At 72.6% G+C, this 51991-nt stretch carries 53 protein-coding genes, 1 rRNA gene and 1 riboswitch; of the genes, 22 read left to right on the forward strand and 32 right to left on the reverse strand.

Annotated elements, in window-relative coordinates; genetic code table 11:
• Positions 1 to 263: 263 nt before the first annotated feature.
• Positions 264 to 719 carry a PepSY domain-containing protein gene (locus tag GGE06_RS40665; RefSeq protein WP_184933186.1) on the reverse strand — a complete coding sequence of 152 codons (456 nt, stop codon included), beginning with the start codon at positions 717 to 719 and terminating at the stop codon, positions 264 to 266.
• A 132-nt stretch (positions 720 to 851) separates the two neighbouring features.
• Between GGE06_RS40665 and GGE06_RS40670 the strand changes: the two genes are divergently transcribed.
• The 7 genes from GGE06_RS40670 to GGE06_RS40700 all read left to right on the forward strand — a co-directional run bounded on the left by GGE06_RS40670 (position 852) and on the right by GGE06_RS40700 (position 10048).
• Positions 852 to 1538, forward strand: a complete 687-nt coding sequence (locus GGE06_RS40670; protein WP_116162147.1) for a response regulator transcription factor — start codon at positions 852 to 854, stop codon at positions 1536 to 1538.
• Positions 1531 to 2955 (forward strand): sensor histidine kinase, encoded by a 1425-nt coding sequence (locus GGE06_RS40675; protein WP_184933187.1) that lies wholly within the window; start codon positions 1531 to 1533, stop codon positions 2953 to 2955. The genes GGE06_RS40670 and GGE06_RS40675 overlap by 8 nt, the downstream gene beginning before the upstream one ends.
• Before the next feature lie 141 nt (positions 2956 to 3096).
• Positions 3097 to 4530, forward strand: a complete 1434-nt coding sequence (locus GGE06_RS40680; protein WP_184933188.1) for an NAD(P)/FAD-dependent oxidoreductase — start codon at positions 3097 to 3099, stop codon at positions 4528 to 4530.
• Between the two features lie 110 nt (positions 4531 to 4640).
• Positions 4641 to 5633 (forward strand): alpha/beta hydrolase-fold protein, encoded by a 993-nt coding sequence (locus GGE06_RS40685; RefSeq protein ID WP_116162144.1) that lies wholly within the window; start codon positions 4641 to 4643, stop codon positions 5631 to 5633.
• A gap of 4 nt (positions 5634 to 5637) precedes the next feature.
• Positions 5638 to 7149: a DUF8189 domain-containing protein gene (locus GGE06_RS40690; RefSeq protein WP_184933189.1), complete on the forward strand. Its 1512-nt coding sequence runs from the start codon at positions 5638 to 5640 to the stop codon at positions 7147 to 7149.
• 638 nt (positions 7150 to 7787) lie between these two features.
• Positions 7788 to 8597 (forward strand): serine/threonine protein kinase, encoded by an 810-nt coding sequence (locus tag GGE06_RS40695; protein WP_181924692.1) that lies wholly within the window; start codon positions 7788 to 7790, stop codon positions 8595 to 8597.
• On the forward strand, positions 8594 to 10048 hold the full coding sequence (locus tag GGE06_RS40700; RefSeq protein ID WP_184933190.1) for a serine/threonine-protein kinase: 1455 nt from the start codon (positions 8594 to 8596) through the stop codon (positions 10046 to 10048). Before GGE06_RS40695 ends, GGE06_RS40700 begins: the two co-directional genes overlap by 4 nt.
• On the opposite strand, the gene GGE06_RS40705 is transcribed toward GGE06_RS40700, so the two are convergent.
• The 7 genes from GGE06_RS40705 to GGE06_RS40735 all read right to left on the reverse strand — a co-directional run bounded on the left by GGE06_RS40705 (position 10045) and on the right by GGE06_RS40735 (position 15537).
• Complete coding sequence (locus tag GGE06_RS40705; RefSeq protein ID WP_116162140.1) at positions 10045 to 11700, reverse strand: PLL family lectin; 1656 nt, start codon at positions 11698 to 11700, stop codon at positions 10045 to 10047. The two genes, GGE06_RS40700 and GGE06_RS40705, sit on opposite strands and share 4 nt — an antisense overlap.
• Before the next feature lie 122 nt (positions 11701 to 11822).
• Positions 11823 to 12515 (reverse strand): DUF6230 family protein, encoded by a 693-nt coding sequence (locus tag GGE06_RS40710; RefSeq protein WP_116162139.1) that lies wholly within the window; start codon positions 12513 to 12515, stop codon positions 11823 to 11825.
• Positions 12512 to 13135: a hypothetical protein gene (locus GGE06_RS40715; RefSeq protein ID WP_116162138.1), complete on the reverse strand. Its 624-nt coding sequence runs from the start codon at positions 13133 to 13135 to the stop codon at positions 12512 to 12514. Before GGE06_RS40715 ends, GGE06_RS40710 begins: the two co-directional genes overlap by 4 nt.
• Positions 13132 to 13554: a DUF6114 domain-containing protein gene (locus GGE06_RS40720; RefSeq protein ID WP_116162137.1), complete on the reverse strand. Its 423-nt coding sequence runs from the start codon at positions 13552 to 13554 to the stop codon at positions 13132 to 13134. The genes GGE06_RS40715 and GGE06_RS40720 overlap by 4 nt, the downstream gene beginning before the upstream one ends.
• A complete protein-coding gene (locus GGE06_RS40725; protein ID WP_116162136.1) occupies positions 13548 to 14291 on the reverse strand; it encodes a DUF6230 family protein in 744 nt (247 codons plus the stop codon). The genes GGE06_RS40720 and GGE06_RS40725 overlap by 7 nt, the downstream gene beginning before the upstream one ends.
• Positions 14288 to 14764: a DUF6114 domain-containing protein gene (locus GGE06_RS40730; RefSeq protein WP_221519061.1), complete on the reverse strand. Its 477-nt coding sequence runs from the start codon at positions 14762 to 14764 to the stop codon at positions 14288 to 14290. Before GGE06_RS40730 ends, GGE06_RS40725 begins: the two co-directional genes overlap by 4 nt.
• Positions 14765 to 14850: 86 nt before the next feature.
• Complete coding sequence (locus GGE06_RS40735; protein ID WP_184933191.1) at positions 14851 to 15537, reverse strand: DUF6230 family protein; 687 nt, start codon at positions 15535 to 15537, stop codon at positions 14851 to 14853.
• A gap of 135 nt (positions 15538 to 15672) precedes the next feature.
• On the opposite strand from GGE06_RS40735, the gene GGE06_RS40740 reads away from it, so the two are divergent.
• Positions 15673 to 16275, forward strand: a complete 603-nt coding sequence (locus tag GGE06_RS40740; protein ID WP_116162135.1) for a TetR/AcrR family transcriptional regulator — start codon at positions 15673 to 15675, stop codon at positions 16273 to 16275.
• A 29-nt stretch (positions 16276 to 16304) separates the two neighbouring features.
• Here GGE06_RS40740 and lepB read toward each other — a convergent pair whose 3' ends face one another.
• Both lepB and GGE06_RS40750 read right to left on the reverse strand, forming a co-directional pair.
• The gene (gene lepB / locus GGE06_RS40745; RefSeq protein WP_184933192.1) at positions 16305 to 16913 is read right to left on the reverse strand and encodes a signal peptidase I; all 609 of its coding nucleotides are present in this window, start codon (positions 16911 to 16913) and stop codon (positions 16305 to 16307) included.
• A 103-nt stretch (positions 16914 to 17016) separates the two neighbouring features.
• A complete protein-coding gene (locus GGE06_RS40750) occupies positions 17017 to 18027 on the reverse strand; it encodes an AraC family transcriptional regulator (RefSeq protein ID WP_312883486.1) in 1011 nt (336 codons plus the stop codon).
• A gap of 170 nt (positions 18028 to 18197) precedes the next feature.
• Here GGE06_RS40750 and GGE06_RS40755 point away from each other — a divergent pair, with 170 nt between their 5' ends.
• The gene (locus GGE06_RS40755) at positions 18198 to 18611 is read left to right on the forward strand and encodes a Rieske (2Fe-2S) protein (protein WP_116162132.1); all 414 of its coding nucleotides are present in this window, start codon (positions 18198 to 18200) and stop codon (positions 18609 to 18611) included.
• Here the strand turns inward: GGE06_RS40755 and GGE06_RS40760 are convergent.
• Positions 18598 to 19269 carry a cysteine hydrolase family protein gene (locus tag GGE06_RS40760; protein ID WP_116162131.1) on the reverse strand — a complete coding sequence of 224 codons (672 nt, stop codon included), beginning with the start codon at positions 19267 to 19269 and terminating at the stop codon, positions 18598 to 18600. The two genes, GGE06_RS40755 and GGE06_RS40760, sit on opposite strands and share 14 nt — an antisense overlap.
• A gap of 84 nt (positions 19270 to 19353) precedes the next feature.
• Between GGE06_RS40760 and GGE06_RS40765 the strand changes: the two genes are divergently transcribed.
• Positions 19354 to 19821: a pyridoxamine 5'-phosphate oxidase family protein gene (locus GGE06_RS40765; protein WP_116162130.1), complete on the forward strand. Its 468-nt coding sequence runs from the start codon at positions 19354 to 19356 to the stop codon at positions 19819 to 19821.
• A gap of 3 nt (positions 19822 to 19824) precedes the next feature.
• On the opposite strand, the gene GGE06_RS40770 is transcribed toward GGE06_RS40765, so the two are convergent.
• Positions 19825 to 20727, reverse strand: coding sequence for a LysR family transcriptional regulator (locus GGE06_RS40770; RefSeq protein ID WP_116162129.1), 903 nt, complete (start codon positions 20725 to 20727; stop codon positions 19825 to 19827).
• Positions 20728 to 20800: 73 nt separating this feature from the next.
• Here GGE06_RS40770 and GGE06_RS40775 point away from each other — a divergent pair, with 73 nt between their 5' ends.
• Positions 20801 to 21841: a DMT family transporter gene (locus GGE06_RS40775; RefSeq protein WP_184933193.1), complete on the forward strand. Its 1041-nt coding sequence runs from the start codon at positions 20801 to 20803 to the stop codon at positions 21839 to 21841.
• 166 nt (positions 21842 to 22007) lie between these two features.
• Here GGE06_RS40775 and GGE06_RS40780 read toward each other — a convergent pair whose 3' ends face one another.
• Positions 22008 to 23342: an aminotransferase class I/II-fold pyridoxal phosphate-dependent enzyme gene (locus GGE06_RS40780; RefSeq protein ID WP_116162127.1), complete on the reverse strand. Its 1335-nt coding sequence runs from the start codon at positions 23340 to 23342 to the stop codon at positions 22008 to 22010.
• A gap of 35 nt (positions 23343 to 23377) precedes the next feature.
• Between GGE06_RS40780 and GGE06_RS40785 the strand changes: the two genes are divergently transcribed.
• Together GGE06_RS40785 and GGE06_RS40790 are read left to right on the forward strand one after the other, a co-directional pair.
• On the forward strand, positions 23378 to 24085 hold the full coding sequence (locus GGE06_RS40785) for a pyridoxamine 5'-phosphate oxidase family protein (RefSeq protein WP_184933194.1): 708 nt from the start codon (positions 23378 to 23380) through the stop codon (positions 24083 to 24085).
• A 33-nt stretch (positions 24086 to 24118) separates the two neighbouring features.
• Positions 24119 to 24763, forward strand: coding sequence for an FMN-binding negative transcriptional regulator (locus GGE06_RS40790; RefSeq protein ID WP_116162125.1), 645 nt, complete (start codon positions 24119 to 24121; stop codon positions 24761 to 24763).
• Positions 24764 to 24898: 135 nt separating this feature from the next.
• On the opposite strand, the gene GGE06_RS40795 is transcribed toward GGE06_RS40790, so the two are convergent.
• The 3 genes from GGE06_RS40795 to GGE06_RS40805 all read right to left on the reverse strand — a co-directional run bounded on the left by GGE06_RS40795 (position 24899) and on the right by GGE06_RS40805 (position 27773).
• Positions 24899 to 25864, reverse strand: a complete 966-nt coding sequence (locus tag GGE06_RS40795) for a DMT family transporter (protein WP_184933195.1) — start codon at positions 25862 to 25864, stop codon at positions 24899 to 24901.
• Between the two features lie 176 nt (positions 25865 to 26040).
• The gene (locus GGE06_RS40800; protein WP_116162123.1) at positions 26041 to 27114 is read right to left on the reverse strand and encodes an EamA family transporter; all 1074 of its coding nucleotides are present in this window, start codon (positions 27112 to 27114) and stop codon (positions 26041 to 26043) included.
• Positions 27115 to 27155: 41 nt separating this feature from the next.
• Positions 27156 to 27773, reverse strand: coding sequence for a Clp protease N-terminal domain-containing protein (locus GGE06_RS40805; protein WP_184933196.1), 618 nt, complete (start codon positions 27771 to 27773; stop codon positions 27156 to 27158).
• 196 nt (positions 27774 to 27969) lie between these two features.
• Here GGE06_RS40805 and GGE06_RS40810 point away from each other — a divergent pair, with 196 nt between their 5' ends.
• Positions 27970 to 28194 carry a hypothetical protein gene (locus GGE06_RS40810; protein WP_184933197.1) on the forward strand — a complete coding sequence of 75 codons (225 nt, stop codon included), beginning with the start codon at positions 27970 to 27972 and terminating at the stop codon, positions 28192 to 28194.
• A 69-nt stretch (positions 28195 to 28263) separates the two neighbouring features.
• The gene (locus GGE06_RS40815) at positions 28264 to 28692 is read left to right on the forward strand and encodes a type II toxin-antitoxin system Rv0910 family toxin (RefSeq protein ID WP_116162120.1); all 429 of its coding nucleotides are present in this window, start codon (positions 28264 to 28266) and stop codon (positions 28690 to 28692) included.
• Between the two features lie 87 nt (positions 28693 to 28779).
• Here the strand turns inward: GGE06_RS40815 and GGE06_RS40820 are convergent, their stop codons facing one another.
• Positions 28780 to 29403, reverse strand: coding sequence for a PadR family transcriptional regulator (locus tag GGE06_RS40820; protein ID WP_184933198.1), 624 nt, complete (start codon positions 29401 to 29403; stop codon positions 28780 to 28782).
• A gap of 112 nt (positions 29404 to 29515) precedes the next feature.
• Positions 29516 to 30718, reverse strand: a complete 1203-nt coding sequence (locus tag GGE06_RS40825; RefSeq protein ID WP_184933199.1) for an erythromycin esterase family protein — start codon at positions 30716 to 30718, stop codon at positions 29516 to 29518.
• Between the two features lie 69 nt (positions 30719 to 30787).
• Between GGE06_RS40825 and GGE06_RS40830 the strand changes: the two genes are divergently transcribed.
• The 4 genes from GGE06_RS40830 (at position 30788) to GGE06_RS40845 (ending at position 33756) form a co-directional block, all read left to right on the forward strand.
• On the forward strand, positions 30788 to 31519 hold the full coding sequence (locus GGE06_RS40830; protein WP_184933200.1) for a TioE family transcriptional regulator: 732 nt from the start codon (positions 30788 to 30790) through the stop codon (positions 31517 to 31519).
• Between the two features lie 53 nt (positions 31520 to 31572).
• Positions 31573 to 32313, forward strand: coding sequence for a GNAT family N-acetyltransferase (locus GGE06_RS40835; RefSeq protein ID WP_184933201.1), 741 nt, complete (start codon positions 31573 to 31575; stop codon positions 32311 to 32313).
• Positions 32310 to 32855, forward strand: coding sequence for a GNAT family N-acetyltransferase (locus tag GGE06_RS40840; protein ID WP_184933202.1), 546 nt, complete (start codon positions 32310 to 32312; stop codon positions 32853 to 32855). The genes GGE06_RS40835 and GGE06_RS40840 overlap by 4 nt, the downstream gene beginning before the upstream one ends.
• Positions 32856 to 32946: 91 nt before the next feature.
• The gene (locus GGE06_RS40845) at positions 32947 to 33756 is read left to right on the forward strand and encodes a PhzF family protein (protein ID WP_116162115.1); all 810 of its coding nucleotides are present in this window, start codon (positions 32947 to 32949) and stop codon (positions 33754 to 33756) included.
• Positions 33757 to 33808: 52 nt separating this feature from the next.
• Here the strand turns inward: GGE06_RS40845 and GGE06_RS40850 are convergent, their stop codons facing one another.
• The gene (locus tag GGE06_RS40850) at positions 33809 to 34591 is read right to left on the reverse strand and encodes a CPBP family intramembrane glutamic endopeptidase (RefSeq protein WP_116165642.1); all 783 of its coding nucleotides are present in this window, start codon (positions 34589 to 34591) and stop codon (positions 33809 to 33811) included.
• Positions 34592 to 34721: 130 nt separating this feature from the next.
• Positions 34722 to 36221, reverse strand: coding sequence for a glutamate-cysteine ligase family protein (locus GGE06_RS40855; protein ID WP_184933203.1), 1500 nt, complete (start codon positions 36219 to 36221; stop codon positions 34722 to 34724).
• A gap of 480 nt (positions 36222 to 36701) precedes the next feature.
• Between GGE06_RS40855 and GGE06_RS40860 the strand changes: the two genes are divergently transcribed.
• Entirely contained in the window at positions 36702 to 37292 is a 591-nt protein-coding gene (locus GGE06_RS40860; RefSeq protein WP_116162113.1) for a hypothetical protein, read from the forward strand.
• A 331-nt stretch (positions 37293 to 37623) separates the two neighbouring features.
• Complete coding sequence (locus tag GGE06_RS40865) at positions 37624 to 37830, forward strand: DUF5999 family protein (protein ID WP_116162112.1); 207 nt, start codon at positions 37624 to 37626, stop codon at positions 37828 to 37830.
• A gap of 82 nt (positions 37831 to 37912) precedes the next feature.
• On the opposite strand, the gene gcvP is transcribed toward GGE06_RS40865, so the two are convergent.
• A complete protein-coding gene (gene gcvP, locus GGE06_RS40870; RefSeq protein WP_184933204.1) occupies positions 37913 to 40798 on the reverse strand; it encodes an aminomethyl-transferring glycine dehydrogenase in 2886 nt (961 codons plus the stop codon).
• Positions 40799 to 40977: 179 nt separating this feature from the next.
• Positions 40978 to 41077: riboswitch (glycine riboswitch) on the reverse strand.
• Positions 41078 to 41190: 113 nt separating this feature from the next.
• Between gcvP and GGE06_RS40875 the strand changes: the two genes are divergently transcribed.
• A complete protein-coding gene (locus GGE06_RS40875) occupies positions 41191 to 41565 on the forward strand; it encodes a PRC-barrel domain-containing protein (RefSeq protein ID WP_184933205.1) in 375 nt (124 codons plus the stop codon).
• A 52-nt stretch (positions 41566 to 41617) separates the two neighbouring features.
• On the opposite strand, the gene GGE06_RS40880 is transcribed toward GGE06_RS40875, so the two are convergent.
• From GGE06_RS40880 to rrf, 11 genes are all read right to left on the reverse strand, one after another.
• Positions 41618 to 42979, reverse strand: a complete 1362-nt coding sequence (locus GGE06_RS40880) for a DNA polymerase IV (RefSeq protein ID WP_184933206.1) — start codon at positions 42977 to 42979, stop codon at positions 41618 to 41620.
• Positions 42980 to 43059: 80 nt separating this feature from the next.
• The gene (locus tag GGE06_RS40885) at positions 43060 to 43668 is read right to left on the reverse strand and encodes a MerR family transcriptional regulator (protein WP_181924689.1); all 609 of its coding nucleotides are present in this window, start codon (positions 43666 to 43668) and stop codon (positions 43060 to 43062) included.
• Positions 43669 to 43860: 192 nt separating this feature from the next.
• Positions 43861 to 44334 carry a bifunctional nuclease family protein gene (locus GGE06_RS40890; protein ID WP_030686418.1) on the reverse strand — a complete coding sequence of 158 codons (474 nt, stop codon included), beginning with the start codon at positions 44332 to 44334 and terminating at the stop codon, positions 43861 to 43863.
• Positions 44335 to 44399: 65 nt separating this feature from the next.
• Complete coding sequence (gene ftsR / locus GGE06_RS40895; RefSeq protein ID WP_116162108.1) at positions 44400 to 45146, reverse strand: transcriptional regulator FtsR; 747 nt, start codon at positions 45144 to 45146, stop codon at positions 44400 to 44402.
• 31 nt (positions 45147 to 45177) lie between these two features.
• Positions 45178 to 46119 carry an FHA domain-containing protein gene (locus GGE06_RS40900; protein ID WP_181924903.1) on the reverse strand — a complete coding sequence of 314 codons (942 nt, stop codon included), beginning with the start codon at positions 46117 to 46119 and terminating at the stop codon, positions 45178 to 45180.
• A gap of 81 nt (positions 46120 to 46200) precedes the next feature.
• Positions 46201 to 47181, reverse strand: coding sequence for a DUF881 domain-containing protein (locus GGE06_RS40905; RefSeq protein ID WP_221519063.1), 981 nt, complete (start codon positions 47179 to 47181; stop codon positions 46201 to 46203).
• Positions 47182 to 47186: 5 nt separating this feature from the next.
• On the reverse strand, positions 47187 to 47519 hold the full coding sequence (locus GGE06_RS40910) for a small basic family protein (protein WP_015032176.1): 333 nt from the start codon (positions 47517 to 47519) through the stop codon (positions 47187 to 47189).
• Positions 47516 to 48445 carry a DUF881 domain-containing protein gene (locus tag GGE06_RS40915; protein ID WP_184933207.1) on the reverse strand — a complete coding sequence of 310 codons (930 nt, stop codon included), beginning with the start codon at positions 48443 to 48445 and terminating at the stop codon, positions 47516 to 47518. The genes GGE06_RS40910 and GGE06_RS40915 overlap by 4 nt, the downstream gene beginning before the upstream one ends.
• 101 nt (positions 48446 to 48546) lie before the next feature.
• Positions 48547 to 51042 carry a mannose-1-phosphate guanyltransferase gene (locus GGE06_RS40920; protein WP_116162105.1) on the reverse strand — a complete coding sequence of 832 codons (2496 nt, stop codon included), beginning with the start codon at positions 51040 to 51042 and terminating at the stop codon, positions 48547 to 48549.
• Positions 51043 to 51158: 116 nt separating this feature from the next.
• The gene (gene clsA, locus GGE06_RS40925; protein ID WP_116162104.1) at positions 51159 to 51767 is read right to left on the reverse strand and encodes a cardiolipin synthase ClsA; all 609 of its coding nucleotides are present in this window, start codon (positions 51765 to 51767) and stop codon (positions 51159 to 51161) included.
• A 148-nt stretch (positions 51768 to 51915) separates the two neighbouring features.
• Positions 51916 to 51991 (reverse strand): 5S ribosomal RNA (rrf, locus tag GGE06_RS40930); the annotation flags it as partial.

Here is a 51991-nt window from a genome sequence, read left to right on the forward strand (position 1 = left end):
ACGAGGTGACGGTCACGGCCACGGCGGTCGCGGCCACCAGGGCGGTGGCGACGGCGAGCTGACGACGGGTGGGCTTGGGCATGAATCGCACTCCTTGAGGCGGCTGTGCCGGCAGGTCACCGACGCGGGCCAGACCATCAGGCGCCTGCGAAGAAAAGGTGAACAACCGGTCGAACGCACGTATCCCGAACGCGTCGAGTATCGGTCCGGCGACTGTCCGAATTGTGCGTGATTCATGCGATGGGGGCGAGGAAAGGCCGATGTCAGTCCTCGTCGTGTCCTTCGGCGTCGCGGCCGCTGTCGTCGCGGTCGTCGCCGGGCTTGTCCGCCGTGACCTTGCCGTCGACGGCGTTGACGGTGACCTCGTGCTCGGCGCCCTTGGCGTCGATGACCTCGACCTTCCAGACGGGCTTGCCGTCCACGCCGTCCAGCTCCACGCCGGTGACCGTGCCCGCCACGGACTTCGCGGCCGTACCGGCGGCCGTGTTCAGGTCGACCTTCACGGACTTGACCAGCTCGGCGTCGTGATCACCGCCGTCGCCACGGTCGTCGTCCTCCCGCTCGTGCGAGGCCGAAGCCGCCGGCGAGTCGTCGTGATCGTCGTCGTCCGCGAAGGAGGCCGCGGTGGCCGCGCCGGCGCCGCCGAGGACGACGGTGGCCGCGAGCACGGCGGCGAGGGTGCGGCGGCGGCCGGTCAGGGCGAGCAGGCGAGCCTTCATGAGGACGATTCCCTTCGGTCGTGGGCGGCGGGACGGTGCCGTCCCGCCGCCGTCCACCATGGACGAGCGACCCTGAAGCCACGCTGAAGCTTCCTGAAGATCGTTTCAGGGACGGTCTGAGACGCTTGGGACATGCGCCTGCTGATCGTGGAGGACGAGAAACGCCTCGCCACCGCCCTGGCCCGCGGGCTCGCGGCCGAGGGTTACGCCGTGGACCTCGCCCACGACGGCGTGAGCGGGCTGCGTCTCGCCCGGGAGCAGGGGTACGACCTGATCGTCCTGGACATCATGCTGCCCGGCCTCAACGGCTACCGCGTCTGCGGACAGCTGCGGGCGGCCGGCGACACGACGCCGATCCTGATGCTCACGGCGAAGGACGGCGAGTACGACGAGGCCGAGGGGCTCGACACCGGCGCGGACGACTATCTGACCAAGCCGTTCTCGTACGTCGTCCTCAAGGCCCGCATCCGCGCGCTGCTGCGGCGCCGCCCGCAGACCGGCCCCCAGGTGCTGCGGATCGGCGACCTGACCGTCGACCCGGCGGCCAGGCGGGTCGACCGGGGCGGCGTCGACATCGCGCTGACCACGAAGGAGTTCGCGGTCCTCGAGCACCTCGTCCGGCACGCCGGACGGGTCGTGTCCAAGGCGGACATCCTCGCCCACGTCTGGGACTTCGCCTACGACGGCGACCCGAACATCGTCGAGGTCTACGTGAGCGCCCTGCGCCGCAAGCTCGACGTGCCCTTCGACCGGCGCTCCATCACCACGCTGCGCGGAGCCGGATACCGCCTCGAAGCCGACGGCGGCCGGGATGCGTAGGCCGTTCTCCTCCGTACGGGCCAGGGCCGCGCTCGCCGCGACCCTGGTCGTCGCCGTCGCCCTGGTCGCCGCGGGGGTCGCCGTGGTCGCCGTGCTGCGCCACGACCTGGTCGACCGGGCGGGCCTGCAGTCCGAGGTCACCGCCCGCACGGTGGCGGGCGCCCAGGCCGCGCTGGGCGGCGACTTCGGCGCCCTGGACCTGCCCGGCAACGAGGAGCGGATCGTGCAGGTCGTGGGTTCCTCGGACGAGCTGCTCGCCTCGGGTGAGGACCTGCGCGGCCGCGCCCCCGTCGCGGACTTCGCGCCCGCCCCGGCGGGACCCGTGCCGTCGGACGGCGACCACGACGAACCGGACGAGCATCCCGCCCGGGGCAGGGTCGGTACGGCCGTGGACCACCGGACCCTCGACGTGCGGTACGGCGACGAGATCCACACGTACCGCTTCGCCGCCGTCGAGGGCACGACCTACGACGGCCGCACGTACACCGTCTACGCCGGCACCTCGCTGGAGGACGGGCAGGCCACCCTCGACCAGGTCAACCGCGCCCTCCTCGTGGGCTTGCCGTTCCTGCTCGTGGTCGTCGCGGTGGTCACCTGGCTGGTCACGCGCCGGGCGCTGGGTCCGGTCGAGGGGATCCGGGCCGAGATGGCCGAGATCACCACGAGCGGCGACCTCTCGCGCCGGGTGCCCGAGCCCGCCTCGCACGACGAGATCGCCCGGCTCGCCGCCACCACCAACGAGACCCTGGCCGCGCTGGAGACGTCCGTGGAGCGGCAGCACCGCTTCGTCGCCGACGCCTCCCACGAACTGCGCAGCCCCATCGCCTCGCTGCGCACCCAGCTGGAGGTGGCCCGGGCGCACTCCGAGCTCCTCGACGTCGACGAGGTGCTCCAGGACGTCGTCCGCCTCCAGCACCTGGCGGCGGACCTGCTGCTCCTCGCCCGCCTCGACGCCGGCGAGTCCCCGGTGGCAGGCCGGGTCGACCTGGCGGCCCTCGTCCACGAGGAACTCGCCGGCCGCGCCGCGACGGACGGCATCGCCCCGGCCCTCCGCATCGCCGGCGGACCGCTCGAAGTGAACGGCAGCCACGGCCAGTTGGCCCGGGTCCTGGGCAACCTGCTCGACAACGCCCAGCGCCACGCCACCTCCACGATCGGCGTCGACCTGCACGCGGACGGAGCCGACCTGGTTCTGGCCGTCACCGACGACGGCCCCGGCATCCCCGAGGCCGACCGCGAGCGCGTCTTCGAACGCTTCGTCCGCCTCGACGAGGGCCGCACCCGCGACGAGGGCGGCGCCGGCCTCGGCCTGGCGATCGCGCGCGACGTGATCCGGCGACACGGGGGAACCCTGACGGTGAGCCGGGCCCCGGGCGGCGGCGCCGCCTTCGAGGCCCGGCTGCCGCGAGCGAGGTGACGGACACCAGCTCATGACGGCAACGGGCGCCCCATGCGCCCTGCCCGGCGCCTCGCGCCCCTGGCCACGTCGGCCTCGCGGCGTATGACCGGGTGCAGCGGGGAAGCCTGGGAGTCGATGCGTACGGGAGGGGGCCCTGTGGTGGACGTCGACGTCGTGGTCGTGGGTGCGGGAGTGCTGGGCGGGTCGATCGCGTACGCCCTGGCGCGTGCCGAGCCGGGGCTGCGGATCGTCCTGTCGGGGCGGCGCGGCCCCGGTGCCTCGCAGGCGGCCGGCGCGATGCTCGGCGTGCTGGGCGAGGTGACGGCGGCCGGGGTGCGGACCCGGCACGGCGAACTGCGTCTGGGCATGGCCGTGGAGGCCGCCGCACGGTGGCCGGCCTGGCGCCGGGCCGTACGGGAGGGGGCGGGCGCGGCGGCGCCTGCCGACGGGTACGGCACGGGGACGTACATCCTGCTCAACGCGGCCTCCGGGCCGCTCGACGAGGCCGCGTTCGAAGCCGTTCGTGCGGCCGGTGCCCGCCATGGACTGCCCGTCGAGGACAGCGCCGTCGCGGACGTCCCCGCCTACCGGCCGCTGGACAACGACCGGGCGCTGCGGGCCCTCTTCCTGCCGCAGGAGCGGTTCCTCGACGCACGCCGCTGGCTGCGGACGCTGGACACGGCGCTCCGGGCGTCGCCGAACGTGCACCGTGTCGGGGCCGGCCGGCTGAGCCCCCACGGCGCCGGGTACGAACTCGCCACCCGAAAGGGCACGTTCAGGGCCGGCCGGGTCGTCGTGGCGGCGGGCGCGTGGTCCGGCGCGCTCCTGGACGGGCTCGACCCCGAGCTGCCCGTCCTGCCGGTGGTCCCGGCCGAAGGCAGCGCCGTCACCCTCCGCCCCACGGGCCCGGTGCCGCCGGTGGTGTTGCGCACCCCCAACCGCGCGTACGCGTGCGGGCTCCACGCCGTCCCGCAGGCCGACGGCTCGTGGTACCTCGGTGCCTCCACCGCACCGGCCCTGCACCCCGGCGACGCTCCCACCGCCGGCGCCCTCCGCTTCCTCCTCGACGCCGGTCTCGGCCAGCTCCACCACGGCCTGACGAGCGCGAGGGTCGACCGCGTCCACCACGGCAACCGCCCCGTGGGACTCGACGGACACCCCCTCCTCGGGAACGCCGGACGCCCCGGCCTGTGGGTGGCCACCGGCACCCACCGCGACGGCCTGCACGCCTCCCCGCTGATCGCCCAGGAACTCGCCGCCGAGGTCCTGGGCGCCGCCCCGAGCCCCTGGTTGGCCCCCTGGCGACCGGACCGGCAGCCGATCGCCGACCGGACGACCGCCGACGCCGTCGAGGAGGCGGCGGCCCACCACGCGGCCCTCGCCGCCGAGTCCCGTATGCGCCCGCCCCTGACCGGCGACTGGCCCGGCCTGCTCACCGACGCCTACCGGCACCTCATGGAGCAGACGTACGCGCACATGCCCGACGGCTACGTCCTGCCCCCGGAGCTCGCGCCCCTCGGCTACGAGCACGGCCCCGCACTCGCGAAACTCGCCCAGGCCCACCTCGACCGACTGGCGAACCGACGTTCCTAGACCCGCCGTAGCCCACGCGCGGGTGCCTGTCAGTCCGCAATCTTCCGGGGTCCCCCGGCGCGGCGCCGTTGCTACGTTCCCGAGCGTCGTCCCGCTTCGACCCGGAGGTCATGTTGAGCGCGAAGAACCCCACCCGTCGGAACGTCCTCAAGGCAGCCGGAGGCCTCTCGGCCGCGATCGCCGTGGGCGGTGGAGGCGTCCTGGCCTCGGCGGCGCCCGCCGCCGCCGTCGGGGACGGCTTCGGGCTGCGGATCGTGGACCGCAACGAGGCCGACCCGCGCATGTGGTACTACCGCTTCCAGACCGGCGCCATCGGCTGGAACCCCGGCGTCAACGTGCTCCTGCCCGACGACTACCACTGGAGCGGACGCACCTACCCCGTGCTCTACCTCTTCCACGGCGGCGGCAACGACCAGGACTTCATCACCTTCGACCGCGAGGGCGTCCGCGACTGGACCGCGGGCCGGCCGATCATCGTCGTCATGCCCGACGGCGGGCACGCGGGCTGGTACTCCAACCCGGTGAGCTCCAACGTCGGCCCGCGGAACTGGGAGCAGTTCCACATCTCCCAGCTGATCCCGTGGATCGACGCGAACTTCCGTACGTTCGCGGAGTACGACGGCCGTGCCGTGTCCGGCTTCTCCATGGGCGGCTTCGGCGCGCTGAAGTACGCCGCCAAGTACTACGGCCACTTCGCCTCGGTGAGCGCCCACTCCGGTCCGGCCAGCCTGCGCCGGGACAACGGCCTCGTGGGCCACTGGGCCAACGCGAGCTCCGCGGCGCTCGACCTGAACGGCGGCACCATCTACGGCGTGCCGTTCTGGGACGAGGCCCGGGTCAGCGCGGACAACCCGGTGCAGCGGATCGAGAGCTACCGCAACAAGCGGGTCTTCCTCGTCGCCGGCACCAGCCCCGACCCCATCAACTGGTTCGACACGGCCAACGAGACCCAGGTCCTCGCCGGGCAGCGGGAGTTCCGCTCGCTCCTCGGCAACGCGGGGATCCCGCACGAGTGGTACGAGCTGCCCGGCGGCCACTTCATCCGCCACGACATGATGCAGCGCGACATCGACGGCGTCATCGACCGGCTCCGCAAGGCGTGAGCGGATGCGTCCCCGACCTTCCCGACGCGCGCTGCGTCGGTTCCTCGCGGCGGCGGTCGCCCTGCTGCCGGCGCTGGTCGCCACGACCCCGGCCGCGGCCGGGACCGCCGGCTCCGCCTCGGCGTGCCCGGCCGCCGGTTTCGTGAGCCAGCCGTTCCACCCGGGCCACAACGGCGTCGACATCGCCAACGACGTCGGCACGCCGATCTACGCGGTGGGCGACGGCGTGGTGACCATCTCCGGCTACACCGGTGACTACGGCCAGTGGATCCGCATCCAGCACCCGGACGGCAAGACCTCCGAGTACGGGCACATGTACCAGCGGGACGTCGAGGTCGGCGACCATGTCGTCGCCGGCCAGCGGATCGCCCTCATGGGAGCCGAGGGCAACGCGGACGGTCCCCACCTCCACCTGCGGATCTGGGGGGACCTGTCGTACTCGTACGGCATCGACCCCGAGGTCTACCTCGCGGAGGGCGGCGTGGTGCTGCCCTGCATCCCGGGCAGCGGTCCGCGCCCCAGGCCGCTCGTGTACCCGGCGGAGTCCGGCCGGGTGGTGTCGGCGCGGTCGGCGGACGGGCGGCTCGAGGTCTTCGCCGCCGGCGCGGACGGCGTCCACCACGCCTGGCAGCGGGAGGCGAACCGCGACTGGTCGGAGTGGGAACGCCTCGGCGGGCCCGTGAACGCCCAGCTGGCGATCGCTCCGAACGAGGACGGCCGCCTGGAGATGTTCGCCGTCGACGGGACCGTCTTCCGGCACCGCTACCAGCTCGCCCCGTCGGGTGCCTGGTCCGACTGGGAGGACTTCGGCGGCGGCGGTCGCGACATCGCGGCCGGCGTGAACGCCGACGGCCGCATCGAGGTCTTCGCCTCGGGCCCGGTCGGCGTGTTCCACCGCTACCAGCTGACGCCGAACGGCGGCTGGTCGGCGTGGGAACCGACCGGCGGCGGGCCCGCCGACAGCCGCATCGAGATGGAGAAGTCGCCCGACGGGCGCCTCGAGGTCTTCGCGCTCAACGGCAGCACGTTCCAGCACCAGTACCAGACGGACCCCAACGGCGGCTGGTCCGCGTGGGGCGACTTCGGCGGCGGCGGTCACGACCTCACGGTCGACCACAACGCCGACGGCCGCATCGAGGTCTTCGCCTCCGGCCCGGTCGGGGTCTTCCACAAGTACCAGACGGGTCCGAGCGGTTGGTCGGGGTGGGAGGGCACCGGCGGCCCCGCGGACTCCCAGCTCAGCAGTGAGCGCACGGCCGACGGGCGCGTCGAGGTCTTCGCCATGAACGGCGACACGGCCGTGCACGCCTGGCAGAACGGGGTGAACGCGCCCTACCACGCCTGGGAGACCTTCGGCGGGGGCGGCACCGAGGTCACCGCGACCTCGAACGCCGACGGCCGGATCGAGGTATTCGGCACCAACCCCACCGGCACGTTCCACATCTGGCAGACCGGCTTCTCGGCCTGGTCGCCGTGGGGCTGGGTGAACAGCACCGCGGGCCCCGGCCTCAACTGACCCCCACCGACCGGCCCCGAGGCCCGATCCCCACCAGCCAGGCCCCAAGGTCCGGTCCCCCGACCGCCGCCACCCGTCCGCCCCCGCGGCCGGCCGAGCCCTCACGGCGCGGCCGGCCGCGGGGTTCCCCGTGTTCTCGCCCGCCCCGGGCGGTGTCGACCTGCACCACCGGACGCAGCGGTCGGACGGCGGTTGGGACGACTGGGAGGAGTTCGGCGGCCCGGCGGGTGGCGGCCGTGGACGGCCTTCGGCGACCGTCCGGTCGCGCCCCTCGCGTCCGGCAGCCCCGTACTCTGAGTGCGGGCCGCGCTGCGCTCCGTACAGATTGCGCCAAGTAGGGGGAGACAAGCGGACGTCCGGCCGCCTGACGAACCTCCCGGATCGCCCCTTACTCCCCCTCCGGGCACCGTGACCTACCCCACCTTGCGCACGGCGTCCACTCTCCGATCTCAAGGTCCCTCACACCTCTGGGCTGTGATGTCGCGGCGATCACGAGACCTCGAGGATTGACCGAGGGGGTCGACGGCCGGCTCGGTCGGTCCGGGCCGAAGTGGCCGAAGCACGCCGGTGAACTCTCCTGACTGGTGAGTATCGTTCCGCTCGTCCGACAACCGCTGACGGGACGAAGAGGGGGAGCGGTGAGCGGCGTAGTCGTCCATCTGCCGCGGGGAAGCGGTGGCGCAGACGGCGGCGAACCGGGCGGGGACGCGGTCACGTTGCGGCTCGGGCCCGGCCAGGTCGCCCGCTTCGGACGGGGATCCGCGACGACCCCGGTCGAGCTCCGCCTCGCCGACGCGGCGATCTCCCGGCTCGCCGGGGAGATCCGCGCGACCGACGACCACTGGCAGCTGACGAACCACAGCACCACCCACAGCTACCTGGTGGAGAACCCCGAGGGGGCGGGCGAGTACCTGAGGGTCTCGCCGCGGCGCGTCGGGGCGCCCGTCCCGTTCGAGTTCTCCCGCGTGGTGCTGCCCACCCGCGGCGAACTCGCGGTCTCCTTCCAGGTGTTCGCGCCCGACCACGTCTATCTGGACCCGGACGCGATGGGCGCGCCCTGGGGCAGCCGTACGGTCACCGCGTACTCCCTGGACGAGTCGGCCACGTACTTCCTCGTGCTCGTCGCGCTCTGCGAGCCCCGGCTGCGCGACCAGTCCCGCGTGGCGGTCCCCACCACGCCGCAGATCGTCGAGCGGCTCAGGGGGCACGTCACCGGCGGCACGCTGACCGCGCGGGCGATCAGCTCGCACATCGACTACCTCGCCGAGGAGAAGCTGCGCATCGGAGTCCTCGACGCCCTGGAGCCGGGCAAGGGCGACCGCCGCAACGGCAAGCGGGAGGAGATCGTCGGGCTCGCGCTGCGGTTCGGTCTGGTGCGGGAGGAGCACCTCGGGCTGCTGCCGTCCCTGGCGGGGGGCGGCGGGCGGGAGCGGCAGAGGCCGCGATGACGGCGTCGCACGGCCCGCACGACACCGCGGGACTCGACCGTACGGAGCTGCTGCAGCCCGGCCACCGGGTGGGCGACTGGGTGGTCACCGAGCTGATCGGGTCCGGGGGCTGGTCCACGGTGTACGCGGCACGGCCCGCCGGGCGCCGCCGTGAGGGCGACGGCCGGGCACCGGAGCCCACCGAGGTCGCCCTCAAGATCATGCCGACGGCCGGGCTCGCGCCGCGGCAGGCGCGCAGGATCGTGGAGTCCGCCCGGCGCGAGGTCGAACTCGGGCGCAGGGCCGGGCATCCCCGGCTGATCGGCCTGCGGGAGTCCTTCGTCCTCGCCGCCCCGGAGCTGCCCGCCGTGGACGGGGCGATCGTGCTGGTCATGGAGCGGGCCGCCGGCAGTCTGCGCGAGCTCCTCGACGCGGGGGTGTCCGGGGCCGATCGCGGCCGGCTGATCGCGGGGATCTGCGAGGGTCTGACCCATCTGCACCGCTCGGGCTGGGTGCACGCCGACCTCAAGCCGGAGAACGTCCTGCTCGGCCGGGACGGTTCGGTGAAGCTCTCGGACTTCGGCCTCGCCACGGAGCTGACCGGCACGCACGGGTACGTGCCGCCCATGGGCACCCTGGACTACCTCCCTCCGGAGCGCTGGCGGGCGCCCCTCGGGGAGCTCGGGGTGCAGGTCCGGCCGAGTGCCGACATCTGGGCGCTGGGGGTCGTCGTCCACGAGGTGTTCGCCTCGGGCGCCTCACCGTTCCCCGGCGCCACACCCGTTGCGCGGGGCGCCGCCGTGCAGGAGTACGGCGAGGGGCGTGCGCCGCTGCGCATGGACCCCGCGGTGCCGCCGTTCTGGCGGGTGCTGGCCGCCGACTGCCTGGCCCCGACCCATGCGGCACGCGCCCCGCACACGGCCGAGAGCCTGCTGGCCCGCATCGAGGCCCGGGGGCTCGCGCACGCCGGCGCCGAGAAGCACACCGCGCGGCTTCGGGGCCGGGTCCGGGCGGCCGTCCTGGCCGCCGCGCTCTGCGGGGCCGCCGGCGCGGCACTGTGGTCGGACACCGTACGGGAGGGCGCGTCCGGTCATCGTCCCGGCGCGGTCAGGGTCTTCAACGCGGAGCGGGGCTGTCAGGACCGGACGGACCGGGACCCGCAGTGCAGTCTGGGCCTGGCGATCGACCCCCTGCGGCCGTACGCCGCGGGCAACGTCGTACCGACGCGGGTGTGGCACGGCGACGTCCTCACCGCCGACTGCCGGCTGCCCGACGGACAGCCCGTCATCGACGAGGAGGACCTGCAGTCCACCCTCTGGTTCCGCGTCCGGCTGCCGCACGGCTCCGCGTACCGGGCGGCCTGGCTCCCCGCCGTACGCACGAAGGACCGTCCGGCGCTGCCGGTCTGCCCCCGGCCTCGGGCCGGACCTCCGCGGCACGGAGGTCCGGCCCCCGAAGGGCCGGGCTCCTAGTCGATCGCCGGCCCGGAGTCGTTCAGCCAGCCCCATTCCGCCCAGGTGGTGAAGCCGGTCTGCCACCGGTGGTAGACGCCGGCGTGGCTGGTGCCGAACACCTCGATGCGGCCGTCGGCGTTGTTGCCCGCGCCGATCTCGGTGCCTCCGCCGCCGAAGGTCTCCCACGGCGAGTACGCGGCGTTCGGGCCGGTCTGCCAGGCGTGGCTGGCGGTGGCGGAGTTGATCGCGAAGACCTCGACCCGGCCGTCGACCGAACGCGAGCTGGTCAGCTCGGCGTTGGAGATCCCGCCGGTGCCCGTCCATGCCGACCAGGACGTCGGGTTCGTCTGCCAGCGGTGGAAGACACCGCTCGCGTTGGAGGCGAACACCTCCAGACGGCCGTCCTGGTTGTAGCTGACGGCGACGTCGTGTCCGCCGCCGCCGAAGTCCTCCCAGACGGACCAGCCGCCGTTGACCGCGGTCTGGTACAGGTGCCCGAAGGTCGCGTCCGACAGCGCGAACACCTCGAGACGGCCGTCGGGCGCGTTCTCGACGGCCAGGCGCGCGTTCGCCGGGCCGCCGCCGGTGCCCTCCCAGTTCGCCCAGCCGCCGCTGGGCGCGGTCTGCCAGCGGTGGAACACGCCGTCGGTGTTGGAGGCGAACACCTCGATGCGGCCGTCGGCGTTGCTGCCGGCCGCCAGCCGGTGTCCACCACCACCGAAGTTGGCCCAGCCGGACCATCCCGCGCTGGGCCCGGTCTGCCACATGTGGTCGAACGTGCTCGCCGAGAGCGCGAACAGTTCGAGGCGACCGTCCGCGTTGGACGCGACCGCCAGCTGCGCGTTGCGCGGGCCGCCCTCGAACCGCCACGGCGACCAGGCGCCGTTGACCGCGGTCTGCCAGGCGTGCCAGACGCCGTCGGCGCCCGCGGCGAAGGCCTCGAGGCGTCCGTCGGCGGACCGCCCGGAAACCACCCGCCCCGAGCCGTACGGGTGCCCGGGACCGGCGCTCATGCCGGACCACAGCGCGTTGGCGATGGTCACCGCGTCGCCCGCCTGGACCCCGTACAGGTAGCGCAGGTCCTCCCGCGGCCGCTGGACGTGCCAGCAGACCTCGCCGATCGCCTCGTCGTTCCACGAACCGCCCGGATACTGCGACTCCATGGCGTCGAGGAAGGCGTTGGTGGCGTAGACGGGGTCGAGCCGCTGCTCCTTGGTGCCCCACCAGTCCTGCTGCTGGAACAGCCCGATGCTGGTGTAGTCGACGGCCTGGGAGTAGTTGTTCATGCTGCTCTCCACGATGATCGTGGCGAGCGCGATGGCCGCGGCCTTCTCGTTGAGCCCCCGGTCCTTCACCGCCTGCGTCACCATCCGCGCGCAGGACATCCTGTAGGCGTCGAGGTAGCCGGCCATCTTCGCGTTCAGCTGCGGGTTGAGCTGGTCGGCGAGGACTCCGTCGGTGGCCGACGGGCCGGCCGGGTCGCAGGGCTCCGTCGGGATGGCGAACCCCTCCGGGCCGCTGAAGTACCGGGAGACGCCGTGCCGGTCCTTGCCCGGTTCCGGCACGGGCCGGGCGCCGGCCACCGGGGCGGTCAGCCCGACGGCCAGCGCCCCGGCTCCGGCGACGACGACCAGTCGGGTGAGCGCACGGCGTAAGAAGTCTCTTGCCATCACGGGCCTTTCTGTCACGGAGTCGGTGGGGAGAACCCGTCCGCAAGGTAGTGGCGAGAGAACCGGGGACGGCATCCGGAACGATCCGGAGTGACACCGCCGCCGAGCACCCGTGGAGGCCGTCAGGGCGTGCCGGGCGTCCCCGTGGGGGCCGCCGGGGCCGGGCAGGCGACCGTGCCGGGCCGTACGGAGAGCGAGAGCTTCGGGGTCGTGAGGAGACCCGGGATCTGGAAGTCCTGCGCGGTGCCGGTGATCCGGTCGAACTTGGCGTAGCGCGCCTGGATGCCGAAGCGGTGCTGCGGGCTGTCCAGCGGGTTGGGCACGTACGCGCCGGTGGCGTCCTTGACGGTCTTCACGTCGGCGCCGTTGACGTTGAGGTCGACGATGCCGTCCATGTCGAGGACGCCGGTGGCCGTGCGCAGGTCGAGGACGGTGTTCTTCGTCCTGATCTCCCAGCTGCCCGGGTCGTCGTCGCCGAGGGTGAGCAGCAGGGTGTACGTGGCTCCCGCGATCTGCTGCCGCTGGCTCAGGCACAGGCCGTTGATGACGCCGTCCGCGAAGCCCATGCGGAGCACGCGTTCGCTGCCGGTGGTGCCGTCGGGACGCCCGACGGCCTGGTCGACGACGGCGGCGCCGTACTGCGTCCCGTACAGGCTGCTGGTGGTGAAGTCGACGGGCCGGTCCTGGATGCGGAGGCCGACGGCCAGCGCGCCCGTCGCCATCGCGGAGCCGAGGCCGCCGGCGGCGAGGAGCGCGGGCAGGGCGACGGCGAGGGACCGGCGCCAGTGGGTGCGTCCTTCCTCCCGGGTCCTCATGGTGTGGTCACCGTGATGGTGCCGGGGAGGTGGACGGGGTTGTCGGTGGAGTTGAGGGCCGCGTGGTCGTCGACCGTACGGATCGCGTAGATGTCGCCGGTGAAGTCCTCGGCTCCGGCGGTGAGCGGGATGAGGGAGCCGAAGAAGTCGAGCAGTCCCTGCACGCCGCAGATCTTGAGGAGGACGCGGACGCAGACGTTGGTGATGTTCCCCCACATCGTCGTCGTCTCGGCCCTGCCCGCGCTGTCGTAGCCGCCGAGCGAGCCCTCCGCGGGCACGTCGATGGTGACGGTGTGCCCGGCGGCCTTCTGGACGACGTTCATGTGGGAGCGGATCTGGAGCTTGGTGAAGGTGTACCGGGTGGTGGTGCGCGTCGAGCCGTCGGAGAGCCGGATGGTGACGTTCTTGTCGACCGTCATCGAGACGGCGACCATGCTGGCGATGGTGACGTGCAGCGGGTCCGGGGAGGGCAGGAAGGGCACGCCGAGCGGCTCGACCGCCGCGCTCCCGGCCGAGGCGCTGCTCGGCTGCCCGGACCACACGGCGGTGACGACCGCGAGGACCAGGGCCGCGGTCACGGCGAGGGCCTTGCGCGGTGCCCCGCGCGCCCCGGGCGTCATCCTTCCACCGCCCGCCGTCGGGGGCGTTTGACGCCCCAGCCGACCATCATGGAGCCGCCGAGGACGCCGAGGATCATGCCGAGCAGGAAGCCGCCCAGGTTGGAGACGACGAGCGAGACGACGGCGAGGACCGCGCCGATGAGCCCGAAGGTGTACCGCTGGGCGGGCAGGGCGAGCGGGATGAGCCCGCAGAGGATCATCCCGCCGCCGACGAGGTAGCCGGCCACTCCCCCGAAACCGGTGCTGACGATCAACTGCAGGGAGCTGAGGGAGAACTTGAGGACGGTCCAGCCGCCGGCGACCAGCCACACGCCGCCCCAGAACGGCCGGGTGCGGCGGAACGCGCGGAACCAGGCGTACGCGGCCTTCGCCCGGCCCGGGCCGATCCGGCCGTACGCGGACCTCGCGCGGGTCAGCATGCGGTGGCCGATCCCGCGACGACCCTGATCTTCAGGTCGGGCAGCACGAGCGCCCCGGCCATCTCGGCGTCGTACGCGGTGGCGTTCAGTCCGTGCAGTGCGATGGAGCTGCCTCCCTCGCCGCCGGCCGAACCGAGGCCGAAGCCGCCGGGCAGGGCGCCGGTGAGGGTCTTTCCGGCGACGGTGACCTGGTCGGCGGCCTGGCCGAGGACCGCGTTCTGGAGGGTGGTGGGCCCGTACGCCTGGAGCTCGGTGGCCTGGATGTAGAGGTTCGAGGCGTCGATGTCGGTGGTGAAGGTGGCGGGCGGGCTCGCCGTCACCGTCTGGCCGCCCGTCAGGAGCAGCGAGTACGGGACCCCGGCGATCGTCTGGTGGACGATGCCGCACAGTCCGGCGAGGTGGGCGCTGGCGAAGCCGACGCGCGCCATCGCGGTGTTGGTGCTCGTGGTGCCGTCGGGGCGCCCGACGGCGGGGGTGTTGACGATGGCGCCGAAGCCGCTGCCCTCGACCCCGTTGGAGGTCAGGGTGAAGGGCTGCCCGGTGACGCTGAAGTTGGCGGCGAGCGCGCCCTGCGCGAGGGCGGTGCCGAGGAAGCCGATGGCGAGGGCCGAGGGGACGAGGGCGAACGCGCCGCGGCCCCAACGGGTGCCGCGGCGGCTGCCGTCGGCGGCCTGGGCGAGCATGCGGGCGTTCCAGTCGGCGGCGGCGCCGCGGGCCCCGGAGAGGAGGTCGCTCATGCGGATCCGCTCCCCACGGCGGTGGGGGTGGCACGGCGCGGGAAGCGCCGCCTGGCCGGCTTCTCGGGGAGCCAGGCGAAGGCCATGGAGCCGCCGAGGACCGAGAGGAACATGCCGACGAACAGGCCGCCGAGGTTGGACAGCGGGAAGGAGGCGACTCCCGCGATCACCGTGATGACGCCCGCGGTGTGGCGCTGTCCGGGCAGCAGCAGGATGAGCAGGGCCATCGCCATGAGGAGGACCCCGCCGGCCATGCCCGCGATGCCTCCGATGCCGACCTGGAGGATCTTGCCGAGCGGTGCCATCGGCAGGAAGAAGATGACGAAGCCGCCGAGTCCGGTCCAGACGGCCGCCCAGAAGGGCCGGGTGCGGCGCCAGCGGCGGAAGGCGCGGCGGGCGCGGTGCACCCCGCCCGGGGCGGGCGCTTCGGCCGGCGCTTCGGGGGCCGGCTCGGGCGGCTGATCGGTGGTCATGGAGGCCTCGCAGCGGTGGGTCGGGGTGGGAGGGTCGGGGCCCCGCGCCGTACGGAGGACGCGGGGCCCCGGGGTGGTACGTGCGGTCAGGTGCCGCAGGTCTTGTCGCCCTGGGCGATGCCGATCGCGAGGTCCGGCAGGGTGATCGCGCCGGCGATGGTGGCGCCGTTGGCGTCGGCGTCGAGGTTCTTGATGTCGGTCCGGCCGCCGGTGGCGTCGAGGCCGAACTGGCCCGGTGTGCCGTCGTTGATGCCGGTGCCCTTGATCCCGGCGCCGTCGGCGGCCGCGCCGATGACGTTCGGGGTGGTGTCGCTGGCGTTGAGCGTGGCCGTGGCCGCCTTGACCGCCTGCGCGTCCAGGACGAGCTTGTTGGCCTGGAGCCCGGCACCGGCGACGAGCTGGTCGCTGGTGAGCGGGGTGGCCGCGGCGGGCGAGGAGATGTTGAGCGACCAGGTGCCGAGGCTGCCGACCACCGGGAGGTTGACGGACTGGGTGGCGTGGACGCAGATGCCGTCCAGGCCGGCCTTGGCGATGCCGACCTCGGCGGCGCCCTTGGCCCCGCCGGCGTCGATGGTGTGCATGACCGCGCCGATGCCCTGCGGTGCGGCGACCGTCTTGGAGCTGAGGGTGAAGGGGACGCTCGTGAGCGAGAGGTTCGCGGCGAGCGCGCCCTGCACCATGGCCGTCGCCATGGCGGCGATGGCGGCCGTCGCGGGAACGGCGAGGAACGCCGATCTGCGCCAGCGGGTGACGCCTCTGGTCTCGTGCTGCATGTGATCTCCAACCGTCGTGCCGCACTGGCCGAATGACACTTCGCGGCTACCTGTTCGAGAATTGGACACTTAACCAAGAAGTGTCAACACTTCTGACAATCCTGGGGAGTTTTGCTGCTGCTCTAGGCTTGGCCGATGCCACGGTTCAGGGAGACGGTCCGGACACTGCTGCGCGAGCGACTGCTCGACGCCGCGTACGAGGCGGTCGCGGACCGCGGCTTCGACAAGCTCCGCATGGCGCACCTGGCGAGCGCCGTCGGCGTCAGCCGGCAGACGCTGTACGCGGAGTTCCCCTCCAAGGAGGCCGTCGGCGAGGCCCTGTTCCAGCGCGAGCTGGAGCGCTGCCTGGTCGGCATCCAGCAGGGCCTGGACGCACACCGGGACGACCTGCGCGCGGCGGTCGAGGCGGCCGTCGGCTTCACGCTCACGCTGGCCGGCCGGAATCCGCTGATCAAGGCCATGCTGACCAGCACCGGCGAGGACGGGCTCCTCTCGTACCTCACGACCCGGTCCACGGCGGCCTTCGACATGGCGACGGCGATGTGCGACGCGTACGTCACGGAGGCCTGGCCCACCATCGACCCGGTCGCGCGCGAACTGGCCGTGGACGCGGCGGTCCGGCTGACCGCCAGTCACATCGTCCAGGCCACCGCCTCCCCCGAGGAGTCGGCCCGCCGCATCGCGGACACCGTGGTCCGGGTCGCACTGAGCACGGGCCGGGAGCAGCCGGCCCGCTAGGACTTCCCCGCAGGACTCCCCCGGCGGACTCAGGGACTCGGGCCGCGGTACTCCTCCAACACCGGCCGGTTGCCGATGTCCGGTGACGCGGAGACGGGGAAGGCCCGGACGCCGACCCGGCCCTCGATCCGGTCGAGCGCGCCCCAGCCGTAGGCCCGCGAGTCGTCGGACAGGTCGGGGTTGTCGCCCAGGTAGAAGAAGGAGCCCTCGGGCACGGTCCGCAGCTCGGGCCGCGCCGACCGGGTGCCGTCGGGACCGCAGCAGGCGCTCGTACGGTGGGCCTGCGCCGCCCATTGGGGCGCCACCACCCGGCGCACCGGGCCCTGGCCCCGCTCCTGGAGCAGGACCTGGAAGGGCTCGTCCGGTGTGGAGACGATCCCCACCCGGTCGCCGGGCAGGGCGATCACCCGCTTGACGAGGAGGGCGTCCTTCCCGGTGGCCCGCAGCAGCACCACGTCGAACCGGTGCGCCCCGCCCTCCGAGCCCGGGGCGACGAGGATCCGGTCGCCCTGGTGGAGGGTGGGGGTCATGCTGGTGCCGTCGACGCGGACGCCGAGGGCCGTGACGGCGACCCCGGCGAGGAGGCAGAGCAGGGCGCCGGTCCCGAGGACGGCGCCGGCCGCCCGGCGCGCGTTCATCGGCGTCGGGTGGGGTCCGGCGGCCGTGCGCCACCGGACCGGTCGATTTCGGTCATGGCGGGAAGGTAGGCCGGACGGCGGACGACGGCTGTGACCGTACCGCTCAGGGTTGTTGACCGCGCGTCTGATAAGACCGGGGCGTCTCGCCGGTCCAGCGCCGGAACGCCCGGTGGAAGGCGCTGGGTTCGGAGAAGCCGAGCTGCCGCGAGAGCCGCTCGATCGAGACCCGGCCGCCGGTCAGCTCGGCGATGGCGTGGTCACGCCGCACCTGGTCGCGGATCCGCTGGTACGTCGTCCCCTCGGCGGCCAGCCGGCGCCGCAGGGTCTGCGGGCTGACGGACAGCCGGTCGGCGAGCTGCTCGGGCGTCGGCACCGGCCCGGCGGGCAGCGCCCGGCCGATCAGGTGCCGCACCCGGCCGGTCGCCGTACTGCCGTAGTCGCCGCAGACCAGCACGTCGACCGGGGCGCGGCGGAGGAAGGCCTTGAGCGCGGCCGCGTCCCGCAGGACGGGTTCGTCGAGGTCGGCCCGGTCGAAGACGGCAGCCGTCCGTCCGGCGCCGAAGACGCAGGGCGCACCGAAGAGCAGGGCGTACTCGCGCGCGTGCCGGGGCTCGGGGTGGACGAACTCGACCCGCCGCAGGCCGATCCGGCGCCGGACGAGCCAGCCGGCGAAGCGGTGCGCGACCAGGACGGTGGACTCGGCGCCGAAGTGGAGGGGGTCGTCGTACCCGGAGACGTCGAACTCCATCCGCGCCTCGTCGGGTCCGCCGGTCCCGGGCTCCACGAGCCGGAAGCGGGGGCCGGCGGGGAAGAGGGAGTAGAAGGTCTGCGCGCGCCGGAGCGCCTCGCGCAGGTCCCGGCTGCCGTGGACGACGACATGGGCCATCATCGCGAAGGTCCCGACCTTGCTGGGCGCGCCGCCGAAGCCGATCAGCTCGTCGTCGAGGGTGGCCCACAGCATGCGGACGAGCTGCCCGAACTGCTCCACGGGAACCCTGGCCCGGGATTCCTCCAGGAGCGTGGAGGGCAGTCCGGCGCGGGCGAGGAGCGGCCCCGGGGCCACCCCGCGCCGCTCGGCGCCGAGCAGCACGGCCCGTAGGTGATGCGTACTCACCGAGGAGTTCACGGAAGAGTTCACAGAAGCTAGACACTTTCATCAAAGGATGTCCAGGTTCCGACACTCTACTCAGAACTGTAAGGCTCTCGAAGTACGCATCCTGTGAACGGGACACAGCTCACAGCCGTACCGTCTGCTGCAGTACACCGAGGAATGAGGGGCAGCACATGAGCGGAGTGGCACGCCGGACAGTGGTCGCGGCGGCGGGCAGCGCGGGCCTGGCGGCGGCGCTCGCCGCCTGCGGGGGCGGCGCGGACGACAAGGGCACGGCGTCGGAGGGCGCGGCTCCGAAGGGCGCGGCCCTCGCGAAGACCGGGGACATCCCGGTGGGCGGCGGGAAGATCCTCGCCGACAAGGGCCTGGTGATCACCCAGCCGAAGGCCGGCGAGTTCAAGGCCTTCTCCTCCAAGTGCACGCATCAGGGCTGTGCCGTGAGCAGCGTGCAGGACGGCGTCATCGTCTGCCCGTGCCACCAGAGCCACTTCGACATCTCGGACGGCAGCGTGAAGGCCGGTCCGGCGCCCTCGCCGCTGCCGCCCGAGCCGATCCAGGTGGTGGGCGAGGAGATCAGCCCCGGGTGACGGCGCCCGCGTCGCCCCTGGGGGCCTTCCAGCACCCCAGCACCTCGTCGGTCGTGGTGATCGTGGCCACGAGCGCGAGGGTGTGACGGATCATCGCGGGGGTGTAGTCGGCCGGCACCCCCGCGATGGCGTCCCCGGGCACGACGACCGTGTAGCCGAGGTTCACGGCGTCGAAGACGGCGTTGGGCACGGCCACGTTGGCGGAGACCCCCGTGACGACGAGCGTGCGGCAGCCGAGGTTCCGCAGGAGCGCGTCGACGTCGGTGCCGGCGAGCGGCGAGAGCCCGTGCAGGCGTCGGACCACCAGGTCCTCGTCGGCGACCTCGATCGGTTCGGCGATCCGGACGGCCCTGCTGCCGCTGTGCTGCTGCACGGGCAGCCGGGCGGCGGCCGTGAACAGCCGGGCGTTGGTGTTGGCGCCGCGCCCGTCGGGGCGCCGCTCGGCGACGGCGTGGATCACCTGGACGTCCGCCGCGTGTGCGGCGGCGACGAGTCGGGCGACGTTCCGCAGGGCGCCCGACGCGCGGGCGACGGCGGCCAGTTCGGGCAGGGCGCTGTCGGGACCGACGACACCCTGCTGGCACTCGACGGTGAGCAGGGCGACTCCCCCGTCCGGGCGGATCCGCTCCGCGAGCCGTTCTCTCGGACTCTGACCCATGACTCTCCGGCCTCCCCTTGCACGCGCGCGATGGACCCCCCATGCTTTCTGACGTCTCATCAGAAATCCAGAAGGGTGCGGACGATGACCGTCGCACAGCGCCGTGGACGCCGGATCATGATGACCCCGGCCGAGCTCGATTCCTTCCTCGCCGAACAGCGCACCTGCCGGGTCGCGACCGTCTCCGCCGACGGCCGCCCGCACGTGAGCGCGCTCTGGTTCGTCTGGGACGGCTCCTCGCTGTGGCTGTACTCGATCACCCGCAGCCGGCGCTGGGAGGAACTGCGCGCCGACCCGAGGATCGCGGTCGTGGTGGACGACGGCGAGGAGTACGGGGAGCTGCGCGGCGTCGAACTGTCGGGCACCGCCGTCTTCGTCGGCGAGGCACCCCGCACCGGCGAGCCGTGCCCCGAACTGGACGTGCCCGAGCAGCTCTTCGCCGCCAAGAACTTCGGGCTGGACTCCATGCCGCACGACGGCCGGCACGCCTGGCTCCGGCTGACCCCGGACGCCATCGCCTCCTGGGACTTCCGCAAGCTGGCGAACCTCTGAGCCTCAGCTCGCCAGCGGCTCCGCCACCGCCCGCAGCGCCGCGACGACCGCCCGCACGGAGGGGCGGCGGCCCGCGTCGCCGCGCCAGGTGGCGTAGATGTGGCGCCGCACCTTCTGCCGTACCGGAACGAAGACGACCCCGTCCGGCACCGGACGCCCGAGCCGGGGCGTGACGCACACCCCGAGGCCGGCCGCGACCAGGGCCAGCTGGGTGTGGTGCTCGCCCGCGAAATGCCCGATGCGCGGCTCGATGCCCTGCGAGCGCAGCGTGAACATCAGCCAGTCGTGGCAGAACTCGCCCTCGGGCCAGGACACCCACTCCTCGTCGGCGAAGTCCTCCAGGTCCACCGCCTCCCGCCCGGCCAGCGGATGGCCGGCGGGCAGGGCGACGTCGGCGGAGTCGTCGAGGAGGTGCGCGCGCTCCAGGCCGCCGGGCACGGGCGCCCGCTTGTTGCTCCAGTCCAGGACGATCGCCAGGTCCGCGTCACCGCGCAGGACCGCCCGCACGCCCGGCTCCGGCTCCAGCTCCGTCGTGCGGACACGGAGCTCGGGGTGGCCCTCGCGCAGGGCGGCGAGGGCGGCCGGGAACAGTCCGCGCGCGGCCGTCGGAAAGCCCGCGAGCCGCACCTCGCCCACCACCCTCCCCCGCTGGGCCTCGATGTCGGCCTGGGCCATCTGCACCTGGGACAGGATCCGGGCGGCGTGCTCGGCGAGCAGGAGCCCGGCGTCGGTGAGCCGCACGCCCCGGCCGTTCTTGGCGAGCAGCTGCTGCCCGACCTCGCGCTCCAGCTTGGACAGCTGCTGGGAGACGGCCGAGGTGGTGACGTGCAGTCCGTCGGCCGCACCGCTGACGGAGCCGTGCCGGGCGAAGGCGTCGAGGGTACGGAGGCGCTCCAGGTTCAACATGTAAGCGATGCTAAGAGGAGGGGTGGAGGAAATCTAGCTTGTCCTAAGACGTCATTCCCCTGACCCTGAGTACATGAGCCCCACCCCCGCACCCTCTCCTTCCCCCTCCCCCCTCCTCGACTGGCGCGTCCGCTTCGGCGCCCTGGCCCTCATCTGGGGCTTCAGCTTCCTCTTCATCAAGGTCGGCACGGAGGGCTTCGCCCCGTTCCAGGTCACCTTCGGGCGACTCCTCTTCGGTACGGCGGTGCTCGCCGTCGCGATCGTCGTGAAGCGCGACCGGCTGCCGCGCGGCGCCCGCGTCTGGGGCCACCTCGCGGTCGCGGCCTTCCTCCTCAACGCGCTGCCGTTCTCCCTCTTCGCGTACGCGGAGCTGACGATCCCCTCCACCCTGGCGGGCATCTGCAACGCGACGACCCCGCTCTGGGGCATGCTGCTCTCACTGGTGGCGCTCTCCGAGGACCGGCCGACCCGGATCCGCGCGGCCGGCCTGGGCATCGGCTTCATCGGCGTCCTCACCGTGCTCGGCGCCTGGCAGGGCTTCTCGGGCCTCGACGTCACGGGCACGGCCCTGGCCCTGCTGGCCTCCTTCAGCTATGCGGTCGGCTGGATCTACGTCCGCAGGACCCTCAGCGGCACGGGCGCGTCGAACCTCTCCCTGGCGGGCTCCCAGGTGGGCCTGGCGACGCTGCAACTGGCCGTGGTCACGCCGCTGTTCACCTCGCTCCCCGATTCGATCGAACTCATGCCCCTCCTCTCCGTGATCGCGCTCGGGGCGCTCGGGACGGGGTACGCGATGCTGCTCCAGTACGGCGTCGTCGCGGAGGTCGGCCCGACGACGGCGGCGATGGTCACGTACTTCATCCCGGTGATCGCGACGGCGGCGGGCGTGGCGCTCCTGGACGAACGCCTCACCTGGAACACACCGGTGGGCGCGCTCGTGGTCCTGGCGGGCGCGGCCCTCACACAGACCCGCACGAAGCGCTCGTCGTCCGTTGTGGGCATGCGTTCCGCCGGGGCGGCGCCCACCCCCGTTGTGGGCAATCGTTCCGCCGGGGCGGAACGGGTGGGCACAACGGACCCGCGCCCTGCCGGCGCCAGAGGCTCCCGAGCCTGAACCCGCACCGCGAGCGACGGCGCACAAGGGGTGCGGGCCAGGGCACGGAACGCGGAGGCGCCGCTAGAGGGCGCCGCCCCGTGTGCCCACCCGTTCCGCCCCGGCGGGACGATTGCCCACACGGGCGGGGGGGACGGCGGCACCACCCCGCCGCCCGCAGGGCCCCTCACCCATAGCTCCGCGCAGCGAGCGGCCCCACCGCCCCCGCCACCGCCCCCGCCAGCACCTCCACGTCCGACGCCGCGAGTCCGGAGACCGTGAGCCGGATCCCCGGCCCCGCCGCCATGCGGAAGCGGGCGCCCGGGGCGACCGCCCAGCCGGCGGCGAGGAGACGGGTGACCGCCCCGGTCTCGTCGGGGACGGGGACCCAGACGTTCATGCCACCGCACCCGTGCGCTTCGACGCCGCGCCGCGCGAGCGCCCGTACGAGCCCGTCGCGCCGCTTCCCGTAGGCGCGCGCGACGACGGCGGGGTCGACCGCCCCCGTCGCCCACAGATGCGCGACGGTCCGCTGGAGGAGCTTGCTGACCCAGCCGGGCCCGAGCCGCTGCCGCCCGAGGACCCGGTCGACGGTCTCGGCGTCGCCGGTGAAGGCGGCGATCCGCAGGTCGGGCCCGTACGCCTTGGCGACCGAGCGGACGAGGACCCAGTGGTCGGTGACGCCGGCCAGCGGGTGCAGCGGCTGCGTGACGATGCCGTGCCCGTGGTCGTCCTCGACGAGGAGCACGCCGGGGTGCGCCCCGAGGACCCGCCGCAGCTCGCCCGCGCGCGACGCGGTGACGCAGGCCCCGGTCGGGTTCTGGGCCCGGTCGGTGACGATCACGGCCCGCGCCCCGTCCTGCCGGATCGCGCGCTCGACGGCCTCCGGCAGGGGGCCCTCGTCGTCGACGGCGACCGGCACGGGCCGCAGGCCGAGCGCGGGCACGAGGTCGAGGAGGCTGCCCCAGCCCGGATCCTCGACGGCGACGGCGTCGCCGGGCCTGAGGCGGGCGGCGAGCACGCGCTCGATCGCGTCGAGGGAGCCCGAGGCGGCCCCGACGGGCCCGGCGGGCACCCCGTCCGCGTCGAAGGCGGCGCGCGCGAGGCGCCCGAACTCCTCGTCGACGGGCACCTCTCCGTACAGGACGGGCTGCTCGCCGTACCGCCGGGCGACCTCCGCGAAGGCCTCGCCGAGGGGCGGCAGGAGCGCGGGGTCGGGGCTGCCGTTGCTGACGTCCCGGACTCCCGCGGGCGCCTCCACGCGGATCGAGCCGCGCGCGGTCGTGGCGGGCCGCGGCCGCACGCGGCTGCCCCGCCGGCCGTCCGTCTCGATGACCCCGCGCTCGCGCAGGGTGCGGTAGGCGGCGGCGACGGTATTGGGGTTCACGCCGAGGGTGCCCGCCAATTCCCGCATGGGCGGCAGCAGTTGGCCGGGCTGCAGCGCGCCCGTACCCACTCCCCGCTCGACGCTGGCGGCGATGTCCGATGCGCGACGACCTTCGATCCGATACTCTCCTAGCACAAACACAAGTATGCACTAGTGCAATGGAGTACGCAATGAGCGCCGCCGCCGACACGAGCACCGCCCCCGACCCGTCCGCGCCGCGCGACACCTACACGCCGACCGACCGCACGGTGCCCACCCGTTCCCGCCAGCGCGCCTCGTACGACAAGGAACTCGTCCACTCGATACTCGACGAGGCCTACGTCTGCCACCTCGGCTTCGTCCGCGACGGCGCGCCGGTCGTCCTCCCGACGCTCTTCGGCCGGGTCGGCGAGCGCCTCTACGTGCACGGCTCGACCGGCTCGCGGCCGCTGCGCGCGGCCGGCGACGGGGTGTCGGCCCCCGGTCTGCCCGTCTGCCTGACCGTGACGCACGTCGACGGCCTCGTGCTCGCCCGCTCCGCGTTCCACCACTCGCTCAACTACCGCTCGGTCGTCGTCCACGGCACCGCCCACCAGGTCACGGACCCCGAGGAACTGCGCACCGCCCTGGACGCCCTCGTCGACCACGTCGTCCCCGGCCGCTCCGCCGACTCGCGCCCCGGGAACGCCAAGGAGCTCGCCGCGACCGCCGTGATCCGGCTCGATCTGGACGAGGTCTCGGCGAAGGTCCGCACGGGCGGCCCCAACGACGACGCCGAGGACCTGGACCTCCCGTACTGGGCCGGCGTCATCCCCGTACAGGGCGGTCACGGCACGCCGGTCCCGTCCGGCGACCTCGACCCGTCCGTCGCCCTGCCCGGCTACCTCGCGGCGCTCTGAGCGGCGCCCGGATCGAGGAAGGACGGACCGACGATGCTGATCCACCCCTGGGACGCCGCCCACGACGAGGGCGAGTGGCGCGACTGGCTCTCCCGGCACGACTTCGGCCAGCTCGCCGTCAACGGCCTGGACGGCGAGCCGCCGTGGGTGCAGCCGATGCACTTCCGGTACGACGCCGAGCCCGGCCCGTACGGCAGGGCGCTGGCCCACCTGGCGCGGCCGAACCCCCTCTGGCGCGCCGTGGAGGCGAATCCGACGGTGCTCCTGAGCGTGGTCGACGACTACGTCTACGTACCGGGGCACTGGACGGCCCCCGAGGGCGCCCCCTCCGAGCACGGCACCCCGACCTCGTACTACGCGGCCGTCCAGCTGCGCTGCACCGCGCGCGTGGTCGACGATCCGGAGGAGAAGGCGGTGCTCCTGAACAGCCAGGTCGCCCACTTCCAGCCGGAGGGCGGCACGGCGACGGTCGCCCCGGGCGAGGCTCCCTTCGGCCGGCTCCTGTCGGGGATCCGGATCCTCAGCCTGGAGGTGACCGACGTACGGGCGAAGTTCAAGTACGCGGGCAACAAGCCGCAGGAGATCCAGGACCGCGTCTCGGAGCGCCTCGCCGAGCGGGCCGCCCCGGGCGACCTGAACGCCCGCGCCCACCAACTCCGCCGCCGCGCGAACGGCTGACCGCACCGGGGGCGGGGCCGCACAGGCCCCGCCCCCGCATGCGCGTGCCGAGCGCAAGGCCACCCGAGCCCCGCCCGCGGACCCTCATGCCGTGCGCGGGGCCCCCGGCTCCGCCCCGCGCACGGCACAGATCCCCTACACCGCCACCGGCTCCCGCCTGCGCGCCTCCGCCGCCGTCCGCGCCTCCGCGAACGCGAGGCCCGTCACGGCCGCGAGCAGCAGCAGCGTGCCGAGCACGATCGCGGCGGTGAGCCGCTCGCCGAGCAGCGAGACCGCGATCAGGGCCGCGCTCACCGGCTCCAGGAGCATGATCACGGAGACGGTGGCGGCGCGGACGACGGCCGCCCCGGCGAAGTACAGCGCGTAGGCGAGCGCGGTCGGCACCGCCGCCACGTACACGAGCAGCAGCACCACGCTCACCGGCGCGTCGGTGTGCGGGACCAGTCCCTCCGCGAGCGCCGCGGGCAGCAGCCCGACCGCCCCGATGGCGAAGGCCCAGGTGGTCGTCGCGAGGGCGTCCGTACCGCCGCCGTCACGGCCGAGCCACCGGGTGAGCAGCGTGATCGCCGCGTATCCGGCCGCCGAGACCACCGCGAGGACGACGCCGAGCGGCCGCACCTCCGCGGCCCCGCCGCCCAGGACCAGGACGAAGAGCCCGGCGAGGGCTCCGGCGACGGCGGCGACCCCGCCGCGACCGAGGCGCTCCCCCATGGTGAGCCGGGCGCCGATCGCGATGAGGACGGGGCCCGCGCCGAGGGTGACGACGGTGCCGACGGTGAGACCGGTCGCCTCGACGGCGGCGAAGTACGCGCTCTGGAAGACGGTGAGTCCGGTGCCCGTACCGAGGATGCGGGCCGTCCGGCGGCCGCGCGACTCACCGTCCGTGCGGGCGACGCGGCGCCGGGGCCGCAGCGCCAGGGCGCCGAGGAGCAGGACGAGGCCGCCGACGCAGCGCCAGAAGGAGAGGGCCAGCGGGCCCATGTCGCTGACGCGGAAGATCAGCGAGGCGGCGGCGCCGGCCGTGCCCCAGGCGATGCCGGCGACGATCAGATAGAGGAGGCTCCGCCCGACGGACAGGGCGGATCCCGAGGAGTTCGACACGTGGGTTCTCCGTGGAAGACAGGAGGGAAGGGTGGTCGCTGGGCTCCGCGCGCGGGCAGCGACGAACCGCTCGGTGGCGAGGAGTCGCCGGCCCGAGCCCGGTCTTCGTCGAGGAGGGCCTCCGCGCGCGCTAGGCGGCGGGAGGCGGAAGCACGGTCGAATGCATGGTCGGCACCCTACGGGGCGGTCCGCCCGGCCGACAACTCCGCACCCGCCGCACCGGAAGCGGAACCGAGGCCGTCCGCCCCGGAGCCCGCATCCGCCGCGTCAGGACCCACGCCGGCCGCCTCGGACCCCGAACCGGAGCCCGAACCGGAACCGGCCACCGGCCCTGCCGCAGGTGCCTTCGGCGTCGAGGACTGGGCGATGAACGCCCCGACCAGGACCACCGCGCCGCCGACGATCTGCGGCACACCCAGGTGCTCGCCGAGCAGGACCCAGGCCAGGACGGTCGCGATGACCGCCTCCAGGCAGGCCACGACGCCCGCCACCTGCGGGGAGAGCCGGCGCACCGAGATGACCCCGGTGACGTACGCGAGGACGGTGGCGATCAGCACGATCCAGCCGAGCAGCAGCCACGCGGGCACGCTCGTCCCGTCCATGTCGGCCCGCCCGCCGAGGACGCCCCAGTCCATGGACCAGGGCCGGGCCACGGCGGTGAGGACGAGCGCGCCGATGAGCAGCCCGTACGCGATGACACCCAGCGGATCCGCCTGCTCGGCCTCGTCGGCGCCCTGGTCGGAGAGGACGAAGTAGCCGACCTGGCAGCAGGCGGCGGCGAGGGCCAGGAGCAGCCCGACGAGGTCGAAGGTCAGCCCGGACCAGACCTGCACGACGCAGGCGAGGCCGCCGGCGGCGAGGACGACGCCGAGGGCGGCGGCGCGGGTGACCGGCCGGCGCTGGACGAAGCGGACCCAGCCGAGGACGAGGGCGGGAGCGAGGTACTCGATGAGCAGGGCGACGCCGACGGGTATGCGGGATATCGAGGCGAAGTAGAAGGCCTGGACTCCGGCGACGGCGAGCAGGCCGAAGCCCACGAGGAGGGCGGGTTTGCGGCGCAGGAGGTCCCGGTGGCGCCAGGCCACGGGCAGCATGACGAGGGCGGCGCCGGCGACCCGGAGCCAGACCACGTGGAGCGGGTCGAGTCCCGCCTCGATGAGCGGCTTGGCCGCCACTCCTGAACCACCGAATGCGAAGGCCGAGGCCAGGGCGAGTCCCAGGCCGGCGCTTCTCCCCTGAGACGCGTGCATCGGGCCATCATGACAGGACGCGGTCAGGGGCGTAACCCCCGTTACACCTGTTGAGACGGCTCCTCGTCGCGGGCGGCCGGAAGGGCGGCGACACGGGCGGCCAGCACGGCCGGATCGACGCCCGCGCGGCGCAGCACCTCGACGGCCCGGCTCTCGGGATCGGCGGCGACGGCCGCGAGCAGGTCGACGCCGTGGGCCTGCGGCTCGCCGCGCTCGGCGGCCCGCCGGAAGGCGCCCTCCAGGGCGGCGGCAGCGGCCGGGGACCACGGGGAGGTGCGGGCGCCCTGGGATTCGGCCTCGCGCGCGGCGGGCAGCAGGCGCCGGTTCGCGGCCCCCTCCTCCGCCCGCTGCCAGCGCAGCCCGTAGCCGATGGAGCGCTGGGCGAGGTAGCCGAGGACGCGGGCGAGCTGATGGCCGCCCTCGAAGGCGGCACCGACCTCGGGGTCGGACTCGACGAGCGAGTGCAGCAGGTGGGCGGTGTCGATCTGGCGGTCACCGTCCCTGAGCGCTCTGCGGCGCGCGCCCGACACGACCGCGGCGAGCGAGGGCGTGAGGAGAGGCGCGACGGCCGCGAGCGAGGGCGTCAGGAGGGGCGCGAGCTCCGCGCGCGGGGAGAGGGGCGGCGGGAGCGGCTGGGGGCGAGGGACGGGATGGTGCACCCTTCCACCTCATCAGGCGGGGACGGCCGGAACATCACCGGGGAGAAGCATGTCCGCATCCCACCGGAGTTGGGCACGGGCGCGCGGTTCCTCCTCCTTACGGATGAGATCGCGCTCGTGACCCCTGAGAGGCGCGCGCCGCCTTGCTTCGCGCCCCCTTTGCAACCGCGGACCCCCTTCCGCTCGTCCTCCGGTCGTGTTCTGGATGGTGGGTCTGCTCGCGCGCGACGGGCGGCAGTACGTGTACCGGGTGTACGCGCCCCGGAAGGCGCTGCCGGCCGATCTGTTCTGGGCGGCCTTCCACTGCCACGAGGAGGACGGGGCGCCCCGGGCCTCCGACAGCTTCGACGCGGCCGAGATCTGGTGGATCGGCGACGGCACGGGGCCGACGACCGCAGAACTGACGGTTCATCAGTATTGAATGTTCACGGCCGTCCCGCTACGTTCCGCGACACCGGAACCCAGTTGGCACGCGTGAAGGGGTGGTCTCATGGCCGAAGTCAGCGCGGAGGCACGGATCGAGGCGCCTGCCGGGAAGGTCTGGGCGCGGCTCACGGACTTCTCCTCGTACGGCGAGTGGAACGCCACCCACACCAGCTTCCCGAACGGCGGCCCGGCCGCCCTGGAGGCGGGCGCCACCTTCACGGAGAACATGAAGCTGATGGGCTTCCCGGCCGAGGTCCTGTGGACGGTCGAGGAGCTGGAGGCCGAGCGGGCGTTCGCCATCAGGGGCAAGGGCCCGATGGGGGTCGTCGTCGCCACGCGCTACTCGCTCGCGGCGGAGGGGGAGGCCACGACGGTACGGATCGACGGCGAGTTCACGGGCGCGGCGGTCTCGCTGATGGCGGGCAAGCTGAAGGACTCGGCGACGGCGGCGCTGACCGAGTCCCTGCGCAAGCTCGCGGGTCTGGTGGCCTGAGCGGGCCTGGCGGCCCGAGCCTCCCGCACGTGAAGAGAAGGCCCCGCGACCGTGGTCGCGGGGCCCTTCCCGTCGAGAACGCCGGACTCAGTGCTCGTCGGCGAGGATCAGGTACAGCTTCTTGCGGGCCTCGTTGATCACGCTGACCGCCTTCTGCCGCTGCTCGGCGCTGCCGGTCTTCCAGACCTGCCCGAACGCCTCCATCAGACCGAAGCCGGCCTGCCGGACCTCGTTCAGGGCGTCCCAGTCGACCCCGCGCCCGGCCGCCTCCCACGGCGCCTCGGGACCCTCGTCGGCCTCGGCGCGCCCGGTGTCGGTGAGCGTGAACAGCTTCTTGCCGCCCTCGCTCGCGCTGGTGATCAGGCCCTCGTCCTCCAGCATCTGGAGGGTCGGGTAGACCGAGCCCGGACTGGGCTTCCAGGCCCCGTCACTGCGCTCGCCGATCTCCCGGATCATCTCGTAGCCGTGCATCGGGCGGTCCTTCAGGAGCGCCAGGATCGAGGCGCGCACGTCACCGCGTCGCGCACGTCCCGGGCCGCCGCCTCGGCCGCGCCCGCCCCAGGGGCCACCGCCCCACGGCCCGCCGCCGAACCCGGGTCCGAACGACCCGAAGGCGCCACGCCGCCCCTCGAAGTCCCCCCGAGGCCCGGGACCGCAGCCTCCACGACCGTGGCCGTGTCCGTTTCCGTACTCGTGTCCATGTGAACGCATCGCAACGCTCCTTCCATCGGGATTCCATCGTCGAACTGTCGCGATGCCTCAACGATATATCGGAACTGTTCGGCGAGCAATACCCGACAGGTCGGTCGCGGGCGGAGGCGCCTCAGCGTCGCGGAACGTCCCTGACGAACACGAGACCGTCGTCGGCCGCCAGGTGGGCCGGGTCGAGCGGCGCGTAGCCGAACCAGGGGGACACGCGCGGCGCGGGCCGACCGTCACCGAGGACGGCGGCCAGTCGGCGGGCCTCGACGACGCAGCGCTCCTCCGACAGCGCGTACAGGAGCCCTTCCAGGGTGTCCGGCGGCGGCGTGTCCACCCCCTGGTGCCTGATCGTGCCGAGGGCCATGGCCACGAAGGCGTACTCCTCGCCGAGCTCGGCGTCGACCAGCGCACCGGCGCTCCACCACTCCAGCGGCCGCCCGCCCATCCTCATCGAGCTCTTCTCACGCTGGAGGTGGGCGTTGTGGGCGTAGACGAACGTCGGCCCCCGGTCGGCGAGCGCGAGGAGGTTCCGGGACATCATCTGGTCCCGGACGGCCACGAGGCGGGCCAGACGGGCGGGTGAGGTGTCGGCCGTCCAGTGGTGGTAGCGCAGCAGGCCGAGCGCCGTGCGCCCGTACAGACACGCCCGGTCCCACTCGTCCGGCGAGCTCACGGTGGTCAGGTGCGGCCGCTGCTCGTCGAGCAGCGCCACCAGGTCGTCGGCGAGCAGCCGCAGCCGGCCGGCCTCGTCCGAGCGCCCCGCGGACCGCGCCGGGTCCATCATCGCGGCGGGCTCGGTCCAGCGGTCGTCGGTGTCGAGCAGCTCGTCGAGGGTGTCCGCGGTGCAGGGGAGCAGGTCCGCGTCCACCCGGGCCGCGAGGTATCCGTGGAGCGCGGCGAGGGCCTGCCGGGGGCTCTCGGCGCCGGTGATCTCCAGCGGGCCGTCGAATCCGGCGAAGCGGAGCCGCTCGGCCGCGGGCCGGCCCTCGTTGTACGCGCGCATCCAGCGGACGAGTTCGCGGTTGGCCGCCGAGACGCCCCAGCCGTGGCTGAAGCCGTGCTCCATGACCTCGTCGAGGGTTCCGGTGCCCGAGGTGACGTGGTCGTCCACGACCAGGCCCCTCAGGCAGTCGGTCTCCAGCGCGATCGTCCGGTAGCCCTCCTGCTCGACGAGCTGCCGGAAGAGCTCGTTGCGGAGTTCGAGGAGCGTGTCCTCGCCATGGGTGGGCTCGCCGAGGGCGAGCAGCCGGGGCCGGGCCGGGAGCAGCCCCATGAGGGCGGCAGCGTCGACGGCATGGATGGTGTCCTTGATGTCAGTCGCCATGCCTTCCACGCTATCGCTGAACTTTCGGTGGAGACTTTTCCGCGAAGCACCCGCGATATCGTCGATGCCATGGGGAAAAACCTTCAAACAGGTGAGCGGCTGAGGCCGATCGATCTGGCCCGTGGACACGGTCTGTCCACGCAGGCGGTCAGGAACTACGAGGAGGCCGGCATCCTCCCCGCCGCCGACCGCACCCCTTCCGGATACCGCTCCTACACGCCGCTCCACGCGGGGGCCCTGCGCGCGTTCCTGGCTCTGCTGCCCGGCCACGGCCACCCGACGGCGACGTCGATCATGCGGGCGGTGAACGAGGGCGCCGCCGACGAGGCGTTCCGCCTGATCGACGAGAGCCACGCCCAGCTCCTCGACGACCGGCGGACCCTCCGCGCCGTGGAGAGCGCCCTGCGCGACCTCGACCCCACCACGGCGTCCGAGCCGGTCGTACGGTCCGACCCCGGCGGCACGTTCATCGGGCCGCTCGCCCGGAGGCTCGGCATCCGTCCCGCGACGCTCCGCAAGTGGGAGGACGCCGGACTCGTCCACCCGCGCCGCGACCCCCGGACGGGATACCGGCTCTACGACGAGTCCGCCGTCCGGGACGCCCGGATGACCCACCAACTCCGGCGCGGGGGCTACCTGTTGGAGCAGATCGCCCCGCTGGTCGACCAGGTGCGGTCGGCCGGGGGCCTCGAGCCGCTGGAGGCCGCGCTCACCGATTGGCACCGCCGCCTGTCGGCTCGTGGACGCGCGATGCTGACCGGGGCCGCGGAGCTGGAGGCGTACCTCCGCGCGCGGGGTTGAGACCGCCGGAACGGAATCGCGCGCGGAGGAGACCGACTGACAGGATGGCCGCCATGCCGACGCATCCGCTCCTGCGCGCAGCCCGGGAACTCTGGGAGCAACTGGCCCACGCACCAGGGTCGTTCCCGCCCCCGGGCGGCGTGAACGTGATCGTCTCCCCGGAGTCGGACCTGTGCCCGCCCGGCTGGATCGGCGTGGTCGCGCTCGGCGGATCGGCACTGGTGTCCGCGCCGGACGAGGAGGCCGCCGCGACGGTACGGACCGCCCTGGGCGGCCTGCCGGTGGAGGCCCTGCTGGACGCGGCCTCCGTCCCCGGCGTCCTGCCCGTGACGGGGGTGCTCGGACCGGCCGCCCTGTCGTACGCCTCCCCGGACGGCTTCCGCCCGGTCACCGGCCCGACGACGGTGGAGCGGCTCCCCGGCGGCCATCCGGACCTGCGCGCCCTGGAGGAGGCCGCCGGTCAGGACGATGCGGCGGAGGCCTCCCTGGACGAGATCACCTCGCCCGCGTTCGTCGTACGCGAGCAGGGCCGGGTGGTGGCCGCCGCCGGATACCGGGCCTGGCCCCGACGGACCGCCCACCTCAGCGTGTTGACGGCCCCGGAGGCGCGGGGCCGCGGCCTCGCGCGGACGACGGCCTCGGCGGCGGTCGCCGATGCCCTCGCCGCCGGTCTCCTTCCGCAGTGGCGCGCGCGCCCGGCGGCCTCCCGGCGGGTCGCCGCCGCCCTGGGCTTCGAGGAGTTGGGCACCCAGCTCTCCCTGGCACCACGAGCGCTTGCGACACTCCTGCCATGACCAGCGACGACAGCCCCCGCTTCACCCAGTACACCTCCCCCGAGGAGCTGCCCGACGGACTCGTGCCCGCCCTGGCCGACTGCTGGACCGAGGTGAGCGACGCGGGCGGGGCGGCGGGGTTCCCCTTCCCGCCGGTCGACCCGGCCGAGGTCGCCGCCGCGGTCGACCGCATCGTCACGGGACTCGACCCGGCGAGCAGCCGCCTCGTCGTCGCCACGGTCGACGGCGCCCTCGCCGGCTGGCTGTGCCTGCGCCGCGACCCCCACCCGCTGGTCGCGCACTGGGGCACCCTGCACCACGTCCAGACCCGGCTCGGCGTACGGGGACGGGGCATCGGCGCGGGCCTGGTGCGGCGCGCCCGTGTGATCGCGCGGGAGGAGATGGGCCTGGAGCAGCTGCGGCTCGCGGCACGCGGCGGCATCGGTCTCGAGGGGTTCTACGGCAGGCTCGGCTGGCGGGAGATCGGCCGCTGGCCCGGAGCCCTCCGCCTGGCCGCCGACGACGACCGCGACGAGATCCTCATGGTCCTGACCCCGCTGTGACGAACCCCCGTCCGCAGCCGAAGAGGAACCGGTCCAGTTCTCCGCGATTGGCCTTGGCCCGCCCTTTTCCGCCCCCGGTACGGTCGGTGCCATGCGCATCCGAATCGTCGACGCCTTCACCGACCGGCCCTTCTCCGGCAACCCCGCCGGAGTCCTGCTCCTCGACTCCTTCCCCGACGACGCCTGGCTCCAGAAGGTGGCCGCGGAGGTCAACCTCTCCGAGACGGCCTTCGCCCACCCGCTGCCCGCCGGCGGCGACGCGGACTGGGCCCTGCGCTGGTTCACCCCGACCACCGAGGTCGACATGTGCGGCCACGCCACCCTGGCCACCGCGCACGTCCTGCACACCACCGGCACGGCGAGCGGCACCGTCCGCTTCGCGGCCCGCTGCGGCATCCTGATCACCACCGCCGAGGCCGACGGCACGATCACGATGGACTTCCCGACCTCCTCCCTCACCCCGCTCCCCGTCCCCGAGGGCCTGGAGAAGGCGCTCGGCGCCGAGATCGTCGCCGTCCACGACACGGCCGACCACATCGGCGACCTCGTCGTCGAGCTGCGCGACGAGGCCACCGTCCGCTCCCTCACGCCGGACTTCGCCGCCCTGAGGGTGCTCTCCTCGCGCGGGGTCATCGCGACCGCCGCCGCCGAACGCCCGGACAGCGGGTACGAGTTCGTCTCGCGCGGCTTCTTCCCGGCCGTCGGCATCGACGAGGACCCGGTGACGGGCAGCGCGCACACCGCGCTCGCCCCGTACTGGTCGGCCAGGTTCGGCCGCGAGGAGCTCACCGGCTTCCAGGGCGGCGCCCGCACGGGCCTCGTCCGCACCCGTCTGAACGGCGACCGAACCCTCCTGAACGGCCACGCCGTCACGGTCATCGAGGGCGACCTGCGGGCCTGACGCACGAGAGGAGGTGCACGGCCCGCACCGCGCACCCCCTCCCCGCCTCCCGTCACACGGTGGGCAGCCAGCCCACCTTCCCGGCCAGCAGCCCGTACCCGACGAAGGCCACGATGTCGAGCAGCGAGTGCGCCACGACCAGCGGCCCGACCCGCCCCCACCTGCGGTACAGCAGCACGAAGACCACGCCCATCACCATGTTGCCGATGAAGCCGCCGACCCCCTGGTAGAGGTGGTACGAGCCGCGCAGCACCGAGCTCGCCACGAGCGCGGCCATCGGGGTCCACCCCAACTGGCCCAGTCTGCGCAGCAGATAGCCGACGACGATGACCTCCTCCAGGACGGCGTTCTGCACCGCCGAGAGGATGAGCACCGGGTACTTCCACCACACGTCGGGCAGCGACTCGGGCACCACGGTCAGGTTGGCCCCGGACGCCTGCGCCGCCAGGTAGAAGGCGAGGCCCGCGCTGCCGATCCCGGCGGCGACGAGGGCCCCGCGCCCGAGGTCGGACCACGGCCGGGTCCGGTCGAAGCCGATGGCCCGCAGCCCCGAGCCCTCCCGCAGCAGCAGGTGGGCGACGAGCACGACCGGCACGAGCGCCGTGGCGATGTCGAAGAGCTGCCAGGACAGGTCGAGCCAGGGACGCCCGGGAGCGTGCGAGCCGTTGAGCCTCGCCGCCTGATCCCTCAGCGCCTCCGGCCTGGTCAGCGAGCCGACGAAGCTGATGAACGCCGACACCGCGCTCGCGCCGAGCGAGAGCGCGAGCACGATGAGCGTCTCGGAGCGCAGTACGCGGCGCGGCAGGCCGTCGGGGGGCAGGGAGGCGTCCCTCAGTCGTTGCTCCGACACCACACCCGTCTCCACTTCCCCGTCGCGGGATCAGTCCGTTCCGGTGGTCCCGGCCGGCCGGGACCACCTTGACATGATCGCCCATGCCCCGCAGGGCACGGCGGGGAGGGCGGGGTCAGTCGATCCCGACCGGCCAGGTGTGCACCGGCTCGCCCGCGAGCATCAGCGTCCGGTACCGCCGGGTCGTCGCCGCGAGGGCGGCCTCTCGGTCGAGGCCCGATTCGAGGGCCCGGTGGAAGGTGTCGGCCTGCCAGGAGGCGCCGTTGACCCGCCGCAGACAGCGCTGCTCGATCACGCCGAGGTAGAAGTCCCGGTCCGCCGGCTCGATGTGCCAGGCGTCGAGTCCGGCCGAGGCGAGCGGCAGCAGCTCGTCGAGGACGAGGCGTACGGCCGGGAGGGTCGCGATGCCGCCGGCGCGTCCCGAGCGGGGCCAGCGCAGATCCGCCTCTATGCCGTGGCGGCAGGCGGTGTCGAAGTTGGCCTCGGCGTCCTGGAAGGTCATCCGCTTCCACACCGGCCGGGGGTCGTCGGCGAGCGAGCGGACGAGCCCGTAGTAGAAGGCCGCGTTGGCGATCACGTCGGTGACGGTCGGCCCGGCGGGCAGCACCCGGTTCTCGACGCGCAGGTGCGGGACGCCGTCGACCCAGCCGTACACCGGCCTGTTCCAGCGGTAGACGGTGCCGTTGTGCAGGACCAACTCATGGAGGCGCGGCACCCCGCCCTCGTCGAGGACGAGCAGCGGGTCCTCGTCGTCGCAGAGCGGCAGCAGGGCGGGGAAGTAGCGGACGTTCTCCTCGAAGAGGTCGTACACGGAGTCCACCCACCGCTCCCCGAACCAGGTGCGCGGCCGTACCCCTTGGGACTGCAGCTCGGGCGGCCTGGTGTCGGTGGCCTGCATGAAGAGCGGCGGCCGGGACTCGCGCCACAGTTCGCGGCCGAAGACGAAGGGGGCGTTGGCGCCGAGCGCGATCTGGACGCCGGAGACGGCCTGGGCGGCGTTCCACACGGCGGCGAAGCGGGCGGGCGTCACCTGGAGGTGCAGCTGCACCGAGGTGCAGGCCGCCTCGGGCACGATCGACTCCGTGGTGCACAGCAGGCGTTCGACGCCGTGGATGTCGAGGGTGAAGTCCTCGCCGCGGGCGGCGAGGATCTGGTCGTTGAGCAGGGTGTAGCGGTCGTTGTCCGAGAGGTTCTCGGGGACCAGGTCGCTCTGCGCGAGCGTGGGCAGTATGCCGATCATGACGACGCCCGCGTCGAGTTCGGCCGCCTTGCGGTCGGCGTATCCGATGCCGGTTCCGATCTCTTCCGCGAGCCGGTCGAATACGCGCCCGTCGAGCTGGTGGGGCGCGATGTTCACTTCGAGGTTGAACATTCCGAGTTCCGTCTGGAAATCGGTGCTGGCGATCTTTTCTAGAACCGGGCCGTTCAGCATCCGGGGCAGCCCGTCGACGCCGGCGAGATTGAGTTCGATCTCCACGCCCATGAGATTGCGCGGCCGGTCGAACCTCTTCTCCGCGAGGAGTCGCGCGAGCCCCGCGAGACACTGCTGGAGCTTTCTCCGGTACTGCTGCCGGTCGGACGGGCCGAACCCGTCGGCCACGACCTTCTCCCCCATCGAAGCGTCCCTCCCCGAGTGGGCAGCCGCCACGACGGCCGCGCGTCACGGACGATGATGCCCACCCCGCTGATCGACAACGCCTGCGAATCCGGCCTGCCGGAAGATAGTCTGGACCGAGCGCTCCACCGGCACGTCCCGAGGACACGGAACGCATGACATATACCAATGTCATATTGTCCGGGGACCCCGGGTCGGAATTCAGCCGTCCACCTTCGCGGGGAATAAGCAGGTGGGAGCGGCGCCGTCCACGTGATTCCGCTTCAACTCCCCGTCATTAAGGCCTGATGACGCCTTGTCAGGAATATCCGCGAGGTCTAGCGGAAACACTGTGTGAACACGTGTCGTATAAACTCCGCGGACGAGGCAGAGTGTTGGCGCCCGGCCATGGCCCCATGGCCCCTCTCTGGCCCCGCCGCCGACAGCGCCGTCGTACCTGCCCACGCATCACCGTGTCTCCTGAGTGAGAGGCGACCCACCATGCTCCGACCCTCCCCGGCCCCCGTGCCGGCCCTCCGCAGTGTCCTCGCGGCCCTCGGCTCACCGACCGCCGTCCGCGAGCCGCGAACTCCCGCGCTGCGGGCCGCACAGGGACCGCTGAGCCCCGAACGCCCCCTGCCCGTGCACGTCCTCGACGTCACGGGGACACCGGGGCTCGCACCCCGCACCCGGCTCGCCGGCTGGCGCTTCCTGATCCGGAGCGGGGACCGGGCGATCGCCGCCGCGGACACCGTGCTCACCCCGGACGGCTGGGTCTTCTCCCACTTCTTCGAGGGGCCGTACGTCTCCGCCACGGAACGGGCCCTGCTCCAGGCCGAGGCCCTGCCCGTCACGTACCGGCCGAGGCTGCTCTCCGTACCCGAGCTCTACATGCTGACCCTCTGGCTGGACGCCGGCCCGGACACGGACGACGACGCCGACGCCCCGGCCGCCGACGATCTGATGGTGCCCCTGGCCCCCGCACCCCCGGGGATCGCGGCCCACCGCCCGTACCAGGTCGCCGATCTCCTGCCCGTCCTCACCACGCGCCTGGCGCCGCCGCCCCTCCTGGGCTCGCCGGCGCCCGCCTGATCCACCGCGCGCGTCGCCGCCCCGTGACCCGGCCGGGTCACGGGGCGCACTCCTGTCCGGGCCGTGCGCCCGAACGCGCCGTCCGAACGCCCCTCCCGTACGGACTAGCCCGCTCGGGCCACCCCGAACCACCCGAAGAGACGGTGCAGTTGACCTGAACCGCCCCTGCGGGTGATGCGTCTTCCCAGGAGAGGACGAGCTGTCGCGAAATACCTGCGGAAGACCGTCCGTGGGGCAAGACTGGGACCGGAACCGAACCGAACCGACGGGGGCGGCCATGAGCGCGCAGAGCCGCAGGACATCCACCACGACGCAGCGAAAGAACCCACCCATGTGCCAGCATCAGCCTGCCTGTCCCACCGCCGACTCCGCCGACCGTGAGGCGGCCCGACTGGTGGCACACCACCCGGAGCAGGGCTGGAGCCTGCTGTGCAACGGCGTCCTGCTCTTCGAGGACACCGGTGAACTGCTGCCGGACGGGCAGATCATCGCCCCGCACCGGCCGCTGACCGCGGGACAGGTGACGACCGCCGCCTGAAAGGGCGCCGGAGGACACCGTACGAGGGAAACGCCGAGGGCCGGCCCGGAGGAGATCCTCCGAACCGGCCCTCGGCCCGTGCTCAGTTGTCGTACTCGTCCAGCGGCGGGCAGGAGCAGACCAGGTTCCGGTCGCCGAAGGCGCCGTCGATGCGGCGCACCGGCGGCCAGTACTTGTCGGCGGCCGAGACACCGGCCGGGAAGACCGCCTCGTCGCGGGTGTACGGGTGGGTCCACTCGCCGCCCAGCGCGGCCGCGGTGTGCGGGGCGTTGTGCAGCGGGTTGTCGTCGGCGGGCCACTGGCCCGAGGCGACCTTCTCGATCTCGGCGCGGATCGCGATCATCGTGTCGCAGAAGCGGTCGAGCTCGACCAGGTCCTCGGACTCGGTCGGCTCGATCATCAGCGTGCCGGCGACCGGGAAGGACATCGTCGGGGCGTGGAAGCCGTAGTCGATGAGGCGCTTCGCGATGTCGTCGACGCTGACGCCGGTGGCCTTGGCCAGCGGACGGATGTCGACGATGCACTCGTGCGCGACCAGCCCGTTCGGACCGGTGTAGAGCACCGGGTAGTGCGGCTCCAGGCGCTTGGCGATGTAGTTCGCCGCGAGCACGGCGACCTGGGTGGCGCGCTTGAGGCCCTCGCCGCCCATGAGGCGCACGTACGACCAGGAGATCGGCAGGATGCCGGCGGAGCCCCACGGGGCGGCCGAGATCGGGCCGACGCCGGTCTCCGGGCCCGCGGTGGGCTGGAGCGGGTGGTTCGGCAGGTACGGGGCGAGGTGGGAGCGGACGCCGACCGGGCCGACGCCGGGGCCGCCGCCGCCGTGCGGGATGCAGAAGGTCTTGTGCAGGTTCAGGTGCGAGACGTCGCCGCCGAACTTGCCCGGCTTGGCCAGACCGACCAGCGCGTTGAGGTTGGCGCCGTCGACGTACACCTGACCGCCGGCCTCGTGGACCTCGGCGCAGATGTCGGCGACGTGCTCCTCGAACACACCGTGCGTGGACGGGTAGGTGATCATCAGCACGGCGAGCTCGTCGCGGTACTGGGCGATCTTGGCGCGCAGGTCCTCGACGTCGACCTCGCCGTCGTCGGCGGTCTTGACGACGACGACCTTCATGCCGGCCATCACCGCGGAGGCGGCGTTGGTGCCGTGCGCGGAGGACGGGATGAGGCAGACGGTGCGCTGCTCGTCGCCGTTGGCGCGGTGGTAGGCGCGCACGGCCAGGAGGCCGGCGAGCTCGCCCTGCGAGCCGGCGTTGGGCTGGATCGACACCTTGTCGTAGCCGGTGACCTCGGCGAGGCGCTCCTCCAGCTCGGTGATGAGCGTGACGTAGCCCTGGGCCTGCTCGACCGGGGCGAAGGGGTGGATCTGGCCGAACTCGGGCCAGGTCACCGGCTCCATCTCGGTGGTCGCGTTCAGCTTCATGGTGCAGGAGCCGAGCGGGATCATGCCGCGGTCCAGCGCGTAGTCGCGGTCCGCGAGCTTGCGCAGGTAGCGCAGCATCGAGGTCTCGGAGCGGTGCGCGTGGAAGACCGGGTGGGTCAGGTACGCGTCGGAGCGCAGCAGACCGGCGGGGAAGGTGTCCTCGATGGCGGCGTCCAGGGCCGCCACGTCGGCGGTGACGCCGAAGGCGCCCCAGACGGCGGCGAGCTGCGCGCGGGTGGTGGTCTCGTCGCAGGAGACGTAGACCAGGTCGGCGTCGGCGCGGTAGAGGTTCACGCCGGCCTCGCGGGCGGCGGCGACGACCTCGTCGGCCTTGCCGGGCACACGGACGGCGAGCGTGTCGAAGTACGAGCCGTGCACGACCTCGACGCCACCGGCGGTGAGACCCGCGGCGAGGATGGCCGCGTAGCGGTGGGTGCGCGCGGCGATCTGCTTCAGACCGTCCGGGCCGTGGTAGACGGCGTACATGCCGGCCATGACGGCGAGGAGCACCTGGGCCGTACAGATGTTGCTGGTGGCCTTCTCGCGGCGGATGTGCTGCTCGCGGGTCTGCAGGGTCAGGCGGTAGGCCTTGTTGCCGTCGGCGTCGACGGAGACACCGACCAGACGGCCGGGCATCGAGCGGACGTGCTTGTCCTGGACCGCCATGTAGCCGGCGTGCGGGCCGCCGAAGCCCATGGGGACGCCGAAGCGCTGCGTGGTGCCGACGGCGATGTCGGCGCCCAGCTCGCCCGGCGAGGTGAGCAGGGTGAGCGCGAGCAGGTCGGCGGCGACGGTGACGATCGCGCCGAGCTCGTGCGCGGCGTCGATCAGCGGCTTGATGTCGCGGACGGCACCGGAGGCGCCCGGGTACTGGAGGAGCACACCGAAGACACCGCGCTCGGCGACCTCGGCGGGGATGCCCTCGCTCAGGTCGGCGACGACGACCTCGACACCGGTCGGCTCGGCGCGGGTCTCGATGACCGCGATGGTCTGCGGCAGGGCGTCGGCGTCGATGAGGTAGACGCCGTTCTTGACCTTGCCGATGCGGCGGGACAGCGCCATGGCCTCGGCGGCGGCGGTGCCCTCGTCGAGGAGGGAGGAGCCGGCGGTGGGCAGACCGGTCAGGTCGGCGACCATGGTCTGGAAGTTCAGCAGGGCCTCCAGGCGGCCCTGGGAGATCTCCGGCTGGTACGGCGTGTAGGCCGTGTACCAGGCGGGGTTCTCCATGACGTTGCGGAGGATCACCGGCGGGGTGAAGGTGCCGTAGTAGCCGAGGCCGATCATCGGGGCGAGGACCTGGTTGCGGTCGGCGAGCGTGCGCAGCTCGGCGAGGACCTCGGCCTCGGTGCGCGCGGCCGGCAGGCCCAGCGCCTCGGCGTTCTTGATGACGTCCGGCACCGCGGCGGCCGTGAGCTCGTCGAGCGAGCCGTAACCGACCTGGGCGAGCATCTTGGCCCGCGCCTCGGCGTCGGGCCCGATGTGCCGCTGCTCGAACGGGATGCCCTGTTCGAGCTCGGAGAGCGGAGTGCGGTTGGCGGTCATGTACGGAGGCCTCCTGGTCGTCACGACCTGCGAGGGGCACCACGGCGCGGGTACCCGGACGGCCTCCCCCTCTGTCATCTCAACCTGAGAGTTTCACCGGCACGCCTCGCGGCCCGCCGGCTTTCACCGTCGGTGAGAGCGAAATGCCGTCGGACATCCGCTCTGCTTTCCAGAGTGACCTCGTCCGCGCGGTACAGGGGCCTGAGAGATTCCGGGGAGGATTTGCTCCTTCGGCGCCCACCGGAAGGTTTCTCCGGGGGACTCTCCCGCACAGGGTCGACAGCCACAACCAGCCTACCAGCGCGGTTGCGGCTTCCATCGCTCAAGTGGCCGACATCCCAGTTGTGCACTTTCGTAGGGGTGTAGAGCAGTTGCGACCAGTTGGAGGGACCGTGCAGACCGATATCGATCCGCGCAGCCTGATAGGCCGCAAGGCGTTCGACCGTAACGGGCACAAGATCGGAACCGTGGACGAGGTGTACCTGGACGACGCGACCGGCATCCCCGAATGGGCCGCCGTCCGCACGGGCCTGTTCAGCCGGGACGCCTTCGTCCCCCTGGAGCCGAGCACCCTGCTCGACGACGGCCTCCACATCCCGTACGAGAGGGCCCTCATCAAGGACGCCCCCGACTTCGGCGTGGGCCGCCACCTCTCGCCCGAACAGGAACTCCAGCTCTACCGCCACTACAGCCTCGCCCTCCCGCCCTCGCCCGTGGACACTCCGGACAGGGACTTCGGCCGTCTGGCGGGCCAGGACGGCGCCTGAGGGCCCCGGACGAGCAGCCACCGGAAGACCCGCACCGCACAGCCGGTGCGGGTCACGCCGCCGCGTCCCCCCGGACCAGCGGCAACGGCTCGGAGGGCTCCAGGTCCGGATCGTCCACGGAGAAGGTCCGCACCCGCCCCGGCCCGGACCACGGCTCCTCGAACCGCACCGTGACCCGCCCGACCCCGCTCCCCTGCACCCACCCGGCCCCGTGGACCGCGTGCCGCACGTCCCGCCCGGGGGCCCAGCCCCGCTCGGCGCTCTCCGTCGCGGTGGAAGGGATGGAAGGAGCGGCCTCCCGGGCCTCCACCGGCGCGACCTCCTCCGCCGGCCGCTCCGAGGCCTCCGCCTGGGCGAACAGATCCTCCTGCGTGTAGTCCGCGAGCCCGCTCACCCCCACCCCGAGGAGCCGCACGCCCCCCGTCGTGTCCACCGCCTCCAGGAGCCGCCCCGCCGCCTCCCGTACGACCGCCGGATCGTCCGTGGGCCCCCGCAGCGTCTCGGACCGGGTCAGCGTCGAGAAGTCGTACCGCCGCACCTTCAGGACGATGGTCCGCCCCGAGTGCCCCGAGGCCCTCAACCGCCCCACGCACCGCTCCGCGAGCCGTTCCACCTCGGTCCGGATCCGTACCCGGTCGTGGATGTCCGCGTCGAAGGTGTCCTCGACGGACACGGACTTGGCGTCCCGCTCGGCCACCACGGGCCGGTCGTCGTACCCCTGGGCCATCCTGTACAGCGAGGCCCCGTGCGCCCGCCCCAGGAGCCGTACGAGCTCGTCCTCGCCCGCCTCCACGAGATCGGAGACGGTCGTCATCCCGGCGCGCCGCAGGTGCTCCCCGGTGGCAGGACCGACCCCGGGCAGGATCCGTACCGACCGGGGCCCGAGCAGCTCCCGCTCGGTCCCGGGATCGATCAGGACGAGCCCGTCCGGTTTGGCCTCCTCGGAGGCGATCTTCGCGATCATCTTGGACCCGGCGAGCCCCACGGACCCGGTGAGCCCGGTCGTCGCGAGGATGTCCACCCGCAGCCGCTCCCCCACGGCCCGGGCGCTCGCGCTGTCGTCGGCGACACCGCCCGCTTCGAGGTCGACGAAGGCCTCGTCGAGGCTGAGCGGCTCCACGAGCGGGGAGAGGCGCCGGAGCAGCTCCATGACCTGGTCGCTGATCGAGCGGTAGAAGGCGAAGCGCGGCACGAGATAGGCGGCGTTCGGCGCGAGCCGTCGCGCCTGGCCCATCGGCATGGCCGAGTGCACCCCGAAGCGACGGGCCTCGTAGGAGGCGGTGGCGACCACGCCGCGCGGCCCGAGACCGCCGACGACCACGGGCTTTCCGCGCAGGCTGGGCTTCGACGCCTGCTCGGCGGCGGCGAAGAAGGCATCCATGTCGAGGTGCAGGATCGTGGGCGCGGCTCTCACACGTCCGATGCTGCCTCACGCCACTGACAACGCCCCCGCGGAACGCCCGGGAACCCCGGGACGAACCCCGACAGAGGATCTCAGACCGCCTTGTCGCGCCGCCGCCGCGCCAGCTCGTCGCCCGGGTTGTGCCCGATCAGCGTCTCGCCGGTGTCGACCCGCTCCCCGTGGAGCTGGGACAGCGCGGCCTCGACGTCGCGCCAGACGACCCCGACGGCGATGCCGAAGACGCCCTGCCCGCCCTGCAGGAGGTCGACGACCTCGTCGGGCGAGGAGCACTCGTAGACCGTGGCCCCGTCGCTCATGAGCGTCATCCGCTCCAGGTCCCGGAAGCCCCGGGCGCGCAGGTGCTGCACGGCGGCGCGGATGTTCTGCAGGGCCACCCCGGTGTCGAGGAAGCGCTTGACGATCTTCAGTACGACGACGTCGCGGAAGCTGTAGAGCCGCTGTGTCCCCGACCCGTACGCGGGCCGCACGCTCGGCTCCACGAGTCCGGTGCGTGCCCAGTAGTCCAGCTGGCGATAGGTGATCCCGGCAGCCGCGCAGGCCGTCGGTCCGCGGTAGCCGATCGCCGCGTCGGCACCGGTGTCCGTCCCGAAGTCGCCCACACTGCCGTGAAGCGGATACGGAACGCTCTCCCCGGACACACGTCCGAGCGAGCTCCCTGCCGTACCGTCCGCGCTGCTCATCACGCCGACCCTCCGTCCTTGACCTGCCCACACGAAGGTAGGCAGTCACCCGGGGTGCGTCAACGATCGCCACACTCGGCACGCCGAGTGATAATCACCCTGAGAGTGGTTTCGCGTACCCCACTCCGGGGAAAGGCTACTCGAATGCTCTGACGGCACCCCGCGGACGACCTCCGGCCGCACCGCTCCATCTCACTGACTGCTGCTTCCGAAGTCCTCCGGTGAGATCTGGTCGAGGAACTCGCGGAACTTCTCCACCTCGTCCTCCTGCTCGTCCGGAATCGCGATACCGGCGTCGTCCAGCACACCGTCGCTGCCGAAGATCGGCGTCCCGGTCCGCAGTGCCAGCGCTATCGCGTCCGACGGCCGCGCGCTCACCTCGACGCCGCTGGCGAAGACCAGCTCGGCGTAGAAGACCCCGTCACGAAGATCCGTGATGCGGACCTCGGTGAGCTCCTGTCCCACGGCCTCCAGCACGTCCTTGAACAGGTCGTGCGTCAGCGGCCGCGGCGGCGCCATCCCCTGCTGGGCGAAGGCGATCGCGGTCGCCTCCCCCGGTCCGATCCAGATGGGGAGGTACCGATCGCCTCCCACTTCACGCAGGAGCACGATCGGCTGGTTGGAGGGCATTTCCACCCGGACACCCACAACGTCGAGCTCGTTCACACAGCAACCCTAGGACGTGCCCGACCGGTTTGGATAGTCGGGCCCCTCCCGGGCCCCTCAGCGGGTCACTGGAGCCGGATCCCCAGAGCGGTCTGGACCAGGGCCGCGTGCAGCCGCACCGACTGTGCGGCAAGCTCCTGCGCGGTGGCCTCCGCATGGGCTCTGGTCTGCGGGTTACGGTGCCGGCGCAGCGGCGCGACCACCTGCTCGATCAGCCCGGCCTCCCGGTCGGCGGCCGCCTTGACGGCCCGCAGGTGCCGGGGTTCCAGACCGAATCTCCCCAGATCCGCGACAAGTCTGGCGACGGTGACGGCCTCGGCCTCGTAGCCGCCGCCCTCCGCCTCGGCGATCAGACCGTACGACTCCCACTCGGCGAGCTCGGTCTCGGTCACCTCGGCGGCGGCGATCAGCTCGGCCCGCCCGAGCCGCGCGACGGTCGGCGACTCCGCCTCGTCCTGCTCCCAGGGCCCTTCGAGCAGGTCCCGCCGGCGGCCGGGCGCCGGCAGCTTGACCTGCTCGCCCCGCGCGAGGGCGTCGAGGTGCTCGCGGATGACCTTCAGCGGAAGGTAGTGGTCCCGCTGCATCCGCAGGATGCGGGCGAGCCGCTCCACGTCCTCCGGGCTGAACTTCCGGTATCCGGAGGCCGTCCGACGCGGCTCGACGAGCCCCTCGGCCTCCAGGAACCGGATCTTGGAGATCGTCACTTCGGGAAACTCGTCGCGCAGCTGGTTCAGCACCGTGCCGATGCTGACCAGCCGTTCGCCCGCGGTGGCGGTGCCGGATCCGGCACCGCCCGTCGGTGTTCGCAGCATGGACCTTCCCTGAAGGGGCTTCCCCGAGGCGTCACACGCCTCGCTGGTTCGAGTAGAAGACCAGCCGGTACTTGCCGATCTGCACCTCGTCGCCGTTGGACAGGACGACCGAGTCGATCGGCTCACGGTTGACGTACGTGCCGTTGAGGCTGCCGACGTCGGCGACGGTGAAGCTGCCGTCCTGCGCCCGGCGGAACTCGACATGACGCCGGGAGACGGTGAAGTCGTCCAGGAAGATGTCGCTCTGCGGGTGCCGGCCGGCCGTCGTCAGCTCGCCGTCGAGCAGGAACCGGCTGCCCGAGTTCGGCCCGCGGCGCACCACGAGGAGCGCGGAACCCGGAGGCAGCGCCTCCACGGCCGCGAGCGCCTCGGGAGACAGCGACGGGAGGGCGGTCTGACCGGTGACCTCCGCGTCGTACGCCTCGAGACCCGAGATGGAGATCGTCGACGTCGTCTCCGACGCGCGCTCGGGAGCGACCCCGCCCCGCAGCGGCGTGCCGCAGTGGGAGCAGAAGCGGCTGTCCGCCGTGTTGCGGTGACCGCACCTCATACACACCGGCATGGACGCATCCTCCTGCCGCGGCTGCCCCGCGGAGGTCTGTGTCGCGTACGGGTCGGACGCAAACCCTCCACCCGTACTTGAGGTTGATGGTTCTCCGAAACCTATGCGGGCGGCACCGGCGGGGTCAACAGAAGACGCGCCCTGTGTGCCCGGAATGTCACCACCCCGGCCGTCGACCTCGTCGCGGAAGAGGGGGCGCTCGCCGCCCTGCTCCTCGCTCTGGACGTGGCGCGGCGCGGCGTGCCTGGCGTTGCCGCTGTCCTCACGTCCGCTCTTGCCGAACAACTTCGCAAAAAAACTCACGGGCGATTCCCCTTGACCGAAACAGACCCGCCCGTGGGGCAGGACGAACCGAAATCCTTCACACCTGCCGACCCGGACACTTTCACAACGTCCGTATCCCCCGGACAGTTTCCACCACGCACCACCGTTGTGGTGCGCCGACCCCCCGCAACGCCGTGCGCTTGTCGCGGGACCCCCCTCGTCCCCCTCTCACTGGGAGGACGACTGAGCGTAGTCAGGCCGCTTCGCGGGTCGCAAGGCGTCGACGACGATCTTCGCCGACCGCTCCACCGTGGCTGTGGCCTGCTCCTTCTCCAGGGTCTGCACGACACCGCCGGGGATGTTGAGCGCGGGCTCGAGATCCTCCGGCTTGCCGATGACCTTGAAGACGTACGGAGCGGCCACCTTCGTTCCATCGATCCGCATGTCATCACCGCTACCGGTGAAATAACTGTCCGCCACCACCCGGACACCGTTCACCTGGATCGCCTCGGCACCCGCCGCGCGCAGCTCCTGGATGGCGTCGAGCAGCATGTCCGACTCCACCGCACCGGTGGGATCCCCCACGGTGAGGGTGATACCGGGCCCCTCGGCGGCGACGGTGCCGGCCAGGATGCCGAGCTGCCGCTCCTTCTCCTGGGTCTGCTTGCGCGCCTCCTCGGCCTGGTCCGAGCTGGACTCCAGCTCGGACTGCTGCTTCTCCAGGCGCGTCTTCTCGTCCTCGAGGCGCTGGGTGCGGTCGTCGAGTTCGTCGAGGATCCGCACGAGGTCCTCCTGGCGGGCCCCGCGCAGCGCGCTGTTCTCGCTCGTCGAGGAGACCTGGATGGCCAGACCGAGCCCGAGGACGAACAGCAGGAGGGCGACGACGAGTTGGGCCCGGGTCACCCGCGGCGGCCACAGCGCGGCGGCGAGCCTGCGCCGCCCGCTCGGCTCGGCTGCGGGCGAAGCGGCTGCGGCAGGCGGCCCGGCCGTGACCGGCGCCTCGGGCGCTTCGGGCACGCCGGGTGCTTCGGGCACGCGGACGTCCTCGCCCCGCGGCTCGGGCTTCCCTGCCTCGGACTTCCCGGCCTCGGAGGTCCCGGGCGTCGAGGGGGTCGCGGACGTCTCGCCCTCGGGCCTCTCGGGCCGCTCGGGCTGCTCCGGCTTCTCGGACTTCTGGGGGTCCTCGGAGTTCTGAGGGTTCTCGCTCATCGGCCTCACGCCCTGAAGACGTGACGCCGGATGGCGGCCGCGTTGGAGAAGATGCGGATGCCGAGCACGACGACCACACCGGTCGACAGCTGCGCGCCGACGCCCAGCTTGTCGCCGAGGAAGACGATCAGCGCGGCCACGACCACGTTGGAGAGGAACGAGACCACGAAGACCTTGTCGACGAAGATCCCGTCGAGCATGGCCCGCAGACCACCGAAGACCGCGTCGAGGGCGGCGACCACGGCGATCGGAAGATAGGGCTCGACCACCGCCGGAACCTCGGGGCGGACCAACAGTCCGACCACGACTCCGACGATCAGGCCCAGTACGGCGATCACGATGTGCCCTTCCCTGTGTCGGCCGTGGCCCGACCGGACGGCGTCGCCGCCCCGGCCCCCCTCGGCTCTGCGGTACGTACGGTCAGGCTCGGCGCGGCCGGCAGGCTCACATCGCCCTCGGCCGAGATCCTGCTCCTGATCCCGAAGTTCTCCACCAGCGCGTGCAGGTACTGCCCGTCGGCGCTGTCCTGGAACGCGGTGCTCAGCCGCTGTCCGTTCCCGACGGCGAGAACGGTGTACGGCGGCACCAGCGGCTTGTTGTCGACGAGTATCGCGTCACCGGCGGCGCGGATCGCGGACAGCGACGTCAGCCGCTGCCCGTTGATCGCGACCGCCTCGGCGCCCGACTCCCACAGCCCGTTGATCACCCGCTGCAGGTCCCGGTCGCGGACCCGGCCGGTGTCGGAGAAGCCGGTGGTCTCCCTCGGCCCGCCGCCACCGGTGTCGGTGCCCTTGGCGTCGTCGACGACGAGCTTCACACCGGGGCCGTGCACGGGCGTCGCGCCCGAGAGGAGCGCCACGAGCTCGGCCTGGTCCCCGCCGTGCTGCTGAAGGGCCTGGCGCTGGCGCTCCCCGACCTCGGTCCGGATCCGCTCGACGTCCGCCTCCAGCTGGTCGGCGGTCGACGTCTCCTTGTCGATGCGGTCGATCAGGTCCTGCCGCTCCTTGGCGACGACCGGCGCGGAGATCCGCGCCTCGGCCGCCCCCACGGTCACCACGACGGCGGCGAGCAGGAGGCCCGCGGCGACACCCAGCTTGGCCCGCAGGTTACGGGGCATCCCGCCGCCCTCGGCCACGCGCCGGGCCGTCGCCTCGGCGTAGCCGTCGTCGAGCGCGTGGTCGATCACGTTGTTCAGCAGCGACATCGACGCGTCCGGACGCGGGGGCGGTGATCCGGTGCTCCGAACGGGGGGCTGCTGCGACATGCCGCACATCGTCGCACGTCGCACGGCCTACCGCCGAATGGCCCCCACGTACGGCCGGGAGGCGCCCCTCGGACGCCTCCCGGCCGAACCCGCTCGAACCGTCAGCGACCTGCGCTGTCGACCACCTCGGCCCACTCCTCGAGCAGGGCCTGCGCGGAGGCGTCGTCGGGCCCCTCCGCCCACAGATGGGTGACGGCCTCGGCGGGGTCGGGCAGCACCATCACCCACCGCCCGTCGGCCTCGACGACCCGGACGCCGTCGGTGGTGTCCACGGAACGGTTGCCCGCCGCCTCCACCACCCGGCGCATCACCAGACCCTTCACGGCCCACGGGGTCGCGATGTCCTTCTTCAGGACGTGCGCCCGCGGGATCCGGGCGTCGATCTGGCTCAGCGTGAGCTGTGTCCGCGCCACGAGACCGATCAGCCGCACGAAGGCCGCGGCCCCGTCAAAGACGCTGCTGAACTCGGGCACGATGAACCCGCCGCGCCCGTCCCCGCCGAAGATCGTCGACTCCTCACGTCCGACCCTCGTGAGGTCGTCGGGCGAGGTGGTCGTCCACTCGACCTGGGTGCCGTGGTACGCGGCGACCTGCTCGGCGATCCGCGTCGTGGTCACCGGCAGCGCGACCCGCCCGGACCGCCGCTCGGCGGCCACCAGATCGAGCAGGACCAGGAGCGCCCGGTCGTCCTCGATGATCCTCCCCCGCTCGTCCACGAGCGAGAGCCGCTCGCCGACGGGGTCGAACCTCACCCCGAACGCGGCCCGCGCCGAGGCCACGATCTCCCCGAGCCGTACGAGCCCGGCCCGCCGGCTCTCGGCCGACTCGGTGGGACGGGACTCGTCGAGGCCGGGGTTGATCGTCAGCGAGTCGACCTGGAGCCGCCCGAGCAGACTGGGCAGGACGAGCCCGGCACTGCCGTTGGAGGCGTCCACGACGACCTTCAGCCCCGCCTCGGCGATCCCTGTGGTGTCGACGTTCCGCAGCAGCGACCCGGTGTACGAGTCGAAGACGCTCGCCGGGAACGACAGGTCGCCGATCTCCCCGGGGAACGCCCGCCGGTACTCCTGGCGCGCGAACACCCGGTCGAGCTTCCGCTGCCCGGCCTGCGAGAGGTCCGCCCCGCGTTCGTCGAAGAACATGATGTCGACGGAATCGGGCACCCCGGGCGAGGTCCGCACCATGATCCCGCCGGCGCTTCCCCGCGCGGTCTGCTGCCGCGCCACCGGCAGCGGTACGTTCTCCAGGTCCCGTACGTCGATGGCGCTGGCCTGCAGCGCGGAGATCACCGCCCGCTTCAGCGCCCGGGCGCCTCGGGAGTGGTCGCGCGCGGTGGTGACGGTCGCCCCCTTCTTCAGGGTCGTGGCGTACGCCCCCGCCAGCCGGACGGCCAGCTCGGGGGTGATCTCCACGTTCAGGATCCCGGAGACGCCGCGCGCCCCGAAGAGATGGGCCTGGCCCCGGGACTCCCAGATGACGGAGGTGTTGACGAAGGCGCCGGCCTCGATCGTCTTGAAGGGGTAGACGCGCACGTTCCCCTGCACGATCGATTCTTCGCCGACGAGGCACTCGTCCCCGATGACGGCGCCGTCCTCGATCCGGGCGGCCCGCATGATGTCGGTGTTCTTCCCGATCACGCAGCCGCGCAGATTGCTCTGCTGCCCGATGTACACGTTGTCGTGGACGACCGCCTTGTGCAGGAAGGCACCGGTCTTCACGACCACGTTCGAGCCGATGACGGTGTGCTCCCGGATCTCGGCGTCCGCCTCGACCTTGGCGTAGTCGCCGATGTAGAGCGGCCCGCGGAGCACGGCGTCGGGGTGCACCTCGGCACCTTCCGCGACCCACACCCCGGGCGAGATCTCGAAGCCGTCGATGTCGACCTGGACCTTGCCCTCCAGGACGTCCGCCTGGGCCTTCACGTAGCTCTCGTGGGTGCCGACGTCCTCCCAGTAGCCCTCGGCGACATAGCCGTAGATCGGCTTGCCCTCCTTCATGAGCTGCGGGAAGACGTCACCCGACCAGTCGACCGGCACATCCGCCTGGACGTAGTCGAAGACCTCCGGCTCCATCACGTAGATGCCCGTGTTGACGGTGTCCGAGAAGACCTGGCCCCAGGTGGGTTTCTCCAGGAAGCGCTCGACCTTGCCCTCTTCGTCGACGATCGTGATGCCGAATTCCAGTGGATTGGGCACCCGGGTCAGACAGACCGTGACGAGGGCGCCCTTCTCCTTGTGGAAGGCGATGAGATCACTGAGGTCGAAATCGGTGAGCGCGTCGCCCGAGATGACGAGAAAAGCGTCGTCCTTCAACGCTTCCTCGGCGTTCTTCACACTTCCCGCTGTACCGAGTGGCTTTTCCTCGTTGGCATACGTGAGCTCCATACCGAGCTCTTCTCCGTCGCCGAAGTAGTTCCTGACGAGAGAGGCGAGAAACTGCACGGTGACGACGGTCTCGTTGAGACCGTGCCTCTTGAGCAGTCGCAGGACGTGCTCCATGATCGGCCGGTTCACCACCGGCAGAAGAGGCTTGGGCATGCTCGAGGTCATGGGGCGAAGGCGGGTTCCTTCGCCACCGGCCATCACGACGGCCTTCATGTCGGAAGCGTCCTCCTTGAAGAGACGACGGTCCTGCCGACTTCACCTGTCCGTTCAGGGGCCCTCGGACGTCCTTGTTGTTGCCGGCGACGCTGCTCGACACAGGACAGACGGGCTCAATCGGCCGCGGTATCCGCCTTCACGAGTCGACGGACCTGGACCACGTAGAGGATCCCTGCCCACCAATACAGAGTTGTACCCCATCCGGCGAAGGCCCACCCGAAAACTTCAGCGAGTGACGAGAGCCAGCCCGTTCCGTCACTGAGAAGCAGCAACGGGAACGCGTACATCAGGTTGAAAGTCGCAGCTTTCCCGAGGAAGTTCACCTGCGGCGGCGGGTAGCCGTGTCGGCGGAGGATTCCCACCATCACGAGCAACATCAACTCACGGGCGAAAAGGGCGGCGGTCAGCCAGAGCGGCAGGATCTCGCGCCAGGTGAGCCCGATGAGCGTGGAAACGATGTAGAGCCGGTCGGCGGCGGGGTCGAGGAGCCGGCCGAGGTTGCTGATCTGGTTCCAGCGCCGGGCGAGCTTCCCGTCGAGATAGTCGCTGACGCCGCTGAGCATCAGCACGAGCAGGGCCCAGCCATCGCTGTTGGGACCGCCGAACACAGGCCGGAGGATCAGCCACAGGAAGAGCGGCACGCCTACGAGGCGAGCCATGCTCAGGATATTGGGGATGGTGAGGACCCGGTCGGTCTGAACGCGAGTCTCCTGGACCTCCACCCGGGGGCCTCCTGCTGGGAACGTACGGACGATGCCCCCTGACCTTACCCTCAGCCACGACCCAGCCGAGCACAGGGGGCGCCGCCGGCGCCGGAACGCAAAAATGCCTCAACCCCCGGACAGAGTCCGGGGGTTGAGGCTAAAAATTGTTCGGCGGCGTCCTACTCTCCCACAGGGTCCCCCCTGCAGTACCATCGGCGCTGAAAGGCTTAGCTTCCGGGTTC

The sequence above is a fragment of the Streptomyces nymphaeiformis genome (assembly GCF_014203895.1).
Taxonomy (GTDB): domain Bacteria; phylum Actinomycetota; class Actinomycetes; order Streptomycetales; family Streptomycetaceae; genus Streptomyces; species Streptomyces nymphaeiformis.

Excerpts from the sequence above, each read along its gene's own strand:
- GGE06_RS40665 (WP_184933186.1), bottom strand. The coding sequence starts at position 719 with ATGAAGGCTCGCCTGCTCGCCCTGACCGGCCGCCGCCGCACCCTCGCC.
- GGE06_RS40670 (WP_116162147.1), top strand. The coding sequence starts at position 852 with ATGCGCCTGCTGATCGTGGAGGACGAGAAACGCCTCGCCACCGCCCTG.
- GGE06_RS40675 (WP_184933187.1), top strand. The coding sequence starts at position 1,531 with ATGCGTAGGCCGTTCTCCTCCGTACGGGCCAGGGCCGCGCTCGCCGCG.
- GGE06_RS40685 (WP_116162144.1), top strand. The coding sequence starts at position 4,641 with ATGTTGAGCGCGAAGAACCCCACCCGTCGGAACGTCCTCAAGGCAGCC.
- GGE06_RS40690 (WP_184933189.1), top strand. The coding sequence starts at position 5,638 with ATGCGTCCCCGACCTTCCCGACGCGCGCTGCGTCGGTTCCTCGCGGCG.
- GGE06_RS40700 (WP_184933190.1), top strand. The coding sequence starts at position 8,594 with ATGACGGCGTCGCACGGCCCGCACGACACCGCGGGACTCGACCGTACG.
- GGE06_RS40705 (WP_116162140.1), bottom strand. The coding sequence starts at position 11,700 with ATGGCAAGAGACTTCTTACGCCGTGCGCTCACCCGACTGGTCGTCGTC.
- GGE06_RS40710 (WP_116162139.1), bottom strand. The coding sequence starts at position 12,515 with ATGAGGACCCGGGAGGAAGGACGCACCCACTGGCGCCGGTCCCTCGCC.
- GGE06_RS40715 (WP_116162138.1), bottom strand. The coding sequence starts at position 13,135 with ATGACGCCCGGGGCGCGCGGGGCACCGCGCAAGGCCCTCGCCGTGACC.
- GGE06_RS40720 (WP_116162137.1), bottom strand. The coding sequence starts at position 13,554 with ATGCTGACCCGCGCGAGGTCCGCGTACGGCCGGATCGGCCCGGGCCGG.
- GGE06_RS40725 (WP_116162136.1), bottom strand. The coding sequence starts at position 14,291 with ATGAGCGACCTCCTCTCCGGGGCCCGCGGCGCCGCCGCCGACTGGAAC.
- GGE06_RS40730 (WP_221519061.1), bottom strand. The coding sequence starts at position 14,764 with ATGACCACCGATCAGCCGCCCGAGCCGGCCCCCGAAGCGCCGGCCGAA.
- GGE06_RS40735 (WP_184933191.1), bottom strand. The coding sequence starts at position 15,537 with ATGCAGCACGAGACCAGAGGCGTCACCCGCTGGCGCAGATCGGCGTTC.
- GGE06_RS40740 (WP_116162135.1), top strand. The coding sequence starts at position 15,673 with ATGCCACGGTTCAGGGAGACGGTCCGGACACTGCTGCGCGAGCGACTG.
- lepB (WP_184933192.1), bottom strand. The coding sequence starts at position 16,913 with ATGAACGCGCGCCGGGCGGCCGGCGCCGTCCTCGGGACCGGCGCCCTG.
- GGE06_RS40755 (WP_116162132.1), top strand. The coding sequence starts at position 18,198 with ATGAGCGGAGTGGCACGCCGGACAGTGGTCGCGGCGGCGGGCAGCGCG.
- GGE06_RS40760 (WP_116162131.1), bottom strand. The coding sequence starts at position 19,269 with ATGGGTCAGAGTCCGAGAGAACGGCTCGCGGAGCGGATCCGCCCGGAC.
- GGE06_RS40765 (WP_116162130.1), top strand. The coding sequence starts at position 19,354 with ATGACCGTCGCACAGCGCCGTGGACGCCGGATCATGATGACCCCGGCC.
- GGE06_RS40770 (WP_116162129.1), bottom strand. The coding sequence starts at position 20,727 with ATGTTGAACCTGGAGCGCCTCCGTACCCTCGACGCCTTCGCCCGGCAC.
- GGE06_RS40775 (WP_184933193.1), top strand. The coding sequence starts at position 20,801 with ATGAGCCCCACCCCCGCACCCTCTCCTTCCCCCTCCCCCCTCCTCGAC.
- GGE06_RS40785 (WP_184933194.1), top strand. The coding sequence starts at position 23,378 with ATGAGCGCCGCCGCCGACACGAGCACCGCCCCCGACCCGTCCGCGCCG.
- GGE06_RS40790 (WP_116162125.1), top strand. The coding sequence starts at position 24,119 with ATGCTGATCCACCCCTGGGACGCCGCCCACGACGAGGGCGAGTGGCGC.
- GGE06_RS40800 (WP_116162123.1), bottom strand. The coding sequence starts at position 27,114 with ATGCACGCGTCTCAGGGGAGAAGCGCCGGCCTGGGACTCGCCCTGGCC.
- GGE06_RS40815 (WP_116162120.1), top strand. The coding sequence starts at position 28,264 with ATGGCCGAAGTCAGCGCGGAGGCACGGATCGAGGCGCCTGCCGGGAAG.
- GGE06_RS40820 (WP_184933198.1), bottom strand. The coding sequence starts at position 29,403 with ATGCGTTCACATGGACACGAGTACGGAAACGGACACGGCCACGGTCGT.
- GGE06_RS40825 (WP_184933199.1), bottom strand. The coding sequence starts at position 30,718 with ATGGCGACTGACATCAAGGACACCATCCATGCCGTCGACGCTGCCGCC.
- GGE06_RS40830 (WP_184933200.1), top strand. The coding sequence starts at position 30,788 with ATGGGGAAAAACCTTCAAACAGGTGAGCGGCTGAGGCCGATCGATCTG.
- GGE06_RS40835 (WP_184933201.1), top strand. The coding sequence starts at position 31,573 with ATGCCGACGCATCCGCTCCTGCGCGCAGCCCGGGAACTCTGGGAGCAA.
- GGE06_RS40840 (WP_184933202.1), top strand. The coding sequence starts at position 32,310 with ATGACCAGCGACGACAGCCCCCGCTTCACCCAGTACACCTCCCCCGAG.
- GGE06_RS40845 (WP_116162115.1), top strand. The coding sequence starts at position 32,947 with ATGCGCATCCGAATCGTCGACGCCTTCACCGACCGGCCCTTCTCCGGC.
- GGE06_RS40855 (WP_184933203.1), bottom strand. The coding sequence starts at position 36,221 with ATGGGGGAGAAGGTCGTGGCCGACGGGTTCGGCCCGTCCGACCGGCAG.
- GGE06_RS40860 (WP_116162113.1), top strand. The coding sequence starts at position 36,702 with ATGCTCCGACCCTCCCCGGCCCCCGTGCCGGCCCTCCGCAGTGTCCTC.
- GGE06_RS40865 (WP_116162112.1), top strand. The coding sequence starts at position 37,624 with ATGTGCCAGCATCAGCCTGCCTGTCCCACCGCCGACTCCGCCGACCGT.
- gcvP (WP_184933204.1), bottom strand. The coding sequence starts at position 40,798 with ATGACCGCCAACCGCACTCCGCTCTCCGAGCTCGAACAGGGCATCCCG.
- GGE06_RS40885 (WP_181924689.1), bottom strand. The coding sequence starts at position 43,668 with ATGAGCAGCGCGGACGGTACGGCAGGGAGCTCGCTCGGACGTGTGTCC.
- ftsR (WP_116162108.1), bottom strand. The coding sequence starts at position 45,146 with ATGCTGCGAACACCGACGGGCGGTGCCGGATCCGGCACCGCCACCGCG.
- GGE06_RS40905 (WP_221519063.1), bottom strand. The coding sequence starts at position 47,181 with ATGAGCGAGAACCCTCAGAACTCCGAGGACCCCCAGAAGTCCGAGAAG.
- GGE06_RS40915 (WP_184933207.1), bottom strand. The coding sequence starts at position 48,445 with ATGTCGCAGCAGCCCCCCGTTCGGAGCACCGGATCACCGCCCCCGCGT.
- GGE06_RS40920 (WP_116162105.1), bottom strand. The coding sequence starts at position 51,042 with ATGAAGGCCGTCGTGATGGCCGGTGGCGAAGGAACCCGCCTTCGCCCC.